Origin of the sequence: Klebsiella sp. JN_Kp127 (genome assembly GCF_040062505.1) — a bacterium.
In the GTDB taxonomy this organism is placed as follows: Bacteria; Pseudomonadota; Gammaproteobacteria; order Enterobacterales; family Enterobacteriaceae; genus Klebsiella; species Klebsiella quasipneumoniae.
Genome location: NZ_JBEAHS010000039.1, coordinates 1 through 57,671 on the forward strand (window position 1 = coordinate 1; position 57,671 = coordinate 57,671).

A 57,671-nucleotide genomic window follows, 5' to 3' on the forward strand; every position below is an offset into this window, starting at 1 on the left:
TCCATGTCACTTTGAGTGCCCACACAGATTGTCTGATAAATTGTTAAAGAGCAGTGCCGCTTCGTTTTTCGCTGCGGCGCGGGGTGTGCATATTACGCTTTCCCGCTGCAGAGTCAAGCATTTATTTTCGCTTTTCTCTGCGAGGTTCTCACCGGAACCCCGCTGACCCGGCGGCTTGCTTGCCGTTGTTCCGTGTCAGTGGAGGCGCATTATAGGGAGTAATTCTGAGGTGACAAGGGGAAATGCAAAAAAACTTTTCAACCGTCTCTTTTTTCAACAATGCGGCGAGGAATGTCGCAAAAAACCGCCGTTTTGCTGTTTTAACCGACGAAACGGGGCGCCTGGTGGCATACTGTTAGTGTAGAGAAAAGAAAGGAACGGCATTTATGTCTTTAAGCGCACAGCAACTGGCGGCACAAAAGAACATCTCCTGGGTACTGGCCGAGAAGCTCGCCCAAAAGATACTGACTGGCGAATATCAGCCGGAAAGCATTCTTCCCGGCGAAATGGAGTTAGGGGAGCAGTTCGGCGTGAGTCGTACCGCCGTCCGCGAAGCGGTGAAGACGCTGACTGCAAAAGGCATGCTGCTGCCCCGCCCTCGCATTGGCACCCGGGTAATGCCGCGCAGCAGCTGGAACTTCCTGGATAAGGAACTACTCTCCTGGTGGCTCACGGAAGATAACTTCGAAGAGGTGGTGAGCCACTTTCTCGTCATGCGCAGCAGCCTGGAGCCACAGGCCTGTTTCCTCGCCGCCGCCCACGGCACCGCGGAGCAGAAAGCGCAGCTCAATACCCTTATGGAAGAGATGATTGCCCTGAAACGTCATTTTCAGCGCGATCGCTGGATAGACGTCGATATGGCCTGGCATGAACATATCTATGAAATGAGCGGCAATCCTTTCCTCAGCTCATTCGCTTCTTTATTTCATTCCGTCTACCACACCTACTTCACGTCGATTACGCAAAATGAAGTCGTGAAGCTCGATCTCCACCAGGCGATCGTCGATGCCATTCTCAATAGCGATGCGCCAGGTGCCTTGCTCGCCTGCCAGGCGCTGCTGAACGCCCCACACCACGTAAATCAATAACAAGGATTTGGCATGAGCGGAAAAAAAGGGCGCAGCATGGCTGGCCTGCCGTGGATCGCGGCGATGGCCTTCTTTATGCAGGCGCTGGATGCCACCATTCTTAACACCGCCCTCCCGGCTATCGCCCACAGCCTGAACCGTTCTCCCTTAGCGATGCAGTCGGCCATCATCAGCTATACGCTGACGGTGGCGATGTTGATCCCGGTCAGCGGCTGGCTGGCCGATCGCTTCGGCACGCGCCGGGTCTTTATCATCGCCGTTAGCCTGTTTACTCTCGGCTCCCTCGCCTGCGCGCTCTCGAGTTCATTAACGGAGCTGGTCATTTTTCGCGTTATTCAGGGGGTCGGCGGGGCGATGATGATGCCGGTGGCGAGGCTAGCCCTCCTGCGCGCCTATCCGCGCAGCGAACTGCTGCCGGTACTGAACTTTGTCACCATGCCGGGACTGGTAGGACCGATTCTGGGCCCGGTTCTCGGCGGGGTATTTGTGACCTGGGCCAGCTGGCATTGGATTTTCCTGATAAACATTCCCATCGGCGTGATCGGCATTCTGTATGCCCGTAAATATATGCCAAATTTCACAACGCCGCGCCGACGCTTCGATATAACCGGTTTTCTGTTATTTGGCTTAAGCCTGGTGTTATTTTCCAGCGGTATTGAACTGTTTGGCGAAAAAATCGTGGCGACATGGCTGGCGCTGGCGGTGATCGCCGTCAGTCTGATACTGCTCCTGGCCTATGTCCGTCACGCGCGCCGCCATCCTGCGCCGCTGATCTCGCTCTCTTTATTTAAGACCCATACGTTCTCGGTCGGCATTGCCGGCAACCTTGCCACGCGGTTGGGTACCGGCTGCGTACCTTTTCTGATGCCGCTCATGCTGCAGGTTGGCTTTGGCTATCCGGCCATTATCGCCGGCTGTATGATCGCCCCCACCGCTATCGGCTCGATTATTGCGAAATCTACCGTTACCCAGGTGCTGCGCTGGTTTGGCTATCGTAAGACCTTGGTGGGGATCACCGTGTTTATTGGCCTTATGATTGCCCAGTTCTCGCTGCAGTCGCCAGAAATGCCGCTGTGGATGCTGCTTCTGCCGCTGTTCGTGCTGGGGATGGCGATGTCCACGCAGTTTACCGCCATGAATACCATTACCCTGGCCGATTTGACGGATGACAATGCCAGCAGCGGCAATAGCCTGCTGGCAGTCACCCAGCAGCTTTCCATCAGTCTCGGAGTGGCCATCAGCGCTGCGGTGCTGCGCTTCTATGAAGGTTTTGACAGCGCCAGCACCGTAGAGCAGTTTCACTACACCTTTATTACCATGGGCGTGATAACCATCGTGTCGGCGCTGATGTTTATGCTGTTGAGAGCGAAGGATGGCCGCAACCTGATTAGCGAGCGGCACAAACGCTAAGCGGAGCCGCGGACCACCAGCTCCGGGGTTAACTGTACGCGCTGCTGTTTTTGCTGCGGGTCGGCCATGCGATGGATCAGCACGTCGATGGCCAGTTCCCCCAGCTCATCTTTCGGCTGGTGAATGGTGGTTAACGGCGGCGTCATATAGCGAGCCAGTTCAATATCATCGTAACCCACCAGCGCCATATCCTGCGGGATCTGCAACCCGGCCTGGTATAACGCCTGATAAGCGCCAACCGCCATGGCGTCGTTACCGACAAACACCGCCTGCGGCCGCTGCGGCAACGCCAGCAGCTGCTGCATCGCGCTAAATCCGCCGCCAAACTCAAAATCACTGGTCACCACGTATCCCTCGGCTACGGGCAGACCGCAGCGCGCCATCGCGGCATGGTAACCTTCAAGGCGCAGACGCGCCGGGGTTTTATCCAGCGGACCGGCAATGCAGGCAATGTGTGAATACCCTTGATCGATCAGGTACTGGGTCGCCATATCGCCACCGAGCAGCGAGTTATCCTGAATCAGATCGCTATCGCCATCAAACGGCGCCCAGTCCATCATGACCGTCGGAACCGACGGATAGCGCTGCATAATTTCCGGGGAGGGTTGGTGGGTCTCAGTGCACAGCAGCAGTAATCCATCGACGCGTTTTTGCATTAACGTCTCCAGATTACGATTCATTCGCTGCTCATCACCTTCCGTATTACAGAGTACGAGACTATAACCCCGCTCAAAGCAGCTGCGCTCCACGCCCCGCACCAGCTCGGAATAAAACGGATTGGTACTGGCGGTGATCAGCATGCCGATGGTGCGGGTTTGATTAAGCTTGAGGCTACGCGCCAGCGCCGAGGGGGCGTAGTTGAGGCTTTTGATCGCGGCGTCGACTTTGGCGGTAATCGCCTCGCTGACAAAGCGGTCCTTATTGATGACGTGTGACACCGTCGATGTGGAAACGCCCGCGACGCGGGCCACATCTTTCATCGTAGCCAAGCATTACCCCTGTTGCGCTAAAAATTCATCAATCTCTGTGCGCCACGGCACGGAAGGCTGCGCGCCTTTGCGAGTCACGGCAATCGCCGCCGCGGCATGCGCAAAGCGGATCGCCTCCGGCAGGGCGGTCCCTTCCAGCAGCGCGGTCACCAGCGCGCCGTTGAAAGTGTCGCCGGCCGCGATAGTATCAATAGCCTGCACGCGAAACCCTGGGATCCGGCGGCTTTCGCCTTCGGCACTGAGCCAGACGCCGCGACTGCCGAGGGTGATCATTACCGTACCAATGCCTTTGGCATGCAGCACGTCGGCGGCTTTTGCCGCATCCTCGTCACTCTCAACGCGAATCCCCGTCAGCTTTTCCGCTTCGGTTTCGTTGGGGGTAATGATATCCACCAGCGCCAGCAGTTCATCGGACAGTTCACGCGCTGGCGCGGGATTAAGCACCACGGTGGTCTGATGGTGATGGGCGATTTTCGCCGCCGCCAGCACGCTCTCCAGCGGCGACTCGAGCTGCATCAACAACGCCTGCGCGCTGGCGATCCGCTCTTTTTCCGCCTCTACCTGAGCGACGGATAAGGCCGCATTGGCGCCGGCATGAATACCGATGACATTCTCACCTTCGGCGTTAACGAAGATTAACGCCACGCCGGTTGCTTCCCCGGCGACCGCGCGCACAGGCGCCACATCGATTTTATCGCTCGCCAGCTGGCGACGGATGCGTTCACCGATGTCGTCATCGCCGGTGCAGGCGATAAACGCGATATCCGCCCCGCTGCGCCCGGCGGCCACCGCCTGGTTGGCCCCTTTACCACCGAACGCCAGCTGGTAGTGGTTGCCGGTGACGGTTTCACCCGGCGTCGGGAAAGCGTCAAGGTTGAGAATGTGATCGGCATTGATGCTGCCAAGGACGACAAGTTTGCCTGCAGTTTTCATCGTTTCTGTTCCCGGGAAAGCGCGCCACCGGGATCCGGTGGCGCATGCCCTGCTTTTCTTTTTTTATATTGTCCCTCGGACCGTTGCCAGTCCGAATCGCATATTACTGCTTAACGACCAGCTTCAGCTCAACCGGGTAGTTAGCTTCCACTTTTTCGCCCTTCAGTACCTTATCAGCAGTCTCAACGCCTTTCGCGCCGATCTGCTCCGGCAACTGTGCGACGGTCGCCGCCAGTTTGCCACTGTTTACTGCTTTTTCGCCATCCGGAGTGCCGTCAAATCCAACCACCATCACATCGGACTTGCCTGCGGTCTGCAGCGCGCGCAGAGCGCCGAGCGCCATTTCATCATTCTGCGCGAACACCGCCTGGACGTCAGGATGGGCGGTCAGCAGGTTCTGCATCACGTTCAGCCCTTTGGTACGGTCGAAATCGGCCGGCTGGCTGGCCAGAACGTTGAACTTGTGCGCCGCCACGGCCTGTTTGAAGCCTTCGCCGCGCTCGCGCGCCGCGGAAGTCCCGGCAATGCCCTGCAGCTCAATGACTTTCGCACTTTCACCCAGCTTTTTCGCAATGTAATCACCCGCCATTTTTCCGCCCTGCACGTTGTCAGAGGCGATGTGGCTCACGACATCGCCTTTTGTCGCCTGACGGTCGAGGGTGATGACCGGGATTTTCGCCTGGTTCGCCATCTTCACGGCATTGCCGACGGCATCAGAGTCGGTTGGGTTGATCAGCAACAGCTTCGCGCCGCGCACCGTTAAATCCTGAACGTTAGCCAGCTCTTTCGCCGGGTTGTTCTGGGAATCGAGCACCACCAGGTTGTAGCCCAGTTTGTCAGCTTCTTTTTGCGCGCCGTCTTTCAGCGACACGAAGAAGGGATTGTTGAGAGTAGAGATAACCAGAGCGATGGTGTCTTTGGCCATCGCGTTCGCGCTAACGGTCGCACTTAGCGCAACAGCAGAGACCAGGGTCGCCAGTTTTTTCATATTCATAGTTAAGATGTCCTGTAGAGTTCTCAGTTACTGCTTTTTGTTATCTACCAGTACCGCCAGCAAAATCACCACCGCTTTAACGATCATCTGGTAATAGGAAGAAACGCCTAAAAGGTTCAAACCATTATTCAGGAAGCCAAGGATCAGCGCGCCAATCAGCGTGCCGACAATGCGTCCTTTGCCGCCCGCCAGGCTGGTGCCGCCGAGCACGACTGCCGCAATGGCGTCCAGCTCATAGCCTGTCCCGGCCGTCGGCTGCGCGGAGGAGAGGCGCGCCACTTCGATAATCCCGGCCAGCGACGCCAGCATCCCGCACAACGCGTAGACGATAATTTTGACTTTATTGACGCTAATCCCGGACAGGCGCGTCGCCGCCTCATTACCGCCAAGGGCGTAGATATAACGACCCAGGCGAGTATGGTGCAGCATGTACCAGGCCGCCAGGAAGACAATCGCCATGATCCATACCGGCGTCGGGATCCCCAGCGGACGCCCGATACCAAACCAGCCGAACAGATCGGCATTATCGCTAAAGCCGGTATTGATCGGGCTGCCGTTGGTGTACACCATGGTCACGCCGCGCAGCAGCAGCATCATCACCAGGGTGGCGATGAAAGCCTGCACGCGGCCTTTCGCCACAATCACCCCGGTGACTGCGCCGATCGCCGCACCTAATGCGAGGGCAGCAGCGACCGCCACCAGCGCATTCACTTCAATGCCAACGATCGACGCCGCCACCGCGCCGGTGAGCGCCAGCAGGGAACCGACGGACAGGTCGATCCCCGAGGTCAGTATGACCAGCGTCATCCCTACCGCCATAATGGCGTTAACGGAGGTCTGCTGCAGAATATTGAACAGGTTATTGACGGTAAAAAAGTTGGGGCTCATGGTCGATACCACCGCGATCAGCACCAGCAGGGCAATCAGCGATTTTTGCTCCATCAGCCACGCTTTCGTGAAATAACGGCGACCAGAAACAGCCTGGGTTGTCATCTTTCTTACTCCTGATTCACACGGTTAAGCTTGCCCACAGCGGCAGCCATCAATACTTCCTGGGTGGCCTGCTCGCGTGTGAATTCACCGCCGAGATGCCCTTCATGCATCACTATGATGCGATCGCTCATGCCCAACACTTCCGGCATCTCGGAGGAGACCAGAATGATGCTCAGGCCATCGGCTTTGAACTGATTGATAAGCTGGTAGATCTCTTTCTTCGCCCCAACGTCGACGCCACGGGTCGGCTCATCGAGGATCAGGACCTTCGGCCGGGTCATCAGCCCGCGGGCGATGGCGACCTTTTGCTGGTTGCCGCCGGAGAGCAGGCCGATCGCCTGCTCCATGGATGGCGTTTTCACGTTAAACAGCCGGATGAAATCACTGACCGCCTGCTGTTCATCTTTATGCTTGAGACTCCCCCCCGTCCGGCTGAAGTAGCGCAGGGCGGTCAGGGACATGTTTTCTTTTACCGACATCCCGAGCACTAAGCCGTCACGCTTACGGTCTTCGGAGATATAGACAATGCCGTTCGCCAGACCATCCTGCGGCGAACGGGTCACCACTTCGTGACCGTCGAGCGTCACGGAGCCGCTGCTGCGCGGCAGCGCGCCATACAACACTTTCATCAGCTCGGTCCGCCCGGCGCCCATCAGCCCGGCGACGCCGAGGATTTCCCCCTGGCGCAGGGTAAAGGTCACGTTTTCCACGCCCGGGCCGCAGAGATTATCGACTTTCAGGCGCACCGCGCCCGGCGCCTTAGCCAGATGCGGATACTGATCTTCCAGCTTCCGACCAACCATCATTTCAATCAGACGGTCTTCATCCAGCGAGGAGACCTCGCGTTCGGCAATAAACTGCCCGTCGCGGAACACGGTCACGTCGTCGCAAATCTCGAAGATCTCTTTCATGCGGTGGGAGATGTAGACGATGCCGCGCCCCTGCGATTTCAGTTCGCGGATCACACGGAACAGCGATTCGGTTTCGGTATCGGTCAGCGCGTCGGTCGGTTCATCCATAATGATGACCTTCGACTCGAAGCTCAGCACTTTGGCGATCTCCACCATTTGCTGATCGCCAATCGACAGATCGCCCACCAGCTTCTGGCTGGTAAAACGGAGATTCAGCTTCGCCAGCAGCTTATCGGCTTCGGCATACATCCGCTTCCAGTCGATTTTGCCAAAGCGGTTAACGAATTCGCGGCCGAGGAAGATGTTCTCGGCGATCGTCAACTGCGGGATCAGGTTCAGCTCCTGATGGATAATGCCGATCCCGGCTTCCTGGGAAGATTTTGGGCCGCTAAAGGTGGTCTCTTTGCCCAACCACAATAAAGCGCCAGCATCACGGGTATAGATCCCGGTCAGCACTTTCATCATGGTGGATTTACCGGCGCCGTTCTCACCCACCAGCGCCATCACCCGGCCAGGGTAGACATTCAGCGAGGCGCCGGAGAGCGCCTTGACGCCAGGGAACGTTTTATCGATCCCTTTCAGTTGCAATAAGGCTTCCATGACGGCGATCTCAGAAGGTGACGCCGGCACAGAGAATGATATTCGCAAACGGGGAACACTCCCCGCTGCGAATTACCGCCTGACTGTCTGCGGTTTGTTTTTTGAACTGCTCATGACTGGTGTAACGAATTTCAATGGTGTTTCCCTGGTGCTGCTGCAGCTGCTCAAGATGGTTGAGCAACGTCGCGTGGAGCTGCGGATTATGCGTCTTAATTTCCTCCGCGATGACAGCCGCTTCAACCTGCATTTCCGTCGTCACCACTTCCAGAACCTGCATAAATGAAGGTACGCCCTGGGTCAACGCCATATCGATGCGCGCGCTGCTGCGGGGAACCGGTAATCCGGCATCGCAGACCACCAGCGTATCGGTGTGGCCCAGGCGGGAGATAACCGCGGAAATATCAGCGTTAAGTAGGGTGCCTTTTTTCATTTTTTCTCTTTTGCTCCACTAGCGAAACGTTTCGCTAAAATAATTATTATCAATGCGTGAGCATAAAACCATCACCAGAAGAGAGAAATGTGATCGCTATCGAAACGTTTCGCGAGACAGCGACAGGAGATAACAGCCGGAGTGAGAAACAAAAAGCCCTTCGCAACGGAAGGGCTTTTTGACATCAGATTTCGACCTGAGTACCGAGCTCGATAACCCGGTTTGGCGGGATTTCAAACTGATCCGGCGCGCGCAGGGCGTTACGCTGCAGCAGCAGATAAAGCTTGCCGCGCAGGCGCAGATACCACGGCCGTTTGCCAATAATCAGCGACTCATGGGACATAAAGAACGAGGTCTCCATCATCCGGCAGCTGAGTCCTTCCAGGCCACAGCGATGGAACACCTCTTCGACATTTGGCGTTTCCCGCCAGCCGTAGCTGGCCACCACCCGCCAGAACGAGGGCGAAAGCTGCTCAATCTGCACCCGGCGAACGTTATGCACGTAAGGCGCGTCTTCGGTGCGCAGGGTCAGGAGGATCACTCGCTCATGCAGCACCTTGTTGTGCTTCAGGTTATGCAGCAGGGCAAACGGGATCACGTTCAGGGCGCGGGACATATACACCGCAGTACCCGGCACGCGCACCGGCGGCGATTTCTCCAGCGAAGAGATCATCGCTTCCAGCGAGTTGCCGTGCTCGTGCATTCGACGCAGCAGGCGGAAACGCTCGCTCTTCCAGGTAGTCATCACCGTAAACATCACCAGACCCAGGGACAACGGCAGCCAGCCGCCGGAGACAATCTTATCGAGGTTCGCCGAGAACAGCGGAACATCAATGCACAGGAAGGCCACCAGCATCAGCCCAACGAACAGTTTATTCCAGTGCCAGTTTTTGCGCGCCACCGTTGCCGACAGGATGGAGGTCAGCACCATGGTCCCCGTGACCGCGATACCATATGCCGCCGCCAGGTTAGACGAATGTTCGAAGCTGACGATGACGATCACTACCGAGACATACAGCAGCCAGTTAATGAACGGGATATAGATCTGGCCGGACTCCATTTCCGAGGTGTGGATGATGCGCATCGGCGACAGATAGCCCAGACGCACCGCCTGACGGGTTAAGGAGAAGACCCCGGAGATCACCGCCTGCGAGGCGATAACCGTCGCCAGTGTGGCGATAATCAGCATCGGGATCAGCGCCCACTCCGGCGCCAGCAGGAAGAACGGGTTTTTAATCGCTTCCGGATGCTTAAGCAGCAATGCCCCCTGGCCAAAATAGTTCAGCACCAGCGAAGGCAGCACGACGGAGAACCAGGCGACACGGATCGGCAGTTTGCCGAAGTGCCCCATATCGGCGTACAGCGCTTCCACCCCGGTAATCGACAGCACCACCGCGCCAAGCGCAATAAAGGAAACCGTTTTGTACTGCAGGAAGAAGTGCACCGCCCAGTAGGGGTTTAGCGCCTGCAGAACTTCCGGGTTTGCGTAAATGCTTCGCGCGCCAAGCACCGCCAGCAGCAAGAACCAGATCAGCATAATCGGCGCAAACAGCTTGCCGACCATCCCGGTCCCGTGCTTCTGGATCATAAACAGCAGGGTAAGCACGATAATGGAGATCGGCACAATCCAGCTATCGAGCTGCGGAGCGATAATTTCTAACCCCTCTATCGCCGACATCACCGAAATCGCCGGGGTAATCACCACTTCGCCATAGAAGAAACTGCCGCCGATCAGGCCGAGGATCACCAGCACAGAGGTCATCCGCGCCGAGGTATTGCGTCCGGCCAGCGACATCAGTGTTAAGATCCCGCCTTCCCCGGCGTTATCCGCCCGCATCACGAAGGTGATGTATTTAATCGATACGGTAAAGATTAACAGCCAGAAAATCAGCGACAAAAAGCCAAATACGGCATCGCGCTCAACGCCAAAGCCAAACTGACCTGACAGGCATTCACGCAGGGTATACAGTGGACTGGTACCGATATCACCGTACACCACGCCGATGGCCGCCAGCGTTAACGCCGGCAACGATTGTTTATTATCAGTGCTCATAGACTAGTCTTTTCGTTTATAAAACAAATGTGTGCCTAGTCCCTTGGCCCACAAAAAGCGCACAGTATGCACGATTATTTGTGAAATCGTACCCCTAACAGACACCATATTAACCTGGCTCAAAAAAAATAAATCGATTCTTCAGGCTATTACCGCCCCTGCTCTAACATCTATACTCGTCCCAATAACGATACATGACAAAGCACGCAACTCAATTATGGCTCAAACACATTTACTGGCTGAAAGAATTTCCCGACTCAGCGCGGCACTCGAAAAAGGACTCTTTGAACGCAGCCACGCGATACGCCTGTGCCTGCTGGCGGCGCTCAGCGGCGAGAGCGTATTTTTGCTCGGTCCGCCGGGGATTGCCAAAAGCCTGATTGCCCGCCGCCTCAAGTTCGCCTTCCAGCAGGCGCGCGCTTTTGAATACCTGATGACCCGCTTTTCCACCCCGGAAGAGGTTTTTGGCCCGCTGTCCATTCAGGCGCTGAAAGATGAAGGCCGCTACGAGCGTTTAACCGCCGGCTACCTGCCGGAAGCAGAAATCGTGTTCCTCGATGAAATATGGAAAGCGGGTCCGGCTATCCTCAACACCCTGCTGACGGCGATTAACGAACGTCACTTCCGCAACGGCGCTCACGAAGAGAAAATCCCGATGCGCCTGCTGGTGGCCGCCTCGAACGAACTGCCCGAAGCCGACAGCAGCCTGGAAGCGCTGTATGACCGAATGCTGATCCGTCTGTGGCTCGATAAAGTACAGGATAAAGGTAATTTCCGTTCGATGCTGGTCAGCCAGCAGGATGAAAACAGCAATCCGGTGCCCAGCGCGCTGCAGGTTAGCGATGAAGAGTTTACGCAATGGCAGCAGCAGATCGGCAATATCAAACTGCCGGACGCGGTGTTTGAGCTGATATTCCAGCTGCGCCAGCAGCTGGATGCCCTGCCAAACGCGCCATACGTTTCGGATCGCCGCTGGAAAAAGGCTATTCGCCTGCTGCAGGCCAGCGCCTTCTTCAGCGGCCGCGACAGCATCGCGCCGATAGATCTTATCCTGCTGAAAGATTGTCTGTGGCACAACGTCGAGAGCATGAACCTGATGTCGCAGCAGTTGGAAACGCTGATGACCTGCCACGCCTGGCAGCAGCAGGCGATGCTGACGCGGCTCGGGGCGATTGTGCAGCGACGCATTCAGATCCAACAGCAGCAAAGTGACAAAACGGCGCTAAAGGTCACCCGCCTTGGCGGCATGTTTAGCCGCAAGCCGCACTATGAGCTGCCGGCGGAGATCCAGGGGACCACCCTGACCCTGCTGCTGCAGCAGCCGCTCAAACTCCACGATATGGAAGTGATCCACATTACTTTTGAGCGCGAGGCGTTAGCCAGCTGGCTGGAAAAGGGCGGCGAGATCCGCGGCAAGCTCAACGGGATCGGCTTTGCCCAACTGCTCAATATGGATGTCGACACCAGCCAGCATCTGGTTGTTCGCGACGTCAGCCTGCAGGGCTCACGCCTCTCGCTGCCCGGCAGCGCGTCGCAGGAAAACATGCCGGCGGAAATTCGCCAGCAGCTGGAGGCGCTGGACGATGAGTGGCACCAGCAACATAACCGCTTCAGCGAGCAGCAGAAGTGCCTGTTTATCCCGGTCGAGTGGCTGGGAAGAATCGAAGCCAGCCTGCAGGACGTCGGCGCGCAGATTAAACAGGCGAAGCAGCCATGACGCTCGATATGCTGAATGTCATGCTGGCAGTCAGCGAAGAGGGAATGATCGAGGAGATGCTGCTGGCGCTGCTGGCCTCTCCGCAGCTGGCGGTTTTCTTTGAGAAATTTCCCCGCCTGAAAAACATCATCGCGGCGGATATTCCGCGCTGGCGGGAAGCCGTTCGCGCCCGCTTAAAAGAGGTTAACGTCCCGCCGGATCTGGACGCCGAGGTGCAAACCTATCAGCAGGCTCAGCTGCTCTCTACCTCGCAGTTTATCGTCCAGCTGCCGCAGATCCTCGGCAAGCTACACCAGCTCCAGTCCCCTTTTGCCGCCCAGGCGCAGAAGCTGGTGGACGACAATCCGACCTTTACCCCGGCGCTGCATACGCTGTTTTTACAGCGCTGGCGCCTGAGCCTGGTGGTGCAAGCCACCAGCCTTAACCAGCAGCTGCTGGATGAGGAGCGCGATCAGTTGCTCAGCGAGGTCCAGGAACGAATGACGCTCAGCGGTCAGCTCGATCCGGTGCTGGCTGAGAATGACACCGCCGCCGGACGCCTGTGGGATATGAGCGCCGGCGAACTCAAACGTGGCGACTATCAGCTGATCGTGCGCTATGGCGATTTTCTTAACCAGCAGCCGGAGCTACTGCAGCTGGCGGAACAGCTGGGGCGCTCACGGGAAGCGAAATCCGTGCCGAAGAAAGACGCGCCGATGGAGACCTTCCGTAGCCTGGTGCGCGAGCCAGCGACGGTGCCGGAACAGGTCGACGGCCTCCAGCAGAGCGATGACATTCTGCGCCTGCTGCCGCCGGAGCTGGCGACGCTCGGCATCACGGAGCTGGAGTTTGAATTTTATCGCAAGCTGGTGGAGAAACAGCTCCTGACCTACCGGCTGCACGGCGACGCCTGGCGAGAAAAAATCACCGAACGCCCGGTGACGCGGCAAGATTTTGATGAACAGCCGCGCGGGCCCTTTATTGTCTGCGTCGATACGTCAGGATCGATGGGCGGTTTTAACGAGCAGTGCGCCAAAGCCTTTTGTCTGGCTCTGATGCGCGTCGCGCTGGCGGATAACCGCCGCTGCTTTATTATGCTGTTCTCCAGCGAAGTGGTGCACTACGAACTGACCTGCGAGGGCGGCCTGGAGCAGGCGATCCGCTTTCTGAGCCAGCGCTTTCGCGGCGGCACCGATCTGGCCAGCTGTTTTCGCGCCATTATTGAACGTCTGCAAAACCCACAGTGGGTGGATGCGGATGCCGTGGTGATCTCCGACTTTATTGCCCAGCGGTTGCCGGATGAGGTGATTGCTCAGGTGGGGGAGTTACAGCGAAAGCATCAGCACCGTTTTCACGCGGTGGCGATGTCGGTACACGGCAAACCCGGCATCATGCGCATCTTCGATCATATCTGGCGCTTTGATACCGGGTTGCGTAGCCGCCTGCTGCGACGCTGGCGGCGCTAATCGTTACAGCAGCGCGGAAACGCTTTCGCGAACCTGTGCCGGCCATACGCCGCACTGCACCTGGCCGATATGGTCGAGCTGCAGCAACAGCATCGTCAGCCGAGACTGGCCAATGCCGCCGCCGATAGTCTGCGGCATCTCGCCGCGCAGCAGCGCCTGGTGCCACTCCAGTTTCAGGCGATCTTCATCGCCGGTCAGCGCCAGCTGGCGTTTCAGCGCCGCGGCGTCAACGCGGATCCCCATTGAGGAGATCTCGAACGCATCTTCCAGCACGGGGTTCCACACCAGGATATCGCCGTTCAGTCCGGCAAAGCCTTCAGAAACCTCAGTGCTCCAGTCATCATAGTCCGGCGCACGTACATCATGGCGCTTGCCATCAGAGAGTTTGCCGCCGATGCCGATTAAGAAGACGGCGCCCAGCTCTTTAGCAATCGCTCGCTCGCGGCCCTTGGCATCAAGATCCGGATAGCGACTCAGCAGCGCCTGGCTGTGAACAAAGTGGATCTGTTCCGGCAGGAACGGCGTCAGGCCAAATTCCTGGCTGACCGCCAGCTCGGTGGCTTTGATCCCGGCGTAAATCGCTTCGACGGTCGCCTTCAGCGTGCCGACGTGGCGCTCTTCATCCCCCATCACCCGCTCCCAGTCCCACTGGTCGACATAGACGGAATGGATCGGCGTCAGACGGTCTTCATCGGGGCGAAGGGCCTTCATGTGCGTGTACAGCCCTTCGCCCGCGCTGAAGTCGTGTTGTCCCAGGGTTTGACGCTTCCACTTCGCCAGCGAATGCACCACTTCGAACTGGGCGTCGGGCAGTGTTTTCACTTTCACCTGAACCGCTTTCTCACAGCCGGACAAGTTATCCTGCGTCCCATCGCCCACGCGGCTTAAGATTGGCGCCTGGACTTCAATCAGGCCAAGCTTCTCTTCCAGCTGACGGGAAAAGTGGGATTTAACGAAACTGATCTGGCGTTGTTTTGCGATATATGCGGTTTTCATTTTTATGACTCCTGCGTCCTGTTGCCATTGATTAAGCAACAAAAAAGGCCACCAATACAATAATCAATCAATAAAAAGGCGCATCAACTTTTAATTCATCAAAATATGGCGCTAAAATAGTAAGAACCCTCAAACTTCATAAGAAAAAGATATGGAAAATTATCAGATCGACAATCTGGACCGCGGCATTCTCGATGCGCTAATGGCCAACGCCCGTACCGCCTATGCCGAACTGGCCAAACAGTTCAGCGTCAGCCCCGGCACTATTCATGTACGCGTCGAAAAGATGAAACAGGCGGGCATCATTACCGGCGCGCGCATTGACGTCAGCCCCAAACAGCTGGGCTACGACGTCGGCTGCTTCATCGGCATTATTCTCAAGAGCGCCAAAGACTATCCCTCCGCCCTCGCCCGCCTGGAAAGCCTGGAGGAGGTCACCGAGGCTTACTACACCACCGGCCACTACAGCATCTTTATTAAGGTGATGTGTAAATCCATCGATGCCCTGCAGCAGGTACTTATCAACAAGATCCAAACAATTGATGAAATTCAGTCCACCGAGACCCTGATCGTGCTGCAGAACCCGATCATGCGCACCATTAAGCCCTGATCGTTTTTTTTAATCCCACATTTTTCCACAGGTAGATCCCAGCTCGCTCACAGCGTACAATACGCCACTCTGAACAGTTGAGCGGGCGATCGGCGATCTATGGCAGACATTACACTTATCAGCGGCAGCACCCTGGGCAGTGCGGAATACGTAGCGGAGCATCTGGCGGAAAAGCTGGAAGAAGCAGGCTACAGCACTGAAATCCAGCACGGCCCGCTGGTGGACGATCTGCAGGCGCAGGGGATCTGGTTAGTTATCTCTTCCACCCATGGCGCCGGCGACATTCCCGACAACCTGGTTCCCTTCTATGACGCGCTGCTGGCGCAGCAGGCCGATCTTTCCGCCGTGCGCTTTGGCGCCATCGGGATCGGCAGCCGCGAATACGACACTTTTTGCGGCGCGATCGATAAATTAGAAGCGGCGCTGAAGGCCTGCGGGGCAAAACAGATCGGCGAGACCCTGAAGATCAACGTGCTGGAACATGAAATTCCCGAGGATCCGGCGGAAATTTGGCTGGGATCCTGGAAAAATTTGCTCTGAGATTTGTAAAGATCGTCCGTTCTTCTGTGGATAACCATGCTTAAAAGCTTGGATCAACCGGTAGTTATCCAAAGAATAACCGCAGTACGCTTTTTGAGCTGTGTATAACCCTTCATTCTGATCCCAGCTTATACGGACCAGGATCACCGATCATTCACAGATAGTGATCCTTCTTAAGCTTTTGATCTTACTTCGCGGATCCGACTTATCCACAAAGAGAGTCGATCCTAATAAGAGATCACAATAGAACAGATCTCTATATAAAGATCTTCTTTTTAATACTCAGGATCCCGGAGTCTTTCTCAAAAGACCAAAGCCGAGTAGAATCCACGGCCCGGGCTTCAATCCATTTTCAAACCGCGTTATGCGAGGCAGACCACCATGTTTTATCAGGATCCTTTTGACGTCATTATCATTGGCGGGGGTCACGCAGGCACTGAGGCCGCAATGGCCGCAGCGCGTATGGGTCAACAGACCCTGCTTTTGACACACAATATCGACACGCTGGGGCAGATGAGCTGCAACCCGGCGATTGGCGGCATTGGGAAAGGACACCTGGTAAAAGAAGTGGACGCGCTCGGCGGCCTGATGGCCAAAGCGATCGATCAGGCAGGCATCCAGTTTAGGATACTAAACGCCAGCAAAGGCCCCGCGGTACGCGCCACTCGCGCCCAGGCTGACCGCGTGCTGTACCGTCAGGCGGTACGCACTGCGCTGGAGTACCAGCCGAATTTGATGATCTTCCAGCAGGCAGTGGAAGATCTGATTGTCGAAAACGATCGCGTCGTAGGCGCAGTCACCCAGATGGGCCTCAAATTCCGTGCCAAAGCGGTGGTGCTGACCGTCGGAACCTTCCTTGACGGCAAAATCCATATTGGTCTGGATAACTACAGCGGCGGACGCGCCGGCGATCCGCCGTCGATCCCGCTGTCTCGTCGTCTGCGTGAACTGCCGCTGCGCGTAAGCCGACTGAAAACCGGGACCCCGCCGCGCATTGACGCGCGCACCATCGATTTCAGCGTGTTGGCTCAACAGCATGGCGATAACCCGATGCCGGTCTTCTCGTTTATGGGATCTGCCGATCAGCATCCGCGTCAGGTGCCGTGCTACATCACCCACACTAACGAGAAAACCCATGACGTGATCCGTAATAACCTCGATCGCAGCCCCATGTACGCCGGGGTGATCGAAGGGATCGGTCCACGCTACTGCCCGTCGATCGAAGACAAAGTCATGCGCTTTGCCGATCGCAACCAGCATCAGATCTTCCTCGAACCGGAAGGCCTGACCTCAAACGAAATTTATCCGAACGGCATCTCCACCAGCCTGCCGTTCGATGTGCAAATGCAAATCGTCCGCTCCATGCAGGGGATGGAAAATGCGCGGATCGTCCGTCCTGGCTACGCTATTGAGTACGACTTCTTCGACCCGCGCGATCTGAAACCGACGCTCGAGAGCAAATTCATTCAGGGTCTGTTCTTCGCCGGTCAGATCAACGGCACCACCGGTTATGAAGAAGCGGCGGCTCAGGGTCTGCTGGCCGGTCTTAACGCTGCTCGCTTCTCGGCGGAAAAAGAGGGCTGGGCGCCGCGTCGCGATCAGGCCTACCTCGGCGTGCTGGTGGATGACCTGTGTACTCTGGGTACCAAAGAACCGTACCGCATGTTTACCTCTCGTGCTGAATATCGTCTGATGCTGCGCGAAGACAACGCCGACCTGCGTCTGACTGAGCAGGGGCGTGAGCTGGGTCTGGTGGATGATGAACGCTGGGCGCGTTACAACGAGAAGCTGGAAAGCATTGAGCGCGAACGCCAGCGCCTGAAATCGACCTGGGTGAACCCGCAGGCTGAGAGCGCTACCGAAGTGAACGCTCACCTGACCGCGCCGCTGTCGCGCGAAGCCAGCGGTGAAGATCTGCTGCGTCGCCCGGAAATGACCTACGAGCAGCTGGTTCAGCTCTCGCCGTTCGCGCCGGGGCTGGAAGATCGGCAGGCGGCTGAGCAGGTTGAGATCCAGGTGAAGTATGAAGGCTATATCGCGCGCCAGCAGGATGAGATCGAGAAACAGCAGCGCAACGAGAATACCTTGTTACCGGCGACGCTCGACTACCGTCAGGTCACCGGACTGTCTAATGAAGTGATCGCTAAACTAAACGACCATAAACCGTCGTCGATAGGGCAGGCGTCACGTATTTCCGGGATCACCCCGGCGGCGATCTCTATTTTGCTGGTTTGGTTGAAAAAGCAGGGGATGCTGCGTCGCAGCGCCTGATTGCGGCAACCTGCCGCGCTGATTTCCCACTTGCATAATCAGCGTTCGCCTTTATCATTCCTGGCCCGGTAAGCGTTAGCGCCTCCGGGCTCATTATTTTTTGAAGGTACTTACCGTGCTCAACAAACTTTCTCGTCTGCTGGATGAAGCGGGTATTTCGCTCACCGATCACCAGAAAAATCAGCTGGTGGCTTACGTCGGGCTGCTCGATAAGTGGAACAAAGCCTATAACCTGACCTCCGTTCGCGATCCAAATGAGATGCTGGTGCGTCATATCCTCGACAGCATCATCGTCGCGCCTTATCTGCAGGGCTCGCGCTTTATCGATGTCGGTACGGGACCGGGGCTGCCGGGGATCCCGTTGGCTATCGTGCGCCCGGAGTCGCATTTCACCCTGCTGGACAGCCTTGGCAAACGCGTGCGCTTCCTGCGTCAGGTGCAGCATGAACTGAAGCTGGATAACATCACCCCGGTGCAGAGCCGCGTGGAAGCTTTCCCGGCCGAGCCGCCGTTTGATGGCGTGATAAGCCGCGCCTTCGCGTCGCTTAATGATATGGTGAGCTGGTGCCATCATTTGCCGGCCGCGAACGGTCACTTCTATGCGCTCAAAGGGTTAGCGCAAAAAGACGAAATGGAAAACCTGCCGGAAGGGTATGCCATAGCCGAGGTCATTGAGCTGCATGTTCCTCAGCTGGAAGGGGAGCGGCACCTGGTGGTGATTACGCCAAAAGCGAGTTAATTTTTATCAAAAAATGTGGAAAAAATGTGGCCCATGAATGTTACAAAAATAAAGGTCACCTCCTGATATTATCGGGCTGCATTTAACCATGTTTTTACTATGGTTTTTCTTGCGGTTAACTTAGCGTAAGTGATTCACTGACAAAATAGTCAACTTTGAAAATATCAGGGTGCTAAAAATCGACAACGATGATCAGCATCGTGATGTTAAATTTTTATTATAAATGTCAATAAAAGGTTTTTATTGTATGTGGGGTTGTTTTAGATAATGTCCTCACTTTTTATCTTGAATATCAAAAACATGAAAAATAGTGTTTTATGTCCTTGATTCATTAAAGGGCGCTCGAAATGTTTATTATGTGATCTAATGCACGCTTTAATTGCCGTGTTTCCACGTTATTTGCAGTTTTGTATGACCGCTCACAGAACGCTGAAATGCACGGAAAGTTGTCCGTTGGAAAATAATTAAACATTTATTCACTATTTTGCTACTTATTGTTTGAAATCACGGGGCGTCACCGTATAATTTGTCCGCTTTTTGATGCTTGACTCTTCGTCTTAAAGGACGTTTTATACGACACGCGACATACCTCAAAGGGAGCAGGAGTAAAAACGTGATGTCAGTGTCGCTCTTGAGTCGAAACGTTGCTCGCAAGCTTCTGTTTATTCAGTTACTGGCAGTAATGGCAAGTGGACTGCTGTTTAGCCTCAAAGACCCCTTCTGGGGCATTTCCGCGGTATGCGGCGGTTTGGCAGTGGTTTTGCCAAACCTGATGTTTATGATTTTTGCCTGGCGTCATCAGGCGCATACACCAGCAAAAGGCCGTGTGGCCTGGACCTTCGCCTTCGGTGAAGCCTTCAAGGTGTTGCTGACCTTCGCCCTCCTGGCGGTGGCGCTGGCTGTTTTAAAAGTGGTATTTTTGCCACTGATCGTGACGTGGGTTTTGGTGCTGGTGGTACAAGTTCTGGCGCCAGCTGTAATCAACAACAAAGGGTAAAAGGCATCATGGCTTCAGAAAATATGACGCCGCAGGAATACATAGGTCACCATCTGAACAACCTTCAGATTGATCTGCGTACTTTCTCGCTGGTGGATCCGCACAACCCCCCGGCCACCTTCTGGACGCTCAACATTGACTCCATGTTCTTCTCGGTGGTTCTCGGTCTGCTGTTCCTGGCCATGTTCCGTAGCGTTGCTAAGAAAGCGACCAGCGGCGTACCAGGGAAATTCCAGACCTTCATCGAAATGATCATCGGCTTCGTCCATGGCAGCGTCAAAGACATGTACCATGGCAAGAGCAAGGTTATCGCGCCGCTGGCGCTGACCGTGTTCGTCTGGGTCTTCCTGATGAACCTGATGGACCTGCTGCCAATCGACCTGCTTCCTTATATCGGCGAACACATTTTCGGCCTGCCTGCACTGCGCGTGGTTCCGTCTGCTGACGTGAACATCACCCTGTCGATGGCGCTTGGCGTGTTCATCCTGATTATTTTCTACAGCATCAAAATGAAAGGCGTAGGTGGGTTCGTTAAAGAACTGACCATGCAGCCGTTCAATCACTGGGCGTTCATTCCTGTCAACTTAATCCTTGAAGGGGTAAGCCTGCTGTCCAAACCGGTCTCTCTCGGTCTGCGACTGTTCGGCAACATGTATGCCGGTGAGCTGATTTTCATTCTGATTGCTGGTCTGTTGCCGTGGTGGTCACAGTGGGTTCTGAATGTGCCTTGGGCCATTTTCCACATCCTGATTATTACGCTGCAAGCCTTCATCTTCATGGTTCTGACGATTGTCTATCTGTCGATGGCGTCTGAAGAGCATTGATTTTTACCAACACTACTACGTTTTAACTGAAACAAACTGGAGACTGTCATGGAAAACCTGAATATGGATCTGCTGTACATGGCTGCCGCTGTGATGATGGGTCTGGCGGCAATCGGTGCTGCGATCGGTATCGGCATCCTCGGAGGTAAATTCCTGGAAGGCGCAGCGCGTCAGCCGGATCTGATCCCTCTGCTGCGTACTCAGTTCTTTATCGTTATGGGTCTGGTGGATGCTATCCCGATGATCGCTGTAGGTCTGGGTCTGTACGTGATGTTCGCCGTCGCGTAGTAAGTTGTTAGAAACCTAAGCCACAGAGTTAATTAAAGAGGTATTGTGCTGTGAACATGAACGCAACAATCCTCGGCCAGGCCATCGCGTTTGTTATCTTCGTATGGTTCTGCATGAAGTACGTATGGCCGCCTTTAATGGCTGCCATCGAAAAACGCCAGAAAGAGATTTCTGACGGTTTAGCTTCTGCAGAACGCGCTAAGAAAGATTTGGACCTTGCACAGGCCAACGCGACCGACCAGCTGAAAAAAGCGAAAGCGGAAGCCCAGGTAATCATTGAGCAGGCGAACAAGCGCCGCTCTCAGATTCTGGACGAAGCTAAAGCTGAAGCAGAACAGGAACGCACCAAAATCGTTGCACAAGCGCAGGCTGAAATTGATGCTGAGCGTAAACGTGCACGCGAGGAGCTGCGTAAGCAGGTCGCTATCCTGGCTGTTGCTGGCGCCGAGAAGATCATCGAACGTTCCGTGGATGAAGCTGCTAACAGCGACATCGTGGATAAACTTGTCGCTGAACTGTAAGGAGGGAGGGGCTGATGTCTGAATTTGTAACGGTAGCTCGCCCCTACGCCAAAGCAGCTTTTGACTTTGCCGTCGAACACAACAGTGTTGAACGCTGGCAGGATATGCTGGCGTTTGCCGCCGAAGTGACCAAAAACGACCAAATGGCAGAGCTTCTCTCCGGTGCTTTGGCGCCGGAAACGCTCTCAGAAGCGTTTATCGCTATCTGCGGCGAGCAACTTGACGAAAACGGCCAGAACCTGATTAAGGTGATGGCGGAAAATAATCGTCTGAAGGTGCTCCCGGACGTTCTTGAGCAATTCATTCACCTGCGCGCGGCCAGTGAGGCCATCGCAGAGGTAGAAGTCATATCTGCCAACCAACTGAGTGATGAACAGCTTGCCAGGATCGTCAGCGCGATGGAAAAACGTCTGTCACGCAAAGTTAAGCTGAATTGCAAAATCGATAAGTCTGTTATGGCAGGTATTATCATCCGTGCGGGTGATATGGTCATTGATGGCAGCGTACGCGGCCGTCTTGATCGCCTTGCAGACGTCTTGCAGTCTTAAGGGGACTGGAGCATGCAACTGAATTCCACCGAAATCAGCGAACTGATCAAGCAGCGCATTGCTCAGTTCAATGTTGTGAGCGAAGCTCATAACGAAGGTACTATTGTTTCTGTAAGTGACGGTGTTATCCGCATCCACGGCCTTGCCGAATGTATGCAGGGTGAGATGATCTCCCTGCCGGGTAACCGTTACGCTATCGCACTGAACCTGGAGCGCGACTCCGTTGGTGCGGTGGTGATGGGTCCGTACGCTGACCTCGCCGAAGGCATGAAGGTGAAATGTACTGGCCGTATCCTGGAAGTTCCGGTTGGCCGTGGCCTGCTGGGCCGCGTGGTTAACACCCTGGGCGCGCCAATTGATGGTAAAGGTCCGCTGGAAAACGACGGTTTCTCCGCCGTTGAAGCGATCGCGCCGGGCGTAATCGAACGTCAGTCCGTCGATCAGCCGGTACAGACCGGTTATAAATCCGTTGACGCCATGATCCCAATCGGTCGTGGTCAGCGTGAACTGATCATCGGCGACCGTCAGACCGGTAAAACTGCGCTGGCTATCGATGCCATCATCAACCAGCGTGATTCCGGCATCAAGTGCGTCTATGTTGCTATCGGCCAGAAAGCGTCCACCATCTCTAACGTGGTGCGTAAACTGGAAGAGCACGGCGCGCTGGCTAACACCATCGTGGTGGTAGCGACTGCATCCGAATCTGCTGCACTGCAATACCTGGCACCATACGCGGGTTGCGCAATGGGCGAATACTTCCGCGACCGCGGTGAAGATGCGCTGATCGTTTACGATGACCTGTCTAAACAGGCTGTTGCTTATCGTCAGATCTCCCTGCTGCTCCGTCGTCCGCCAGGACGTGAAGCGTTCCCGGGCGACGTATTCTACCTCCACTCTCGTCTGCTGGAGCGTGCTGCGCGTGTTAACGCCGAATACGTTGAAGCCTTCACCAAAGGTGAAGTGAAAGGGAAAACCGGTTCTCTGACCGCGCTGCCGATTATCGAAACCCAGGCGGGTGACGTTTCCGCGTTCGTTCCGACCAACGTAATCTCCATTACCGATGGTCAGATCTTCCTGGAAACCAACCTGTTCAACGCCGGTATTCGTCCTGCGGTTAACCCGGGTATCTCGGTATCACGTGTGGGTGGTGCAGCGCAGACCAAGATCATGAAGAAACTGTCCGGTGGTATCCGTACCGCGCTGGCGCAGTATCGTGAACTGGCGGCGTTCTCCCAGTTTGCATCCGACCTTGACGATGCAACCCGCAAACAGCTGGACCACGGTCAGAAAGTGACCGAACTGCTGAAACAGAAACAGTATGCGCCGATGTCCGTCGCGCAGCAGTCTCTGGTTCTGTTCGCAGCAGAACGTGGTTATCTGGCTGATGTAGAACTGGCGAAAATCGGTAGCTTCGAAGCCGCTCTGCTGGCTTACGTCGACCGTGATCACGCTCCGCTGATGCAAGAGATTAACCAGTCCGGTGGCTATAACGACGAAATCGAAGGCAAGCTGAAAGGCATCCTCGATTCCTTCAAAGCAACCCAGTCCTGGTAACGTCTGGCGGTCTGTCTTAGGGCAGGCCGCAAGGCATTGAGGAGAAGCTCATGGCCGGCGCAAAAGAGATACGTAGTAAGATCGCAAGCGTCCAGAACACGCAAAAGATCACTAAAGCGATGGAGATGGTCGCCGCTTCCAAAATGCGTAAATCGCAGGAGCGCATGGCGGCCAGCCGTCCTTACGCAGATACTATGCGCAAAGTGATTGGTCACCTTGCGAACGGTAATCTGGAATATAAGCACCCTTACCTGGAAGAACGCGACGTTAAGCGCGTGGGCTACCTGGTGGTGTCGACCGACCGTGGTTTGTGCGGCGGCTTGAACATTAACCTGTTCAAGAAACTGCTGGCGGAAATGAAAGCATGGTCCGATAAAGGCGTTCAGTGCGACCTCGCAATGATCGGCTCTAAGGGCGTCTCTTTCTTTAACTCCGTTGGCGGCAACGTCGTTGCACAGGTGACCGGTATGGGGGATAACCCATCCCTGTCCGAACTGATCGGCCCGGTAAAAGTGATGTTGCAGGCCTATGATGAAGGCCGTCTGGACAAGCTGTACGTTGTCAGCAACAAATTTATTAACACCATGTCTCAGGTTCCGACGATCACTCAGCTGCTGCCGTTACCGGCATCAGAAGACGCTGATCTGAAACGTAAATCCTGGGATTACCTGTATGAGCCCGATCCGAAAGCGCTGCTGGATACCCTCCTGCGCCGCTACGTCGAGTCTCAGGTTTATCAGGGCGTGGTTGAAAACCTGGCCAGCGAGCAGGCCGCCCGTATGGTGGCGATGAAAGCCGCGACCGATAATGGCGGCAGCCTGATTAAAGAGCTGCAGTTGGTATACAACAAAGCTCGTCAGGCCAGCATTACTCAGGAACTCACCGAGATCGTCTCGGGGGCCGCCGCGGTTTAACCAGGTTATTTCGTAGAGGATTTAAGATGGCTACTGGAAAGATTGTCCAGGTAATCGGCGCCGTGGTCGACGTCGAGTTCCCTCAGGATGCCGTACCACGCGTGTACGAAGCCCTTGAGGTACAGAATGGTAATGAAGTTCTGGTGCTGGAAGTTCAGCAGCAGCTGGGCGGCGGTATCGTGCGTACCATCGCCATGGGTTCTTCCGATGGTCTGCGCCGCGGTCTGGATGTAAAAGACCTCGAGCACCCGATCGAAGTCCCGGTTGGTAAAGCTACGCTGGGTCGTATCATGAACGTACTGGGTCAACCGGTCGACATGAAAGGCGACATCGGCGAAGAAGAGCGTTGGGCTATCCACCGCGCAGCACCGTCTTATGAAGAGCTGTCCAGCTCTCAGGAACTGCTGGAAACCGGCATCAAAGTTATCGACCTGATGTGTCCGTTCGCCAAGGGCGGTAAAGTCGGTCTGTTCGGTGGCGCGGGTGTAGGTAAAACCGTAAACATGATGGAGCTGATCCGTAACATCGCGATCGAGCACTCCGGTTACTCCGTGTTTGCGGGCGTAGGTGAACGTACTCGTGAGGGTAACGACTTCTACCACGAAATGACCGACTCCAACGTTATCGACAAAGTATCCCTGGTGTATGGCCAGATGAACGAGCCGCCGGGAAACCGTCTGCGCGTTGCGCTGACCGGCCTGACCATGGCTGAGAAGTTCCGTGACGAAGGTCGTGACGTACTGCTGTTCGTCGATAACATCTATCGTTACACCCTGGCCGGTACGGAAGTATCCGCACTGCTGGGTCGTATGCCTTCAGCGGTAGGTTACCAGCCGACCCTGGCGGAAGAGATGGGCGTTCTGCAGGAACGTATCACCTCCACCAAAACCGGCTCTATCACTTCCGTACAGGCGGTATACGTACCGGCGGATGACTTAACTGACCCATCCCCAGCCACTACCTTTGCTCACTTAGATGCAACCGTAGTACTGAGCCGTCAGATCGCATCCCTGGGTATCTACCCGGCCGTTGACCCGCTGGACTCCACCAGCCGTCAGCTGGATCCGCTGGTTGTTGGTCAGGAGCACTACGACACCGCTCGTGGCGTTCAGTCCATTCTGCAGCGTTATCAGGAACTGAAAGACATTATCGCCATCCTGGGTATGGATGAACTGTCTGAAGAAGATAAACTGGTGGTAGCTCGCGCGCGTAAGATCCAGCGCTTCCTGTCCCAGCCGTTCTTCGTGGCAGAAGTATTTACCGGTTCTCCAGGCAAATACGTCTCCCTGAAAGACACCATCCGTGGCTTTAAAGGCATCATGGAAGGCGAATACGATCACCTGCCGGAGCAGGCGTTCTACATGGTCGGTTCTATCGACGAAGCCGTGGAAAAAGCCAAAAAACTTTAACGCCTTAATCGGAGGGTGATATGGCAATGACTTACCACCTGGACGTCGTCAGCGCAGAGAAACAAATGTTCTCTGGTCTGGTCGAGAAAATCCAGGTAACGGGTAGCGAAGGTGAACTGGGTATTTACCCGGGGCACGCGCCGCTGCTCACCGCCATTAAGCCTGGTATGATTCGCATCGTTAAGCAGCACGGTCACGAAGAATTTATCTACCTGTCAGGCGGCATTCTTGAAGTGCAGCCGGGTAGCACGACCGTCCTGGCGGATACCGCAATTCGTGGCCAGGATCTCGACGAAGCGCGAGCCCTGGAAGCGAAACGTAAGGCTGAAGAGCACATTAAGAGCTCTCATGGTGACGTGGATTACGCTCAGGCGTCCGCGGAACTGGCCAAAGCGATCGCTAAACTGCGCGTTATCGAGTTGACCAAAAAAGCGATGTAACACCGGCTTGAACGTAAAAAGCCAGTCTGGTTTCCAGGCTGGCTTTTTTTATGGCCAGCTGCTGACGAGCGGATGAGATGAAGTGAAAACAGAGTTCACCCTTAATTGTTATTGATTAGTTAAATGATGAAGCGTAGACTCTGTTTTATGTGATGTATGTCACATAAAATAGCGTTATCAAATTGCACCTGCGTCAGGAATTCATCATGAAACTGTTCCATAAAATCATCGCTAAATTTAGCGTCTTGAGCTTCTAAGCTCCGCGCTATCTCCCCCGCTGACACGACGTATCGCCCATCAAAACGACAACACTGGCGATGTGAAACCGGGCAAAGAAGGTCACCTGACGGTGGCCTTTCGTTTTTAATCACTACATCAATCACTTTGCCGCCCTCCCCCCGCCAGCGACTGGCGACGATTATCCTGGTTCTTCCCGCTGTGGGTGCTGAAAACCGCTTTCCGCAGTGGCTTTATTCAGGTGACGAAAAAACAGCAAAAGCAGTGAGATAGTCAATGATTATCCTCCCTACCCTCCTTTTTCAGCGTTAAACTGATTTGCAGTGGTTAAAAATAGCGTCATAAAATGGTGTATAGCCGTGAGCCTGGACGTTTTCTCCACGTCTCGTTTTATGATGAAAAATATGTAGAAATTTCAACGTGAAAGGCTTTTACTTTTCGTTCTAACTACCGTCAGGATGAGTATGTCAAATAGTGCGATGAGCGTGGTTATCCTTGCCGCAGGCAAAGGGACCCGCATGTATTCCGATCTTCCTAAGGTGCTGCATACCCTGGCCGGGAAGCCAATGGTGCAGCATGTCATTGATGCCGCTAACGATTTAGGCGCATGTGCGGTACACCTGGTGTACGGCCACGGCGGCGATCTGCTGCGTCAGACGCTGCATGAAGACAACCTGAACTGGGTGCTGCAGGCCGAGCAGCTAGGAACCGGGCACGCCATGCAGCAGGCGGCGCCGTTCTTCAATGATGATGAAGACATCCTGATGCTCTACGGCGACGTGCCGCTGATCTCCGTCGAGACGCTACAGCGCCTGCGCGCCGCGAAACCGCAGGGCGGGATTGGTCTGCTGACGGTGAAGCTGGATGATCCAACCGGCTATGGCCGCATTACCCGTGAGAATGGCCAGGTGACAGGCATCGTTGAGCACAAAGATGCCAGCGAGACGCAGCGCCAGATTCAGGAAATTAACACCGGGATCCTGATCGCCGGCGGAGCAGATCTCAAGCGCTGGCTGGCGAAGCTCACCAATAACAACGCCCAGGGCGAATACTACATCACCGATATCATCGCCATGGCGCATCAGGAAGGTCACGAGATCGTTGCCGTGCATCCCCAGCGCCTGAGCGAAGTCGAAGGCGTCAACAATCGCCTGCAGCTTGCGCGCCTGGAGCGCGTCTACCAGGCTGAGCAAGCGGAAAAGCTGCTGCTGGCGGGGGTGATGTTGCGCGATCCGGCGCGTTTCGATCTGCGCGGTACGCTGCAGCACGGGCGCGATGTGGAGATCGATACTAACGTTATTCTGCAAGGCCGCGTCGTGCTGGGCGATCGCGTGAAAATCGGCGCCGGCTGTGTGATTAAAAACAGCACTATCGGCGATGATTGCGAAATCAGCCCCTACAGCGTGGTGGAAGATGCCCGGCTGCAGGCGGCCTGCACCATCGGCCCATTTGCCCGTCTGCGCCCGGGCGCCGAACTGCTGGAAGGCGCCCACGTTGGCAACTTCGTGGAAATGAAAAAGGCGCGTCTCGGCAAAGGCTCCAAGGCGGGTCATCTGACCTATCTGGGCGATGCGGAGATCGGTGATAACGTCAATATCGGCGCGGGCACCATCACCTGCAACTATGATGGCGCGAATAAACATAAAACGATTATTGGCGATGATGTTTTTGTCGGCTCGGATACCCAGCTGGTGGCCCCGGTCACGGTAGGCAACGGCGTCACGATCGCCGCCGGCACCACCGTCACACGCAATATCGCCGATAACGAACTGGTGTTGAGCCGCGTACCGCAGGTCCACAAACAGGGCTGGCAGCGTCCGGTGAAGAAAAAATAAACAGGATTGTCGCCGGGGGTGAAAAACGCCCGGCGAACCAGGATGAGAGGGTCAATATAGATCCCCGTCCGCAGGCAGTACCATAACAATAACCCCACTCTCTACAAGGCTCGGGGCGCCCGGAAAACGGGCAAATACAGGTCAGCGACAACGCATGGCATATCGCCATTATCAGGAAATTTAACTATGTGTGGAATTGTTGGCGCAGTCGCGCAGCGTGATATTGCTGAAATCCTTCTCGAAGGTTTACGTCGTCTGGAATACCGTGGCTATGACTCTGCCGGTCTGGCGGTAGTCGACAGCGAGGGTCATATGACCCGCGTGCGTCGCTTGGGTAAGGTACAGATGCTGGCTCAGGCGGTCGAAGAGCAACCGTTACACGGTGGTACCGGGATCGCCCATACTCGTTGGGCGACGCACGGCGAACCGTCTGAGAGCAATGCGCATCCGCATGTTTCTGAACACATTGTGGTGGTCCATAACGGGATCATTGAAAACCACGAGCCGCTGCGCGCACTGCTGCAGTCTCGCGGCTATGTCTTCGTCACTGAGACCGATACCGAAGTTATCGCCCATCTGGTGCACTGGGAGCTGGAACAAGGTGGTACCTTACGTGAAGCCGTGCTGCGCGCCATCCCGCAGCTGCGCGGCGCCTACGGCACCGTCATCATGGATACCCGCGACCCGGGAACTCTGCTGGCGGCCCGCTCCGGTAGCCCACTGGTTATCGGTCTGGGCATGGGTGAAAACTTTATCGCCTCCGACCAGCTGGCGCTGCTGCCGGTTACCCGCCGCTTCATCTTCCTCGAAGAGGGCGATATTGCGGAAGTGACTCGTCGCTCGGTGGTGATTTTCGATAAATCCGCTGCGCAAGTGAAGCGGCAGGAGATCGAATCCAATCTGCAGTATGACGCCGGCGATAAAGGTATCTATCGCCACTATATGCAGAAAGAGATTTTCGAACAGCCGAACGCGATTAAGAACACCCTGACCGGGCGTATCAGCCACGGCGAAGTCGATCTCAGCGAGCTGGGGCCGAACGCCAATGAAATGCTGGCTCAGGTCGAACATATTCAGATTGTTGCCTGCGGGACCTCCTATAACTCCGGGATGGTCTCCCGCTACTGGTTTGAAGCGTTAGCCGGCGTGCCGTGCGATGTGGAAATCGCCTCCGAATTCCGCTATCGCAAGTCCGCGGTGCGTCGTAACAGCCTGATGATCACCCTTTCCCAGTCCGGTGAAACTGCCGATACGCTGGCGGCGCTGCGATTGTCGAAAGAGCTGGGCTATCTCGGCTCGCTGGCCATCTGCAACGTGCCGGGCTCGTCGCTGGTGCGCGAATCCGATCTGGCGCTGATGACCAAAGCCGGAACGGAAATTGGCGTGGCCTCGACCAAGGCCTTTACCACTCAGCTGACGGTGCTGCTGATGCTGGTGGCGAAACTGGCGCGATTGAAAGGTCAGGATGCGTCCATTGAGCATGATATCGTCCACGGCCTGCAGGCGCTGCCGAGTCGTATCGAGCAGATGCTCTCTCAGGACAAGCGTATTGAGCAGCTGGCAGAGCGTTTCTCTGATAAGCACCATGCGCTGTTCCTCGGCCGCGGCGATCAGTATCCGATCGCCATGGAAGGGGCGCTGAAGCTGAAAGAGATCTCCTACATTCACGCGGAAGCCTACGCGGCGGGCGAGCTGAAGCACGGCCCGCTGGCGCTGATTGATGCGGAAATGCCGGTGATCGTGGTGGCGCCGAACAACGAGCTGCTGGAAAAACTGAAATCCAACATCGAAGAAGTTCGCGCCCGCGGCGGTGAGCTGTACGTCTTCGCCGACGGTGACGCCGGCTTCAACGGCAGCGACAACATGCACATCATTGAGATGCCGCATGTCGAAGAGACCATCGCCCCCATCTTCTACACCGTGCCGCTGCAGCTGCTGGCTTATCACGTTGCGCTGATCAAAGGCACAGACGTTGATCAGCCGCGTAACCTGGCGAAATCGGTCACGGTTGAGTAACGTATTACCTCTTTTGCAAAGGGCTGCCGGCGGTGGCCCTTTTTTATTTTCACCTGCTGTTTTTCGCCGATCTTGTGCGCAATATGTGGGATGGCGATAGACGACAACCGATCGTTTTGCACTGCGATTTGGTTGTCATAAAAAGAAAATTATTCCGTCATTGTATGGTCATGCTTGCAGATAACTATTTGAGTTATAAGCGTATTATTTGACGCAAAATCCCGTCTCCCGGCCTGTCATAAAACTGTCATAATTCGTACATTTTACTGTCACCTCTTTGACCTATTTTGCTCACCATAGCCTCGAAACAATGATTTACGAATCCCAGCAGGAGACATTATGAACGTTATGCGTACCACCGTCGCAACAGTTGTCGCCGCGACCTTATCGATGAGCGCTTTCTCTGCTTTCGCAGCAGCAAGCCTGACTGGCGCAGGTGCAACTTTTCCTGCGCCGGTGTATGCCAAATGGGCTGACACCTATCAGAAAGAAACCGGCAATAAAGTGAACTACCAGGGTATTGGTTCCTCTGGTGGCGTTAAGCAGATTATTGCCAACACCGTTGATTTCGGTGCTTCTGATGCTCCGCTGGCTGATGACAAACTGACCCAGGAAGGTCTGTTCCAGTTCCCGACCGTGATCGGCGGCGTGGTGCTGGCGGTTAACCTGCCTGGCGTGAAATCCGGCGAGCTGGTGCTGGATGGCAAAACCCTCGGCGATATCTATCTGGGTAAAATTAAAAAATGGGATGACGAAGCGATCGCTAAACTCAACCCGGGTCTGAAGCTGCCGTCGCAGAATATCGCCGTGGTTCGCCGCGCCGATGGTTCCGGTACCTCCTTCGTCTTCACCAGCTACCTGTCCAAAGTGAATGAAGAGTGGAAATCGAAAATCGGCGCAGGCTCTACCGTTAACTGGCCAACCGGTCTTGGCGGTAAAGGCAACGACGGTATCGCCGCCTTTGTTCAGCGTCTGCCGGGCTCGATTGGTTACGTCGAATACGCTTACGCCAAACAAAACAACCTGGCGTACACCAAACTGGTCTCTGCCGATGGCAAACCGGTTAGCCCGACTGAAGACAACTTCGCTAACGCCGCAAAAGGCGTTGACTGGAGCAAGTCTTTCGCTCAGGACCTGACTAACCAGAAGGGTGAAAATGCATGGCCGATCACCTCAACCACCTTCATCCTGGTGCATAAGGCGACTAACAAGCCTGAGCAGACCGCTGAAGTGCTGAAGTTCTTCGACTGGGCGTATAAAAACGGCGGGAAAGAAGCGAATGCGCTGGATTACGCATCGCTGCCGGAAAGCGTGGTTGAGCAGGTTCGTGCAGCATGGAAAACCAACGTCAAAGACAGCAGCGGTAAAGCGCTGTACTAACAGTAGATTTTTGACGAAGATGGCGGGGGCGTTCAGCGCTGCCCGCCCTACGGTTCAGACTGTAGGCCCGGAAGCGAACGCCACCGGGCATTTATTCGAACAAGCTTTAATACGTAAAGAGTAATCTATGGCTGCAACCAAGCCTGCATTTACCCCTCCGGGGAAAAAGGGTGACATGATTTTCAGTGCGCTGGTAAAACTGGCTGCGCTGATTGTGCTATTGATGCTGGGCGGCATCATCGTTTCCCTGATCATCTCTTCCTGGCCGAGCATTCAAAAGTTTGGCTTTGCCTTTTTGTGGACCAAAGAGTGGGATGCGCCCAACGAAATCTTCGGCGCGCTGGTGCCGATTTACGGGACCCTGGTGACTTCTTTTATCGCGCTGCTGATCGCCGTACCGGTGAGCTTCGGCATCGCGCTGTTTCTGACGGAACTGTCCCCCGCCTGGCTCAAGCGTCCGCTGGGCATTGCGATTGAGCTGCTGGCCGCGATCCCGAGTATCGTGTACGGCATGTGGGGCCTGTTTATTTTCGCCCCGCTGTTTGCGACTTACTTCCAGGAGCCTGTCGGTAACGTCCTGTCGACTATTCCGTTCGTCGGCGCGCTGTTTGCTGGCCCGGCGTTTGGTATCGGTATTCTCGCCGCTGGCGTTATTCTGGCCATCATGATCATCCCTTATATCGCCGCGGTAATGCGTGATGTTTTCGAACAGACGCCGGTGATGATGAAAGAGTCGGCCTATGGCATCGGCTGCACCACCTGGGAAGTGATCTGGCGCATCGTTTTACCGTTCACCAAGAACGGGGTGATCGGCGGCGTGATGCTCGGTCTGGGCCGCGCGCTGGGTGAAACCATGGCGGTCACCTTTATCATCGGTAACACCTACCAGCTCGACAGCATATCGCTGTATATGCCGGGGAACAGCATTACCTCCGCGCTGGCCAACGAATTCGCCGAAGCCGAAACCGGTCTGCACGTGGCGGCGCTGATGGAACTGGGTCTGATCCTGTTCGTTATCACCTTTATCGTTCTGGCGGCGTCGAAGTTTATGATTATGCGCCTCGCGAAGAATGAGGGGGCACGCTAATGGCGACCATTGAAATGCAAAGCACCGCCGAGCTGGCGGAGTCTCGCCGCAAGATGCAGGCTAAACGCCGCATGAAGAACCGCATCGCCCTGGCGCTGTCGATGGCCACCATGGCGTTTGGTTTGTTCTGGCTTATCTGGATCCTGATGGCGACGATAACCCGCGGCTTCGACGGCATGAGCCTGGCGCTGTTTACCGAAATGACGCCGCCGCCGAATACCGCGGGCGGCGGTCTGGCCAACGCCCTCGCCGGCAGCGGCCTGCTGATCCTGTGGGCAACCATCTTTGGTACGCCGCTGGGAATCCTCGCTGGAATTTATCTGGCGGAGTATGGCCGCAAGTCGGTGCTGGCGGAAATTATCCGTTTTATTAACGATATTCTGCTTTCCGCGCCGTCTATCGTGGTTGGTCTGTTCGTCTACACCATCGTGGTGGCGCAGATGCAGCACTTCTCCGGCTGGGCGGGGGTGATCGCCCTGGCGCTGCTGCAGGTGCCTATCGTTATTCGTACCACCGAAAACATGCTGAAACTGGTGCCGGATAGCCTGCGTGAAGCGGCCTATGCGCTGGGTACGCCGAAGTGGAAGATGATCTCGGCGATCACCCTGAAAGCGTCCGTCTCGGGGATTATGACCGGGATCCTGCTGGCTATCGCCCGTATCGCCGGGGAAACGGCGCCCCTGCTGTTTACCGCGCTGTCCAACCAGTTCTGGAGCACCGACATGATGCAGCCGATTGCCAACCTGCCGGTGACCATTTTCAAATTTGCCATGAGTCCGTTTGCGGAGTGGCAGCAACTGGCATGGGCCGGGGTATTGATTATCACCCTGTGCGTCTTGCTGCTGAACATCCTGGCGCGCGTTATCTTCGCCAAGAAGAAACACGGTTAATTTTTGCGGCGCAGCGACAGCTGCGCTGAATGAGGAAGAGATTGAGATGAGTATGGTGAATACAGCCCCGGGTAAGATTTCAGTTCGCAACCTGAACTTCTACTACGGTAAATTCCATGCCCTGAAGAACATCAACCTGGATATCACCAAAAACCAGGTGACGGCGTTTATCGGTCCGTCAGGCTGTGGTAAATCCACCCTGCTGCGTACGTTCAACAAAATGTTTGAACTGTATCCGGAGCAGCGCGCGGAAGGCGAGATCCTGCTGGATGGCGACAACATTCTGACCAACACCCAGGATATCGCCCTGCTGCGTGCCAAGGTTGGCATGGTATTCCAGAAGCCAACGCCGTTTCCGATGTCCATTTACGACAACATCGCTTTCGGCGTGCGCCTGTTTGAAAAGCTGTCCCGTGCCGATATGGATGAGCGCGTGCAGTGGGCGTTGACCAAAGCCGCATTATGGAATGAAACCAAAGATAAACTGCACCAGAGTGGGTATTCTCTCTCCGGCGGTCAGCAGCAGCGCCTGTGCATCGCCCGCGGTATCGCGATCCGCCCGGAAGTCCTGCTGCTTGATGAACCTTGCTCAGCGCTGGATCCGATCTCTACCGGGCGTATCGAGGAGCTGATCACCGAGCTGAAGCAGGATTACACCGTCGTTATCGTGACTCACAACATGCAGCAGGCTGCGCGTTGCTCCGACCATACGGCATTTATGTATCTTGGCGAGCTGATTGAGTTCAGCAACACGGATGACCTGTTCACCAAGCCCGCGAAGAAACAAACTGAAGATTATATTACTGGCCGCTACGGTTGATTTGCCCTTGTGCTTTCAGGCTCTCACCAGTTGGGCAATCAGGAGACACCATGGACAACCTAAATCTTAACAAACATATTTCCGGCCAGTTCAACGCTGAACTGGAGTATATCCGCACCCAGGTGATGACCATGGGTGGGCTGGTGGAGCAACAGCTTTCTGATGCGATCACCGCCATGCATAACCAGGACAGCGATCTGGCGAAACGCGTGATTGACGGCGACAAGCAGGTCAACATGATGGAAGTGGCGATCGATGAAGCCTGCGTGCGCATCATCGCCAAGCGCCAGCCGACCGCCAGCGACCTGCGCCTGGTGATGGCGATCATCAAGACCATCGCTGAGCTGGAACGCATTGGCGACGTGGCGGATAAAATCTGCCGTACCGCGCTGGAGAAGTTTTCCCAGCAGCACCAGCCGCTGCTGGTGAGCCTCGAATCGCTGGGCCGCCATACGGTGCAGATGCTGCATGACGTGCTGGATGCCTTCGCGCGTATGGATCTCGACGAGGCGGTACGTATCTATCGCGAAGACAAGAAAGTCGACCAGGAGTATGAAGGCATCGTGCGTCAGCTGATGACCTACATGATGGAAGACTCGCGCACTATCCCCAGCGTTCTGACGGCGCTGTTCTGCGCGCGCTCCATCGAACGTATCGGCGACCGCTGCCAGAATATTTGCGAATATATTTTCTACTTCGTCAAAGGCCAGGATTTCCGTCATGTGGGCGGCGATGAACTGGATAAACTGCTCGCCGGAAAAGATCCGAAAGAGTAATAATCATTTTGTCTAATTCTGATAAATGGATTTATCAGAATTAGATATGCTTCCTCCAGCGGCAGCGATATTGCTGCGATTATCGTCACAATTAACAGGCTGCCCGTTTGAGTTCTTCATTTTATCGCGTAACAATCAGTATCCACTGACTGAGCGCGCAAGCTCAGAATGTTTTAAACGGATTGTTACTGCGACAGCAGGCAAAACCTGATATTGCCCCCCCACGGCGGCGATATCAGGTTTTTTTATGCGCGCTAAGAATGAATTAATAAGGGTTGCTACCGCGATGCGCGGGCAAAACCTGAAGAGGATTATCTGTTTAGGCAGATCGTCTTCTTCGGGTTTTTTTGCTTTTTTCTCACCGCAAAAATAACAGCCCTCGCGCCCTTAAGCGGTATGGATACAGCTATTAAAACCCGCGCGATGCTTGTCGCTGTCGTATTTATTTATGCCAACACTTATATAAGGGAATATTATGTTTAGAAAAACCAGGATCGCTTCGGCGATGGTATTGCTGGCGCCGCTTTGTTATTCAACCACGCTGTTCGCGAGCCAGTTGACGGTAGAGCAACGGCTTGAGTTGCTGGAAAAAGCGCTTAGCGATACGCAAAAAGAGCTCAAAAAATATCAGGACCAGGAGAGAAAAAGAGACCAGATTTGGGCCACATGGTCTTCGCCTGCAGAGAGCCAGACGCGCACCGTCGCGGCGGCGGCAGGACCGAAAGCAGCAGTGAAACCGGATGCGGTACTGGTCAAAAATCAACAACCTGCCACAGACGGCGCGCCAGCCTACAGCGCGATGACGCTGAAAGACTTTAGCAAGTTCGTCAAAGATGAAATTGGCTTTAGCTATAACGGCTACTTCCGCTCGGGCTGGGGAACCGCCTCGCATGGCTCGCCAAAGTCGTGGGCCATTGGCTCGCTTGGCCGTCTGGGCAATGAATATTCCGGCTGGTTCGATCTGCAGCTGAAGCAGCGGGTGTTTCAGGAAGGCGATAAACGCGTCGACGCCATCGTGATGCTCGACGGGAACGTTGGCCAGCAGTATTCCACTGGCTGGTTTGGTGACAATGCCGGCGGCGAAAACTACATCCAGTTCTCGGATATGTACGTTAACACCAAAGGATTCCTGCCGTTTGCCCCGGAAGCCGATTTCTGGGTCGGCAAACACGGTGCGCCAAAAATCGAGATCCAGATGCTGGACTGGAAAACGCAGAGAACCGATGCGGCGGCTGGCGTGGGGCTGGAAAACTGGCAGGTAGGCGCCGGGAAATTCGATATCGCGCTGGTCCGGGAGGATGTTGATGACTACGATCGTTCTTTAAGCAATAAGCAGCAAATTAACACCAATACCCTCGATATCCGTTACAAAGAGATCCCGTTGTGGGATAAAGCCAGTCTGATGGTCAGCGGACACTATGTCGCCGCCAACCAAAGTTCTTCTGAGAAATATAAAGAGGGCAATGAAGGCTATTATCCATGGAAAGATACCTGGATGGCCGGCACCTCGTTAACGCAAAAATTTGCTCACGGCGGCTTTAACGAATTTTCTTTGTTGCTGGCGAATAACTCCATTGCCAGCAGCTTCTCGCGCTATGCCGGATCCAGCCCCTATACCACCTTTAACGGCCGCTATTATGGCGACCATACCAATGGCACCGCCGTGCGCTTAACCTCGCAAGGGGAAACCTATTTACGCGATGACATTATTATGGCGAATGCCATCGTTTACTCCTTTGGCAACGACGTTTACAGCTACGAGACCGGGGCCCACTCCGATTTTGAATCCATCCGAACGGTCCTGCGGCCGGCCTATATCTGGAATAAATATAACCAGACCGGCGTCGAACTGGGGTACTTCAGGCAGCAAAACAAAGATGTGACCGGCAAGAAATATAACGAGTCCGGCTATAAGACCACGCTGTTCCATACCTTCAAAGTTAATACCAGTATGCTGACCTCGCGCCCGGAAATTCGCTTCTATGCCACCTATATTAAAGCGAAGGATATCGACCTGGATAAGGCCGCGAATAACACCACCCACATTTTTGAAGACGGTAAAAACGATCAGTTTGCCGTAGGGGCGCAGGCGGAAATCTGGTGGTGAGACGATAACAGAACGGACACAACGTAAGAGGAATAACGATGAAACGACATGCCATTTATTTCGCCCTCGCGCTGGCGGGCGCGGCGTTCACCATTCAGGCGGCACCGTTGCCAGCGGTGCCCGAGCCCTCCCTGCCGGTGAGCCACTTTATCACTCAGGTTAACGCGGATAAGAGTATCACTTACCGCCTGTTTGCCCCTGATGCCCGGCGGGTTTCGGTGGTGACAGGCGCCACGCCGGACACCTTTGTCTCGCACGACATGACCAAAGCGGACCACGGGGTCTGGACATGGAAAAGCGAGCCAATGAAACCCAATCTCTATGAATACTATTTTGATGTGGACGGCTTCCGCTCGGTGGATACCGGCAGCCGCTATCAGAAGCCGCAGCGTCAGGTGAACACCAGCCTGATTCTGGTTCCCGGCAGTATTCTGGACGATCGCCCGGTCGCGCACGGCGATCTGCGCACCCTTACCTATCACTCGAAGGCGCTCAATGCGGAACGGCGGCTCTATGTCTGGACGCCGCCGAACTATAGCGGCAGCGGCGAGCCGCTGCCGGTGCTCTATTTCTATCATGGTTTTGGCGACAGCGGGCTGTCGGCCATCGATCAGGGGCGTATTCCGCAAATCATGGATAACCTGCTGGCGGAGGGCAAGATCAAGCCTATGCTGGTGGTGGTCCCGGATACCGAAACCGACACCCCGGAAGCCATCGCGGAAAACTTCCCCCCGCAGGAGCGACGCAAAACCTTCTATCCGCTGAATGCGCAGGCGGCGGATAAGGAGCTGATGCAGGACATCATTCCGCTGATCGATGCCCGGTTTAACGTGCGTAAAGATGCCGACGGTCGGGCGCTGGCTGGCCTCTCTCAGGGCGGGTATCAGGCGCTGGTTTCCGGGATGAATCATCTGGAGAGCTTTGGCTGGCTCGCCACGTTTAGCGGCGTCACGACCACCACGGTGCCGAATGCCGGTGTGGAAGCGCAACTGAAACATCCTGAGGCGATCAATCAACAGCTGCGTAACTTTACCGTGGTCGTCGGGGAAAAAGATTCCGTGACCGGCAAAGACATCGCGGGTCTGAAAAGCGAACTGGAAAAACAGAAGATCAACTTTGACTATCACGCCTATCCCGGCCTGAACCATGAAATGGACGTCTGGCGCCCGGCCTACGCGGAGTTTGTGCAAAAACTGTTTAAATAGCCGGTGGGGGCGTCTAGCCCCCGCTTTCCGCGAGTGAAGAAAGACAAGATGAAAGTGATTGTGTCCGAAGATGATGAAGAGATAGCCGGTCGCCAGCCGTCCTGTTCTGGGCTAGAACATAGCGCTACCTGCCAACCGTCGCCCGGCTGGGCGACGCCGGGGGCTAGCGAGTGATATCCCAACCGCGCGCTTTCCACAATACCGGAAGCGCAGCCAGATCGGTAAAGGTCGTCACGTTGGGATGATCGATGGGCGGGTTGTGCGGATCGGCGCAGAAGTAGAACACCTCCATGCCGGCGGCTATTCCCGATTGTGCACCTGCCCTGGAATCATCAACCAGAATACAGTTCTCGACGTTAACGCTCATCGCCTTTGCGGCATGGAACATCAGCGCCGGATCGGGTTTCCAGCGCTGAATATCGTAGCCGCTGTATAACCGGTCAGCGAAATGGTGCAGCAGGCCGGTGCGGCCGAGAGAGTGTTGCATCTTACTGACCGGGCCATTGGAAACCACGCACATCGGGACGCTTACCGCATCCAGCAGCGCCTGGGCTCCGGCAATCACCTCCAGTTCGCTATCAAACAGGCGGGCGACTTCCGCACGGTAAATCGGCTCCAGAGTGGCCTTTTGCAGGTTAACGCTATGCTCGGCGTTGATGGTGTCGATTATTTCGTACAGCTTTACGCCTTTGAAGCGCTTAAAAATCTCTGCCAGCTCCAGCGTAATGCCAAATTCCTGGAACATATGCACGTAGGCGCGGGAGCAAATCACCTCGCTGTCGACCAGCGTGCCGTCACAGTCAAAAAATACTGCTTCTGGTTGAGTCATAGCCACTCCATATTAACAAGTTTAACGTTTTCGTCATGTCCAATGCCGCGACGCAATCGTTGCCGTATAAGCAAAATAAATGAAAAAAATTACCATACAACCGCGCCTGGTGCTGTAATTTGGTATAGGATAGCGTCGAATTTTCCCTCCTTACGTTCGGAAACCGATAATGAGTCAACAACAAACCAGCCAGTCTTCTGGCCAGGGTCTGCTGGAGCGCGTATTTAAACTGCGCGAGCACGGCACCACGGTGCGCACGGAAGCCATCGCCGGTTTCACCACGTTCCTGACGATGGTGTATATCGTTTTTGTTAACCCACAAATTCTTGGCGTAGCGGGCATGGATACCAGCGCCGTGTTTGTGACCACCTGTCTGATTGCCGCTTTCGGCAGTATCCTGATGGGGCTGTTCGCGAACCTGCCGGTCGCCCTGGCGCCGGCGATGGGCCTGAACGCCTTTTTCGCCTTTGTGGTGGTGCAGGCGATGGGCCTGCCGTGGCAGGTCGGGATGGGCGCGATTTTCTGGGGCGCCGTCGGCCTGCTGCTGCTGACGATCTTCCGCGTACGCTACTGGATGATCGCCAATATTCCGCTGAGCCTGCGCGTGGGCATCACCAGCGGTATCGGTCTGTTTATCGGTATGATGGGCCTGAAGAACGCCGGGGTTATCGTCGCAAACCCGGAAACGCTGGTCAGCATTGGTCATCTGACCTCCCACAGCGTGCTGCTGGGCGTGCTGGGCTTCTTTATCATCGCGATTCTGGCGTCGCGCAACATTCATGCCGCGGTTCTGGTCTCTATCGTGGTGACCACCCTGCTGGGCTGGATGCTGGGTGATGTACACTACACCGGTATCGTCTCGGCGCCGCCGAGCGTGACTTCGGTGATCGGTCATGTCGATCTGGCGGGCTCCCTGAATCTGGGCCTGGCCGGGGTGATCTTCTCCTTTATGCTGGTCAACCTGTTTGACTCCTCCGGGACGCTGATCGGCGTGACGGATAAAGCGGGTCTGGCGGACGCCAATGGTAAATTCCCGCGCATGAAGCAGGCGCTGTTTGTCGATAGCGTCTCGTCGGTGGCAGGCTCCTTCATCGGCACCTCGTCGGTAACAGCGTATATCGAATCCTCCTCCGGCGTTTCCGTGGGCGGGCGCACCGGCCTGACCGCCGTGGTCGTCGGTATCCTGTTCCTGCTGGTTATCTTCCTCTCTCCGCTGGCGGGGATGGTTCCGGCCTATGCGGCAGCCGGCGCGCTGATTTACGTCGGTGTGCTGATGACCTCAAGCCTGGCGCGCGTGAAGTGGGATGACCTGACGGAAGCGGTACCGGCGTTTATCACCGCGGTGATGATGCCGTTTAGCTTCTCGATCACCGAAGGCATTGCCCTGGGCTTTATCTCCTACTGCGTGATGAAAATTGGCACCGGCCGTCTGCGCGACCTCAGCCCTTGCGTCATTATCGTCTCGCTGCTGTTTGTGCTGAAGATTGTCTTTATCGATGCACATTAATCCGCACGTATGATGAAAAAGCCCGGCATCGCTGCCGGGCTTTTTTTATGCTTTAACCCGCTGAATATAGTCGCCAAAGGCAGTCAGCTGGCCGCGCAGATGGTCGAGGGTGCTCTGATCGACCACTTCACCCGACTGCGGATCCACTTTGTTCTGGATCACGCCACCCATAAATTCCGGTTTATTCATCACCATCGCATCGAGGAACACCAGAATCTGCCGCAGATGATACTGGCAGCGCGCGCCGCCGATGGCGCCCATAGAGCTGGTTTGAATCAGCACCGGCTTGCCGGACAGCGGCTGCTCGGGCAGACGTGAAAGCCAGTCGATGGCGTTTTTCAGGCCGCCAGGCACGGAATAGTTATACTCGGGGGTGACAATCACCACGCCATCCGCCTCGCGGATCTGCTGCGCAATCTCCTGCACGCTCTGCGGGAATCCCTCTTCCTCCTGAATATCAGCATCGTACAGCGGAATATCGCCGATCGACGGCAGCGCGGAGATGTGCATACCCGCCGGCGCGATGCCGGGCAGGGTACGCGCGACCATTCCATTAAACGACCCTTTACGCAGGCTGCCGAGTAACGTAACCACTTTCAAGGTATCTGACATGATTGCTCCTTTGGATCATGATGCCGGCAAGACCGGTCAATTGAGGGATAAGGTTTTTTCCGTGGGCAGACTGGTAAAGCGCATCAGGCGGGCTGAGGGTTCGCGTGCGCGGCGCTGAGCGTCCGCCAGGCTGTGCCAGTCGCCTCCCTTAGCATCATACTCCCAGACCTTCAGCGGGCCGATATTCGGGGTAGCGGCAATCGACCACACCAGCAGCGATTCGGCGTCACAGACGGCTTCGATCGGCAGGCTGCCGGCGGTACGCAGGCGGCCGGAGCCAGGCAGCAGCTGCAGCTGCGTTGATGTCTCACCGGTCAGCTTCAGCACGCTGCGGCGCAGCGCCACCAGCTGGCTGCGCGCTTCGTCCGGGTCATGCTGAATGTTAATCCACAGATTCTCATTGTTACTGAAATTTTGCCGGTCGGCGTCGTGGCTGCGAACGGCGCGCTGCAGCTCCATGTCGAGGCCGCAATCCCCCTCGGTGGTCAGCGCCACGCCAACGATATTGCCAGTATAAGAGATAGAGAAGCGGGGAAGGTGACGATCGCTAAAAACCGGTCTGCCATTGGCTTCGTTAACGATTTCAGGCAGCTCGCTGATGCCGTAAAGCATAAACAGCAGTTCGGCGAGCAGCGACCGCGAAGCGCGAAAGCGGGCTTGCCGGTATTCAGGGAGCCGACGTGCGGATTGATGACAGGCCGCTGACAAACGTGTCGATAGCGGCTCCCCGGTACTGAGTATCCCTCGTGCAAAATGCGTTGCCATACGTCGCTCCGTGAGTAATGGTCTGAATAAAACGGCGGGCGCTATTATCGCCTGGTATTAACAGGTTTTAATGCCGAAATCCCCCCTTGAAAAGGGAATTTGTTTGAATTTTACAAATTCTTGCGCAAATAAGGTGCTATGGGCACGAAACAAGGCTTACAGCGTACCGGAATAGAGCGCTTTCAGCGTATCTCTAAGCCAGACAAGCTTTGGGTTGTAGCTGTTGCGTTTATGCCATAGCAAGGTGAAGGGGACGCGAAGCTTTTCCAGATGCTGCGGCTCCAGCGGCAGCGGTCGGGAGACCAGCGGTAGCTGGTGCTGCTGATTATAGTGCTGGCAGTAGCGCGGCGCGGTGGCCAGCATGGTGTGCTGCGGCTGGGCCGCCATAAAGAGGGATTGCTCAAACCCCGGCACGGTCAGCGCCACGTTACGTTTATGCCCCAGCTCCTGCAGCACGTCGTCCAGCGCCCAGGTATCGCGTTGTTCCCAGCAGATGGTGATATGCGGATAGCGTAAGAATGCCGCCAGATCCCACTCATCCCTGAGCGCCGGATGATCGGCGCGCAGCCAGACCTGCGGCAGGTCGGTGAACAGCACATCAAAATCGATATACCACGGCAGCAGGCTTAGCAGCTCCCGCGACTGCGGATGGCTTTCGCGCCCGCAGAAGCCGATATCCACCTCGCCGCGAATGATGGCGTCCAGGGAGTCGTAGTCCCAGTTGCGCAAACGAATCAATGCCTGCGGATAGCGCTGATAGATGCGCTGGGAGAGGGTGTTAAACAGGATCATCAGCAGCGGCGTTTCCGCCGCCAGCTCGAACTTGAGGCCGCTCGGCATGGTGTGGTGCGGTTTATCGAGGATCTGGTTGCCCATCTGCATCCAGTCCGCCAGATCCTGCTCCATGCTGCTGACCAGCGGCGTGGGCGCCAGGCCCAGCGGCGTTTTGACAAACAGCGGATCGTCAAACCAGGCGCGCAGTTTGGCCAGCGACTTGCTCACCGCCGAGGGCGAAACGTTCATCCGCTTCGCCGTACGGGTAACGCTGAGCTCCTGGGTCAGGAGCTGCAGGCAGAGGAGTAAATTAAGATCGAGACTCGAAAGCGGCTTCTTCATCGTGTTGCGCAACCCGCGGCGGGGTGGCGACCAGTAGCAGAACAAGACTCACTATGCTACAGGCAATGAGTATCCCGATCAGCATATTCATTGCGCTGAGTCCGATGATAGCGGCGAGCCATATCCACAGCGACGAACCGCACACCTGCGCGATGCCGAGGACCGAGCTGGCGACACCGGCGCGCAGCGTGAATGGCCCCAGGGCCTGGCTCATCGCGACGCCGAAGCCGACGGAGAAGCCGGCGCAAATCATGCCCAGCCCGACCAGGGTGACGGCCTGGTGGGTGGCGAGGCTCAGCGCCACGCCTGCCGCCAGGAACAGCAGCTGCGAGGTTATCATCAGGGTGCGCGGTTTAAACAGCGACAGGGCGAACGGCGTCGAGAAGGAGACCGCCATGCTAACCATCGCCATCAGCGCCATCGTCATGGAATAGGTGCCGCGATCGAACCCCATTTCCTCCATCATCAGTACCGGCGAGACGTTCACGTAGGTGAGGATCGCCGTTACGCTGAGGGTGGTGATGAGAATGCGGCTGAGGAAAAAGCGATTCAACAGCGATTCGTCCGCGCCATGCTGCGGCATAGCCGTCTGCGGAGGCGCCGTCGGACGCGTCTCGCGCAGGATAAATACCGCCAGTAAACCCACCGTTACCCCCATGCCGATCATGGTGTAGAACAGACTCTGCCACGGGTATTTCAGCATGATCAGGTGGCCGAGCACCGGCGCCAGAACGGGGATGATGCAGGTAATGCCGTTGAGCAACGACAGCACTTTGGCCCGCCGACGGTCGTCCAGCGTATCGCGCAGAATAGCGAAAGCCACCACGTAGCAGCAGCCGGCGCCGATCCCCTGGATAAAGCGTCCGGTAAGGAAGTGGCTGCTGGTGTGCGCCTGCGCGCAGAGCAGGGAGGCGATAACAAAGATCGCCGCGCCCACAATGGCGACAGGCTTGCGCCCCGAGCGGTCGGCGATACGGCCAGCAAACAGCATCGCGGAGGCCATTCCGGCCAGATAGACCGAGAAGGCGATATGTAATTGCGCCTCGCTGGCTCCCAGATCCTGAGCAATACGCGGCAGGCCGACGAGATACATATCGATGCCGGAGGGATAGAGCAGAACCAGGGCAAAGCTGCAGAGAAGAAAGCGTGTCATGAGATCCTCGCGATGTGAATGGCGTTCAGCATAGTGAGATACGCTCCGCAAGACGAGTTGCCATTTGGACAACGCTATTTTCCTGGCAGGAAACGCGAACTAGCGGCCCCGGCGTCGCCAGACGCGGGCCATCCCTTCGCTTTCCGGCCGAACGCTTTCGAAGCCAAACTTCGCGTACAGCTCCGGAACATCCGCCACCAGCGTAACGTAGGCGCCGTCAAAGGCGTTCGCATCCAGCCAGGCGACCAGTTTCTCCATCACCAGCCGGCCAAGGCCCTTCCCCTGGTGAGCCGGATCGACGGCGACGTCGACAATGTCGAAATTAATCGCGCCGTCGCCGACGATGCGCCCCATGGCGATCGGCGTCTCCTGCCAGAGGATATGTACGCCATAACAGCTTTGCGGCAGCCCGGCTCTGGCGCCTTCTACGGGGCGCGGCGACATGCCCGCTACCACCCGCAGGTGGCAAAACGCTTCGGCGGAGGGCACCTTCTCGATCACGGTATATTCAACGGTCATGCTTTAGTCTCGTGGTTAGGGGGAGATAAAAGTAGAGAACGTTGCGCCGCAAAGGGCAAGAAAAAACCCGCATTAACGCGGCGCTAATGCGGGTGAGTGAACGTTTACGGACTAAACGTTATTTGCCGATACAGAAGCTGGAGAAGATGCGGCCCAGCAGGTCGTCGGAGGTGAACTCCCCGGTGATCTCGCTCAGCGCCTGCTGCGCGAGACGCAGCTCTTCCGCCAGCAGCTCGCCGGCCCAGGCGCCCAGCAGCTGGGCTTTGCCCTGCTGCAGATGGTTCGCCGCCTCTTCCAGCGCCTGCAGATGGCGACGGCGGGCGAGGAAGCCGCCTTCCATATTGGTATCGAAGCCCATGCTCTGCTTGAGGTGATTACGCAGCACCTCGACGCCTTCGCCGGTGCGTGCCGACAGGCGGATCAGTGAGTGGCCATTTACTTCGCTGATACCCAGCGCTTCGCCGGTAACATCGGCTTTATTGCGCACCACGGTAATCGGCAGTTTAGCGGGCAGGCGCTCGATAAAATCTGGCCAGATCTCCGCCGGGTCAACGGCGCTGGTGGTGGTGCCATCGACCATAAAAAGCACCCGGTCAGCCTGCGCAATCTCCTGCCAGGCGCGCTCGATGCCGATACGCTCCACTTCGTCATTGGCGTCGCGCAGGCCCGCGGTATCAATGATATGCAGGGGCATGCCGTCGATATGGATATGCTCGCGCAGCACATCGCGGGTGGTGCCCGCAATGTCGGTGACGATCGCCGCTTCGCGGCCCGCCAGGGCGTTCAGCAGGCTTGATTTACCGGCATTTGGCCGCCCGGCGATCACCACTTTCATCCCTTCGCGCAGCAGACTGCCCTGACGGGCTTCGGCGCGGACGGCGTCGAGGTCGACCATCACCTCGTTCAGCTGGGCTTCAATTTTGCCGTCGGAGAGGAAATCAATTTCTTCATCCGGAAAATCAATCGCCGCTTCCACGTAGATGCGCAGGTGAGTGAGCGCTTCCACAAGGTGGTTCACCCGCGCGGAGAACGCCCCCTGCAGCGAGTTCAGCGCCGAGCGCGCCGCCTGTTCTGAGCTGGCGTCGATAAGATCGGCGATGGCCTCTGCCTGCGCCAGGTCGAGCTTGTCGTTAAGGAACGCGCGCTCGGAGAATTCGCCCGGTCTGGCGATGCGCAGGCCCGGCAGGGTCAGAATACGTTTGAGCAGCAGGTCGAGAATGACCGGGCCGCCGTGGCCCTGTAGCTCAAGCACATCTTCCCCGGTAAAGGAGTTCGGCCCGGGGAACCACAGCGCAATCCCCTGATCCAGCGGCGTACCGTCAACGTCGTTGAACGGCAGGTAGTCGGCATAGCGCGGCTTCGGCAGCTTGCCGAGTACCGCCTGCGCGACGTCGCGCGCTTTGAGGCCGGAGATACGCAGGATGCCCACACCCCCGCGTCCCGGTGGGGTTGCCTGGGCGACGATAGTGTCGTTATGGCTCATGGTGACTCTCTATGTAGATGTAAAAAAGGCGGTCCATTGACCGCCTTCTCTGGCATTAACGTTACCGTAACTACTCTAAATTATCCAGGTCGCAGATGCGTTGGCTTGAAGAATGAAGAGTATCAGGATTTCTTCTTCTCGCGGCTATGCAGGCCACGCTTCTCCAGACCACGGTAAATCAGCTGCTGCTGGATAATGGTCACCAGGTTGCTGACGATGTAGTACACCACCAGGCCAGACGGGAACCACAGGAAGAACACCGTGAAGATGACCGGCATAAAGGTCATGATCTTCTGCTGCATCGGGTCGGTCACGGTGGTCGGCGACATCTTCTGGATGAAGAACATCGTCGCGCCCATGATGATCGGCAGGATGTAGTACGGGTCTTGCGCAGACAGATCGTGGATCCACAGGATAAACGGCGCATGACGCAGTTCTACCGAGGCGCTCAGCATGTAGTACAGCGCAAGGAAGATCGGCATCTGGATAATCAGCGGGAAGCAGCCGCCCAGCGGGTTCACTTTTTCCGCTTTATACAGCGCCATCATCTCCTGGCTTTGACGTTGTTTATCGTCGCCCAGACGCTCGCGCATGGCCTGAATTTTCGGCTGCAGCATACGCATCTTCGCCATGGAGGTGTACTGCGCTTTGGTCAGCGGGTACATGATGCCACGAACGATAAAGGTGATGACGATAATCGAGAAGCCCCAGTTGCCGAGGAAGCCGTGAATGAATTTCAGCAGCTTGAACAGCGGTTGGGAGATGAACCACAGCCAGCCGTAGTCGACGGTCAGATCCAGGTGCGGCGCGACGGCAGCCATTTTGTCCTGAATCGCCGGGCCGACCCACAGCGTGCTCTGCAGTTTGTCGGTTTGACCAGGCTGCACCAGTACCGGCTGAGATTTATAGCCGATAGCGACAATGCCGTTGCCGAGGTTGGCGGTGTAGAAGTTATTCGTCCCGTTATTCTGCGGCACCCACGCGGTGGTGAAGTACTGCTGCAGCATGGCAACCCAACCGTTTTTGGTGCTGACGTTCAGGTTTTCATTGTCCAGGATGGTATCGAATTTGTATTTTTCGTATTTCGAATCCGCGGTGGAGAACGCTGCGCCACGGAAAGTATGCATCGTGGACAGGCCGCCGGTCTGCGTATCGCGACTGGACGGCAGCGCGGCGGTCTGCTTCAGCTGACCGAAGGTCGAGACTTCCAGCGGTTTCTCGCTGGCGTTCTGCACGCTATAACCCACGTTCACCGCATAATCACCGCGTTTCAGGGTGAAGGTCTTGGTGAAGACGTTGCCGGCTTTGTCGGTATAGGTCAGCGGAATAACGATTTCGTTCTGGCCATCAGCCAGTACATACGCATCTTTATCAGCGTTATACAGCGGACGCGGGCCGTTAGCCGGGTTATCCGGGCCGTCACGACCGGTTAAGCCGCTCTGCGCCTGGTAGATAAACTGTGGCGTAGTTTCCAGTAACTGGAACGGTTCAGTCGATTTCAGCGCTTTCGGGTAAGCCGGAAGCAGCGCTTGCTCAACATCACCACCGCGGGTGTTGATGGTCAGATCAAGCACATCAGTTTTAACCGTAATCAGTTTCCCCTGGCCACTGGCCGGTACGCCCTGGTCGGCGGCGCTACCCGCTGCTGTGGTCGTAGTCTGCGTGGTCTGCTGCTGGGGTTGCGGATTTTTGTCCTGCTCCCAGGCTTGCCAGATCATGAAAGACACGAACAACAAAGCGATGATAAGAAGATTGCGTTGCGAATCCATCGTTAGTGTTCTCTGGTATCAAATGGTCCAGGCGGGACGGGATCGTCACCACCAGGGTGTAAAGGGTGGCATTTTAATACGCGTTTCATCGTCAACCAACTGCCTTTTATCACTCCAAACCTGCGTAAGGCCTCAATTCCGTATTGAGAACAGGTTGGGGTGAAACGGCAATGCGGCCCGAGTAGCGGACTAATCAGGCGCTGATAAACTCGAATCAGGCCGATCAGGACCCGCGAGCCAGGCGACAATGGCGGCGCCATAATTTTTCCAACGCTTCCGAGAGAGCACGGTTATCGAGGTCGGCAACCCCTCTTTTCGCCACCACCACGAAATCCATTGGCGGGAGTTCATGTTGACGCAAACGAAAACTTTCACGCGTCAGACGTTTAATCCGATTGCGTTCATGTGCGCGTTTCACGTTTTTCTTGGCGACGGTGAGACCGATGCGGGGATGCCCCAGCGAATTCAGGCGGCCGAGGATGGTGATTTGCGGCGTGCCAGCCCGTTGTGGCTGCTGGAAGACGAAAGTGAAATGACTGGGAGTTAACAAGCGTAACTCCCTGGGAAATGCGAGCTTAACCACGCAGGGTTAGCTTTATTACTTGGAAACGGTCAGACGAGCGCGGCCTTTAGCACGACGACGTGCCAGAACCTGACGACCATTTTTAGTAGCCATACGAGCACGGAAGCCGTGAGAACGGTTGCGCTTCAGTACAGACGGTTGAAAAGTGCGTTTCATGGCGATTTCTACCTAAACTTGAATAAATTCACTGACTTTTGCGTAGACCCGAACGAACTTCGAACGACTTACGCCTCAGCGTGGGTGATTAAAGAGGCCGGATTGTAATAATTGTACACTCCGGAGTCAATTCTCTTTCCTTATTTCTCGCACCTCGTCGCACAAAAAATAAGCTGAGACGCGTGACGAAAACGGGCATTACGCGCCGGGTGGGGGATTATACGGCCTGGCCAGTAAAGCGCAAGGATCCTGAAGGATCTTTGTTAGATCGTTTCCGCCCAAAAGCGGCATAGCTCATTAATTTTTCCAATATGCGGCGGAAATCGTGCTTCACTCTTCCCAGGATCGATTACACTTACCCGGTTTCGATCCTTCCTGTGGATAAATCGGGAAGAATCTGTTGAGAAACACAAGATCTCTTTCTCAGTTTAGGCTATGATCCCCGGTCCCGATCGCGATCCCCGGATCCGCAGCGGGAAATAACCGCAGATAGCGGTTCGCACGTCACCCCTTTTGTGCAGGGGCTTTTCGGCTAATGCAGGGTCTTGTCGACGTGTGCCAACAATCACGATTGTTTCAGTTTTTCTTTGATATCGATTTTATGTTCGAGTGGAGTCCGCCGTGTCACTTTCGCTTTGGCAGCAGTGTCTTGCCCGATTGCAGGATGAGTTACCAGCCACAGAATTCAGCATGTGGATCCGCCCATTGCAGGCGGAACTGAGCGATAACACGCTGGCACTGTATGCGCCAAACCGTTTTGTGCTCGACTGGGTAAGGGACAAATACCTCAATAATATCAATGGACTCCTCAATGATTTTTGCGGTGCGGACGCCCCGCAGCTGCGTTTTGAGGTGGGAGCTAAGCCCGCCAGCTCGCTGCAGAAAGGGGCGGTAAGCCCGGCCGCAGCGACTATCCCGGCGGCGCAGGTGCAGACCGCGCGCGTGGCGCCGACGATCGTGCGCCCTGGCTGGGATAATGTCCCGGCGCCGGCGGAGCCGACCTACCGTTCTAACGTTAACGTGAAACACACGTTTGATAACTTCGTCGAAGGTAAATCTAACCAGCTGGCCCGCGCGGCGGCGCGTCAGGTGGCGGATAACCCGGGCGGCGCCTATAACCCCCTGTTCCTCTACGGCGGAACGGGTCTGGGTAAAACCCACCTGCTGCACGCGGTGGGGAACGGTATCGTGGCGCGTAAACCGAACGCCAAAGTGGTCTATATGCACTCGGAGCGTTTCGTTCAGGACATGGTTAAAGCGCTGCAGAACAACGCCATCGAAGAGTTTAAGCGCTACTACCGATCCGTTGACGCCCTGCTGATCGATGACATTCAGTTCTTCGCTAATAAAGAGCGATCCCAGGAAGAGTTTTTCCACACCTTCAATGCCTTGCTGGAAGGTAATCAGCAAATCATTTTGACCTCGGATCGTTATCCCAAAGAGATCAACGGCGTTGAAGATCGTCTGAAATCCCGCTTCGGCTGGGGGCTGACGGTGGCGATCGAGCCGCCGGAGCTGGAAACCCGCGTCGCGATCCTGATGAAAAAAGCCGATGAGAACGACATCCGCCTGCCGGGCGAAGTGGCGTTCTTTATTGCCAAGCGCCTGCGCTCAAACGTGCGTGAACTGGAGGGGGCGCTGAACCGCGTTATCGCCAACGCCAACTTCACCGGCCGGGCGATCACTATCGATTTCGTGCGCGAAGCGCTGCGCGATCTGCTGGCGCTGCAGGAAAAACTGGTCACCATCGACAATATTCAAAAGACGGTGGCGGAGTACTACAAGATTAAGGTAGCGGACCTGCTGTCCAAACGCCGCTCCCGTTCGGTGGCGCGTCCTCGCCAGATGGCGATGGCGCTGGCCAAAGAGCTGACCAACCACAGCCTGCCGGAAATCGGCGATGCGTTTGGCGGCCGCGACCATACCACCGTGCTGCACGCCTGCCGCAAGATTGAGCAGCTGCGTGAAGAAAGCCACGACATTAAAGAAGATTTTTCCAATTTAATCAGAACATTATCCTCGTGACGCTATGAAATTTACCGTAGAACGTGAACATTTATTAAAACCGCTGCAACAGGTGAGCGGTCCGTTAGGTGGTCGTCCGACGCTGCCCATTCTCGGTAACCTGCTGCTTCAGGTCGCGGACGGCGCGCTGTCGCTGACCGGTACCGATCTTGAAATGGAGATGGTGGCGCGCGTGGCGCTGGTTCAGCCGCACGAAGCGGGCGCCACCACCGTTCCGGCGCGTAAATTCTTTGATATCTGCCGCGGCCTGCCGGAAGGCGCGGAGATCGCGGTGCAGCTGGAAGGCGATCGCATGCTGGTGCGTTCCGGCCGCAGCCGCTTCTCGCTGTCGACCCTGCCCGCTGCCGACTTCCCGAATCTTGACGACTGGCAGAGCGAGGTGGAATTTACCCTGCCGCAGGCGACCATGAAGCGTCTGATCGAAGCGACGCAGTTCTCGATGGCGCACCAGGATGTTCGTTACTACTTAAACGGTATGCTGTTCGAAACCGAAGGCAGCGAACTGCGCACCGTCGCAACCGACGGCCACCGGCTGGCGGTCTGTTCGATGCCGCTGGAAGCGTCGCTGCCGAACCATTCGGTGATCGTGCCGCGTAAAGGGGTGATTGAGCTGATGCGGATGCTCGACGGCGGTGATACGCCGCTGCGCGTGCAGATCGGCAGCAATAATATCCGCGCCCATGTCGGCGATTTTATCTTCACTTCGAAGCTGGTTGATGGCCGTTTCCCGGATTATCGCCGCGTACTGCCGAAAAATCCGGATAAACACCTCGAAGCGGGCTGCGATATTCTGAAGCAGGCCTTTGCCCGCGCGGCGATTCTCTCCAATGAGAAATTCCGCGGCGTGCGGCTATACGTTAGCGAAAATCAGCTGAAAATCACCGCCAATAACCCGGAGCAGGAAGAAGCGGAAGAGATTCTGGACGTGACCTACGCCGGCACGGAGATGGAGATTGGCTTCAACGTTAGCTACGTGCTGGATGTGCTGAACGCGCTGAAGTGCGAGAATGTGCGCATTCTGCTGACGGATTCGGTGTCGAGCGTGCAGATTGAGGATGCGGCTTCACAAAGCGCAGCCTATGTTGTCATGCCTATGCGCTTATAGAAAATATCGGGCTATCTTACTTGCCATTTTCAACCTGGGCTGTGCTCGTCCCTGTCACGTACTTCGTGTACGCTCCAGGGTCTGCGCGCAGTCCGCGTTGAAACTGGCTGCGCCGATTACGCCCTGGCCCGAAGAAACCCAGATATGTCACTGACGCGCTTACTTATCAAAGATTTCCGCAATATTGAACATGCGGATCTCGCTTTATCTCCCGGCTTTAACTTCCTGGTTGGCGCGAACGGCAGCGGCAAAACCAGCGTGCTGGAAGCCATCTACACGCTCGGCCATGGCCGGGCGTTTCGCAGTTTGCAAATTGGCCGGGTGATCCGCCACGAGCAGGAGGCCTTTGTTCTGCATGGCCGTCTGCAGGGCGAAGAGCGGGAAACCGCCATCGGCCTGACCAAAGACAAACAGGGCGACAGCAAGGTGCGTATCGACGGCACCGACGGCCACAAAGTGGCGGAGCTGGCGCACCTGATGCCGATGCAGCTGATTACGCCGGAGGGGTTTACTTTACTCAACGGCGGCCCCAAATACAGAAGAGCATTCCTTGACTGGGGATGCTTTCATAACGAAGCCGGATTCTTCACCGCCTGGAGCAACCTGAAGCGCCTGGTCAAGCAGCGCAACGCCGCGCTGCGTCAGGTCAGCCGTTATGCCCAGCTGCGGCCATGGGATCTGGAGTTAATCCCGCTGGCGGAGCAGATCAGCCGCTGGCGTGCCGAATACAGCGCCGCTATCGTCGAAGACATGGCGGATACCTGTCAGCAATTTTTACCGGAATTCTCGCTCTCTTTCTCCTTCCAGCGCGGCTGGGAAAAAGAGACCGACTACGCTGAAGTGCTGGAGCGGAATTTCGAGCGTGACAGAATGTTAACCTATACCGCCCACGGCCCGCATAAAGCGGATTTCCGTATTCGCGCCGACGGGGCGCCGGTGGAAGATACCTTGTCGCGCGGGCAGCTTAAGCTGCTGATGTGCGCCCTGCGTCTGGCGCAGGGCGAGTTCCTCACCCGCGTCAGCGGGCGGCGCTGCCTGTACCTGATAGATGATTTTGCCTCGGAACTCGATGATGCCCGCCGCGGTCTGTTATCCAGTCGCCTGAAAGCGACGCAGTCGCAGGTTTTCGTCAGCGCCATCAGCGCTGAGCACGTTATGGACATGTCGGACAAAAATTCGAAGATGTTCCGCGTGGAAAAAGGTAAAATAACGGATTAACCCAAGATTAAATGAGCGAGAAACGTTGATGTCGAATTCTTATGACTCCTCCAGTATCAAAGTCCTGAAAGGGCTGGATGCGGTGCGTAAGCGCCCGGGTATGTATATCGGCGACACGGATGACGGCACCGGTCTGCACCACATGGTATTCGAGGTTGTGGATAACGCTATCGACGAAGCGCTCGCGGGTTACTGCAAAGATATCGTGGTGACCATCCACAGCGATAACTCCGTCTCCGTCCAGGATGACGGCCGCGGCATCCCGACCGGCATTCACCCGGAAGAGGGCGTCTCCGCAGCGGAAGTTATCATGACCGTCCTGCACGCTGGCGGTAAATTCGATGATAACTCCTATAAAGTCTCCGGCGGTCTGCACGGCGTAGGCGTCTCGGTGGTTAACGCCCTGTCGCAGAAGCTGGAGCTGGTTATCCAGCGCGATAACAAAGTGCACAAGCAGATGTATGAGCACGGTGTGCCGCAGGCGCCGCTGGCCGTGACCGGCGAGACCGACAAAACCGGCACCATGGTGCGTTTCTGGCCGAGCCTGGAAACCTTCACCAACGTCACCGAGTTTGAATACGATATCCTGGCGAAACGCCTGCGCGAACTGTCGTTCCTGAACTCCGGAGTCTCTATCCGCCTGCGCGATAAGCGCGACGGCAAAGAAGATCATTTCCACTACGAAGGCGGCATCAAGGCGTTCGTTGAGTATCTCAACAAGAACAAAACGCCGATCCACCCGAATATCTTCTATTTCTCTACTGAAAAAGACGGTATCGGCGTGGAAGTGGCCCTGCAGTGGAACGACGGCTTCCAGGAAAATATTTACTGCTTTACCAACAACATTCCGCAGCGTGACGGGGGGACTCACCTTGCCGGCTTCCGCGCGGCGATGACCCGTACCCTCAACGCCTACATGGACAAAGAGGGCTACAGCAAAAAAGCGAAAGTCAGCGCCACCGGCGACGACGCCCGTGAAGGCCTGATTGCCGTGGTATCGGTGAAAGTGCCGGATCCGAAGTTCTCCTCGCAGACCAAAGACAAGCTGGTCTCCTCCGAGGTGAAATCGGCGGTTGAGCAGCAGATGAACGAACTGCTGAGCGAATACCTGCTGGAAAATCCGTCCGATGCGAAAATCGTGGTCGGCAAAATTATTGACGCCGCGCGCGCGCGCGAAGCCGCGCGTCGTGCCCGTGAGATGACCCGCCGTAAAGGCGCGCTGGATCTGGCTGGCCTGCCGGGCAAACTGGCGGACTGCCAGGAACGCGACCCTGCGCTCTCCGAACTGTACCTGGTGGAAGGGGACTCCGCGGGCGGCTCTGCGAAGCAGGGGCGTAACCGCAAGAATCAGGCGATCCTACCGCTGAAGGGCAAAATCCTCAACGTTGAGAAAGCCCGCTTCGACAAGATGCTCTCTTCCCAGGAAGTGGCCACGCTGATCACCGCTCTGGGCTGCGGCATCGGCCGCGATGAGTACAACCCGGACAAACTGCGCTATCACAGCATCATCATCATGACCGATGCGGACGTCGACGGCTCGCACATTCGTACCCTGCTGTTGACCTTCTTCTATCGTCAGATGCCGGAGATCGTCGAGCGCGGCCATGTCTATATTGCTCAGCCGCCGCTGTACAAAGTGAAGAAAGGCAAGCAGGAACAGTATATTAAAGACGACGAAGCGATGGATCAGTATCAGATTGCCATCGCCCTCGACGGCGCCACCCTGCATACCAACGCCAATGCACCAGCGCTGGCGGGCGAACCGCTGGAAAAACTGGTTGCTGAGTTTAACGCCACCCAGAAAATGATTGGCCGCATGGAGCGCCGCTTCCCGAAAGCGCTGCTGAAAGAGCTTATCTATCAGCCGACCCTGACCGAGGCCGATCTGGCGGACGAACAGAAGGTGACCCGCTGGGTGAACACACTGGTCTCCGAGCTGAATGAGAAAGAGCAGCACGGCAGCCAGTGGAAATTTGATCTCCATGAGAACAAAGAGCTGCAGCATTTTGAACCGGTTATTCGCGTTCGTACCCACGGCGTGGATACCGACTATCCGCTGGATAATGAGTTCATTATGGGGCCGGAATATCGCCGTATCTGTACCCTGGGCGAGAAACTGCGCGGCCTGATGGAAGAAGATGCTTACATCGAGCGCGGCGAACGCCGTCAGCCGGTAGCCAGCTTTGAGCAGGCTCTGGACTGGCTGGTGAAAGAGTCCCGTCGCGGCCTCTCTATCCAGCGCTATAAAGGTCTGGGCGAGATGAACCCGGATCAGCTGTGGGAGACCACCATGGATCCGGACAGCCGCCGTATGCTGCGCGTGACCGTCAAGGACGCGATTGCCGCCGACCAGCTGTTCACTACCCTGATGGGTGATGCCGTTGAACCGCGTCGCGCGTTTATCGAAGAGAACGCCCTGAAAGCGGCGAATATCGATATCTAAGCCGTGTGTTCCCCCGGCGCGAGTTTGACCGGGGTAACGGAATGTCTGAGCCCGGTCGCATAGCGCGACCGGGCTTTTCTTTGCCAGTAAAAGGGGAATCCTCTGCTGCGGTTCCATCCCCCTTTCTGGCCGACACTTTTACTGTTTTTTGAGCGGAATCGCGTTAGCATGAGGGAAGACTCATCTTACCCGGGGATCCTATGGCTATTAAACTGATTGCAATTGATATGGATGGCACGCTGCTGCTGCCCGATCACACTATCTCTCCCGCCGTTAAAAACGCCATTGCCGCCGCCCGTGAAAAAGGGGTGAACGTGGTGCTGACCACCGGCCGCCCTTACGCGGGTGTCCACAGCTATCTGAAAGAGCTGCATATGGAGCAGCCGGGTGATTACTGCATCACCTACAATGGCGCGCTGGTGCAGAAAGCCGGGGACGGCAGCACCGTCGCACAAACCGCGCTGAGCTATGACGACTATCGCTTCCTCGAACAGCTCTCCCGCGAAGTCGGCTCCCACTTCCACGCGCTCGATCGCAATACGCTGTATACCGCGAATCGCGATATCAGCTACTACACCGTGCATGAATCCTATGTGGCGACCATCCCGCTGGTGTTCTGCGAAGCGGAAAAGATGGACCCTGAGATCCAGCTGCTGAAGGTAATGATGATCGATGAGCCGGCGATCCTCGACAAGGCCATCGCCCGTATCCCGGCGGAAGTGAAAGAAAAGTACACCGTGCTGAAAAGCGCGCCTTACTTCCTCGAAATACTGGATAAACGCGTCAATAAAGGCACCGGCGTGAAGTCGCTGGCCGATGCGCTGGGTATCAAACCGGAAGAGATTATGGCGATAGGGGATCAGGAAAATGATATCGCGATGATTGAATTTGCCGGCGTCGGCGTGGCGATGGATAACGCCATTCCGGCGGTCAAAGAAGCGGCGAACTTCATTACCAAATCGAACCTCGATGATGGCGTCGCCTTCGCTATTGAAAAATACGTTTTAGCGTAAGCTTCCTTCAGGTCCGGCGTTCGTCGGGCCTGTCTTCTCTTTTTTCATGAACAGATGTTAATCCGCATTTAAATCCCTTATTCCGCACAGGGGATTCTATAAGCTACCCGCCCTCTTTTTTTGCAATTCAGAACTAACATCAGATTTTTCATGAATAAACGCCATTATTTGATGTTGGTTACGCTGCCATTCGCCTCTGTTCAGATCTGCGCGGCCGCGGAACCAACAACGCCGCTTGAGCCGGCGTACGCCTATCACGGCGCCGAGCCCGCGGATCTGCCGGCGCCAGAAAGTCGCCAGCCTGCGGCGACAGCATCGTCCTCGCTACTCCCTTTGCTAGGCGACGAGGCCAGAAAGCGTGGCTACGTCCTGCCGCTGCCGTTTGGCGTCAGCATTAACTATATGGATATGCGGCAGAATATTAATGTCGACAGCATTAGCTTCACCGGCCTGTCGCTGGACGGCCGCAATATCGATTGCGGTAAGGATCCTGTTTGCAAACGCGCCGTGAAGCACATTTTCGGAAATGGGCCGGTCTCGCTGGACAACGCCTTCCAGATTGGCGTCGGTAATACGCGGGAAAGCAGCAAAACCGAGACGCTCAAGCTGGATGCCTGGCTGCTGCCGTTTATGAATGTTTATGGTCTCGTCGGACACACCGAGGGGCACTCCATTTCGCAGATTGCCGTCGGGCTGAAGGGGCCGAACGGCAAAGTGGTGCCGATGCCGGGGATGCAGGACCTCGACTTTCGCCTCGATTTTAAAGGCACCACCTATGGGATGGGCACCACGCTGGTGGGCGGCATCG

52 protein-coding genes (1 of these 52 running past the window's edge) are annotated in these 57,671 nt (G+C 56.0%); 33 read left to right on the forward strand and 19 right to left on the reverse strand.

The window, feature by feature from the left end; genetic code table 11:
- Positions 1 to 386: 386 nt before the first annotated feature.
- Entirely contained in the window at positions 387 to 1,088 is a 702-nt protein-coding gene (locus ABLV04_RS14565; RefSeq protein ID WP_023291487.1) for a FadR/GntR family transcriptional regulator, read from the forward strand.
- Positions 1,089 to 1,100: 12 nt separating this feature from the next.
- Positions 1,101 to 2,498, forward strand: a complete 1,398-nt coding sequence (mdtD, locus tag ABLV04_RS14570; protein WP_023291486.1) for a multidrug transporter subunit MdtD — start codon at positions 1,101 to 1,103, stop codon at positions 2,496 to 2,498.
- Here mdtD and rbsR read toward each other — a convergent pair.
- From rbsR to kup, 7 genes are all read right to left on the reverse strand, one after another.
- Positions 2,495 to 3,487, reverse strand: coding sequence for a ribose operon transcriptional repressor RbsR (gene rbsR / locus ABLV04_RS14575; protein WP_086076398.1), 993 nt, complete (start codon positions 3,485 to 3,487; stop codon positions 2,495 to 2,497). The genes mdtD and rbsR overlap by 4 nt on opposite strands.
- A 3-nt stretch (positions 3,488 to 3,490) precedes the next feature.
- On the reverse strand, positions 3,491 to 4,420 hold the full coding sequence (rbsK, locus tag ABLV04_RS14580) for a ribokinase (protein ID WP_023291484.1): 930 nt from the start codon (positions 4,418 to 4,420) through the stop codon (positions 3,491 to 3,493).
- Between the two features lie 103 nt (positions 4,421 to 4,523).
- Positions 4,524 to 5,414 carry a ribose ABC transporter substrate-binding protein RbsB gene (rbsB, locus tag ABLV04_RS14585; RefSeq protein WP_004202323.1) on the reverse strand — a complete coding sequence of 297 codons (891 nt, stop codon included), beginning with the start codon at positions 5,412 to 5,414 and terminating at the stop codon, positions 4,524 to 4,526.
- A gap of 27 nt (positions 5,415 to 5,441) precedes the next feature.
- On the reverse strand, positions 5,442 to 6,407 hold the full coding sequence (gene rbsC, locus ABLV04_RS14590; RefSeq protein WP_004202322.1) for a ribose ABC transporter permease: 966 nt from the start codon (positions 6,405 to 6,407) through the stop codon (positions 5,442 to 5,444).
- Positions 6,408 to 6,412: 5 nt separating this feature from the next.
- Positions 6,413 to 7,918 carry a ribose ABC transporter ATP-binding protein RbsA gene (gene rbsA, locus ABLV04_RS14595; protein WP_180266321.1) on the reverse strand — a complete coding sequence of 502 codons (1,506 nt, stop codon included), beginning with the start codon at positions 7,916 to 7,918 and terminating at the stop codon, positions 6,413 to 6,415.
- 10 nt (positions 7,919 to 7,928) lie between these two features.
- Positions 7,929 to 8,348, reverse strand: coding sequence for a D-ribose pyranase (gene rbsD / locus ABLV04_RS14600; RefSeq protein WP_180266320.1), 420 nt, complete (start codon positions 8,346 to 8,348; stop codon positions 7,929 to 7,931).
- Between the two features lie 184 nt (positions 8,349 to 8,532).
- Entirely contained in the window at positions 8,533 to 10,401 is a 1,869-nt protein-coding gene (kup, locus tag ABLV04_RS14605) for a low affinity potassium transporter Kup (RefSeq protein WP_004202319.1), read from the reverse strand.
- 217 nt (positions 10,402 to 10,618) lie between these two features.
- Here kup and ravA point away from each other — a divergent pair, with 217 nt between their 5' ends.
- Positions 10,619 to 12,118, forward strand: coding sequence for an ATPase RavA (gene ravA / locus ABLV04_RS14610; protein WP_060590682.1), 1,500 nt, complete (start codon positions 10,619 to 10,621; stop codon positions 12,116 to 12,118).
- Positions 12,115 to 13,563, forward strand: coding sequence for an ATPase RavA stimulator ViaA (viaA, locus tag ABLV04_RS14615; RefSeq protein ID WP_348815833.1), 1,449 nt, complete (start codon positions 12,115 to 12,117; stop codon positions 13,561 to 13,563). Before ravA ends, viaA begins: the two co-directional genes overlap by 4 nt.
- A gap of 3 nt (positions 13,564 to 13,566) precedes the next feature.
- Here viaA and asnA read toward each other — a convergent pair whose 3' ends face one another.
- The gene (gene asnA / locus ABLV04_RS14620; RefSeq protein WP_023291478.1) at positions 13,567 to 14,559 is read right to left on the reverse strand and encodes an aspartate--ammonia ligase; all 993 of its coding nucleotides are present in this window, start codon (positions 14,557 to 14,559) and stop codon (positions 13,567 to 13,569) included.
- Positions 14,560 to 14,710: 151 nt separating this feature from the next.
- Between asnA and asnC the strand changes: the two genes are divergently transcribed.
- From asnC to ABLV04_RS14730, 22 genes are all read left to right on the forward strand, one after another.
- A complete protein-coding gene (asnC, locus tag ABLV04_RS14625) occupies positions 14,711 to 15,169 on the forward strand; it encodes a transcriptional regulator AsnC (protein WP_002882510.1) in 459 nt (152 codons plus the stop codon).
- A gap of 99 nt (positions 15,170 to 15,268) precedes the next feature.
- Entirely contained in the window at positions 15,269 to 15,709 is a 441-nt protein-coding gene (gene mioC / locus ABLV04_RS14630) for an FMN-binding protein MioC (protein ID WP_017899651.1), read from the forward strand.
- A 381-nt stretch (positions 15,710 to 16,090) separates the two neighbouring features.
- Positions 16,091 to 17,980: a tRNA uridine-5-carboxymethylaminomethyl(34) synthesis enzyme MnmG gene (gene mnmG / locus ABLV04_RS14635; RefSeq protein WP_348815835.1), complete on the forward strand. Its 1,890-nt coding sequence runs from the start codon at positions 16,091 to 16,093 to the stop codon at positions 17,978 to 17,980.
- A gap of 115 nt (positions 17,981 to 18,095) precedes the next feature.
- Positions 18,096 to 18,719, forward strand: coding sequence for a 16S rRNA (guanine(527)-N(7))-methyltransferase RsmG (rsmG, locus tag ABLV04_RS14640; protein ID WP_032429030.1), 624 nt, complete (start codon positions 18,096 to 18,098; stop codon positions 18,717 to 18,719).
- A gap of 616 nt (positions 18,720 to 19,335) precedes the next feature.
- Positions 19,336 to 19,716 (forward strand): F0F1 ATP synthase subunit I, encoded by a 381-nt coding sequence (gene atpI, locus ABLV04_RS14645; protein ID WP_004202310.1) that lies wholly within the window; start codon positions 19,336 to 19,338, stop codon positions 19,714 to 19,716.
- A gap of 8 nt (positions 19,717 to 19,724) precedes the next feature.
- A complete protein-coding gene (gene atpB / locus ABLV04_RS14650) occupies positions 19,725 to 20,540 on the forward strand; it encodes a F0F1 ATP synthase subunit A (protein ID WP_023291475.1) in 816 nt (271 codons plus the stop codon).
- Between the two features lie 48 nt (positions 20,541 to 20,588).
- Positions 20,589 to 20,828 (forward strand): F0F1 ATP synthase subunit C, encoded by a 240-nt coding sequence (gene atpE, locus ABLV04_RS14655; RefSeq protein WP_000429386.1) that lies wholly within the window; start codon positions 20,589 to 20,591, stop codon positions 20,826 to 20,828.
- A 50-nt stretch (positions 20,829 to 20,878) separates the two neighbouring features.
- Entirely contained in the window at positions 20,879 to 21,349 is a 471-nt protein-coding gene (atpF, locus tag ABLV04_RS14660) for a F0F1 ATP synthase subunit B (protein ID WP_004107293.1), read from the forward strand.
- Positions 21,350 to 21,363: 14 nt separating this feature from the next.
- The gene (gene atpH, locus ABLV04_RS14665; protein ID WP_004202307.1) at positions 21,364 to 21,897 is read left to right on the forward strand and encodes a F0F1 ATP synthase subunit delta; all 534 of its coding nucleotides are present in this window, start codon (positions 21,364 to 21,366) and stop codon (positions 21,895 to 21,897) included.
- A gap of 12 nt (positions 21,898 to 21,909) precedes the next feature.
- Positions 21,910 to 23,451: a F0F1 ATP synthase subunit alpha gene (gene atpA / locus ABLV04_RS14670; protein WP_004144995.1), complete on the forward strand. Its 1,542-nt coding sequence runs from the start codon at positions 21,910 to 21,912 to the stop codon at positions 23,449 to 23,451.
- A 50-nt stretch (positions 23,452 to 23,501) separates the two neighbouring features.
- Positions 23,502 to 24,365, forward strand: a complete 864-nt coding sequence (gene atpG, locus ABLV04_RS14675) for a F0F1 ATP synthase subunit gamma (RefSeq protein ID WP_004144996.1) — start codon at positions 23,502 to 23,504, stop codon at positions 24,363 to 24,365.
- Positions 24,366 to 24,391: 26 nt separating this feature from the next.
- Positions 24,392 to 25,774 (forward strand): F0F1 ATP synthase subunit beta, encoded by a 1,383-nt coding sequence (atpD, locus tag ABLV04_RS14680; RefSeq protein WP_023291474.1) that lies wholly within the window; start codon positions 24,392 to 24,394, stop codon positions 25,772 to 25,774.
- Between the two features lie 20 nt (positions 25,775 to 25,794).
- Positions 25,795 to 26,214: a F0F1 ATP synthase subunit epsilon gene (locus tag ABLV04_RS14685; RefSeq protein ID WP_004107274.1), complete on the forward strand. Its 420-nt coding sequence runs from the start codon at positions 25,795 to 25,797 to the stop codon at positions 26,212 to 26,214.
- Between the two features lie 701 nt (positions 26,215 to 26,915).
- Complete coding sequence (glmU, locus tag ABLV04_RS14690) at positions 26,916 to 28,286, forward strand: bifunctional UDP-N-acetylglucosamine diphosphorylase/glucosamine-1-phosphate N-acetyltransferase GlmU (RefSeq protein ID WP_049013452.1); 1,371 nt, start codon at positions 26,916 to 26,918, stop codon at positions 28,284 to 28,286.
- 186 nt (positions 28,287 to 28,472) lie between these two features.
- Positions 28,473 to 30,302 carry a glutamine--fructose-6-phosphate transaminase (isomerizing) gene (gene glmS / locus ABLV04_RS14695; RefSeq protein ID WP_023291472.1) on the forward strand — a complete coding sequence of 610 codons (1,830 nt, stop codon included), beginning with the start codon at positions 28,473 to 28,475 and terminating at the stop codon, positions 30,300 to 30,302.
- Positions 30,303 to 30,641: 339 nt separating this feature from the next.
- Positions 30,642 to 31,682 (forward strand): phosphate ABC transporter substrate-binding protein PstS, encoded by a 1,041-nt coding sequence (gene pstS, locus ABLV04_RS14700; RefSeq protein WP_023291471.1) that lies wholly within the window; start codon positions 30,642 to 30,644, stop codon positions 31,680 to 31,682.
- A gap of 127 nt (positions 31,683 to 31,809) precedes the next feature.
- Complete coding sequence (gene pstC, locus ABLV04_RS14705; RefSeq protein WP_004145004.1) at positions 31,810 to 32,769, forward strand: phosphate ABC transporter permease PstC; 960 nt, start codon at positions 31,810 to 31,812, stop codon at positions 32,767 to 32,769.
- The gene (pstA, locus tag ABLV04_RS14710; RefSeq protein ID WP_023291470.1) at positions 32,769 to 33,659 is read left to right on the forward strand and encodes a phosphate ABC transporter permease PstA; all 891 of its coding nucleotides are present in this window, start codon (positions 32,769 to 32,771) and stop codon (positions 33,657 to 33,659) included. Before pstC ends, pstA begins: the two co-directional genes overlap by 1 nt.
- A 46-nt stretch (positions 33,660 to 33,705) precedes the next feature.
- The gene (pstB, locus tag ABLV04_RS14715) at positions 33,706 to 34,479 is read left to right on the forward strand and encodes a phosphate ABC transporter ATP-binding protein PstB (RefSeq protein WP_004145006.1); all 774 of its coding nucleotides are present in this window, start codon (positions 33,706 to 33,708) and stop codon (positions 34,477 to 34,479) included.
- A 50-nt stretch (positions 34,480 to 34,529) separates the two neighbouring features.
- A complete protein-coding gene (phoU, locus tag ABLV04_RS14720) occupies positions 34,530 to 35,255 on the forward strand; it encodes a phosphate signaling complex protein PhoU (protein ID WP_004145007.1) in 726 nt (241 codons plus the stop codon).
- 475 nt (positions 35,256 to 35,730) lie between these two features.
- Entirely contained in the window at positions 35,731 to 37,362 is a 1,632-nt protein-coding gene (locus ABLV04_RS14725; protein ID WP_348815837.1) for a carbohydrate porin, read from the forward strand.
- 38 nt (positions 37,363 to 37,400) lie between these two features.
- On the forward strand, positions 37,401 to 38,567 hold the full coding sequence (locus tag ABLV04_RS14730) for an alpha/beta hydrolase-fold protein (protein WP_101993106.1): 1,167 nt from the start codon (positions 37,401 to 37,403) through the stop codon (positions 38,565 to 38,567).
- A 163-nt stretch (positions 38,568 to 38,730) separates the two neighbouring features.
- Here ABLV04_RS14730 and yieH read toward each other — a convergent pair whose 3' ends face one another.
- Positions 38,731 to 39,396: a 6-phosphogluconate phosphatase gene (gene yieH, locus ABLV04_RS14735; protein ID WP_180266317.1), complete on the reverse strand. Its 666-nt coding sequence runs from the start codon at positions 39,394 to 39,396 to the stop codon at positions 38,731 to 38,733.
- Between the two features lie 169 nt (positions 39,397 to 39,565).
- On the opposite strand from yieH, the gene ABLV04_RS14740 reads away from it, so the two are divergent.
- Complete coding sequence (locus ABLV04_RS14740) at positions 39,566 to 40,903, forward strand: NCS2 family permease (protein WP_023291466.1); 1,338 nt, start codon at positions 39,566 to 39,568, stop codon at positions 40,901 to 40,903.
- A gap of 45 nt (positions 40,904 to 40,948) precedes the next feature.
- Here ABLV04_RS14740 and ABLV04_RS14745 read toward each other — a convergent pair whose 3' ends face one another.
- The 10 genes from ABLV04_RS14745 to rpmH all read right to left on the reverse strand — a co-directional run bounded on the left by ABLV04_RS14745 (position 40,949) and on the right by rpmH (position 49,059).
- Entirely contained in the window at positions 40,949 to 41,515 is a 567-nt protein-coding gene (locus ABLV04_RS14745) for an NADPH-dependent FMN reductase (protein ID WP_023291465.1), read from the reverse strand.
- 36 nt (positions 41,516 to 41,551) lie between these two features.
- Positions 41,552 to 42,127, reverse strand: a complete 576-nt coding sequence (locus ABLV04_RS14750) for a phosphopantetheinyl transferase (protein ID WP_072096716.1) — start codon at positions 42,125 to 42,127, stop codon at positions 41,552 to 41,554.
- Positions 42,128 to 42,436: 309 nt separating this feature from the next.
- Entirely contained in the window at positions 42,437 to 43,396 is a 960-nt protein-coding gene (gene yidZ, locus ABLV04_RS14755; RefSeq protein WP_180266316.1) for an HTH-type transcriptional regulator YidZ, read from the reverse strand.
- On the reverse strand, positions 43,365 to 44,549 hold the full coding sequence (locus ABLV04_RS14760) for an MFS transporter (protein ID WP_044525103.1): 1,185 nt from the start codon (positions 44,547 to 44,549) through the stop codon (positions 43,365 to 43,367). Before ABLV04_RS14760 ends, yidZ begins: the two co-directional genes overlap by 32 nt.
- A gap of 99 nt (positions 44,550 to 44,648) precedes the next feature.
- Complete coding sequence (locus ABLV04_RS14765; RefSeq protein ID WP_023291462.1) at positions 44,649 to 45,068, reverse strand: GNAT family N-acetyltransferase; 420 nt, start codon at positions 45,066 to 45,068, stop codon at positions 44,649 to 44,651.
- 118 nt (positions 45,069 to 45,186) lie between these two features.
- Positions 45,187 to 46,551 (reverse strand): tRNA uridine-5-carboxymethylaminomethyl(34) synthesis GTPase MnmE, encoded by a 1,365-nt coding sequence (gene mnmE / locus ABLV04_RS14770; RefSeq protein ID WP_023291461.1) that lies wholly within the window; start codon positions 46,549 to 46,551, stop codon positions 45,187 to 45,189.
- A 122-nt stretch (positions 46,552 to 46,673) separates the two neighbouring features.
- Entirely contained in the window at positions 46,674 to 48,320 is a 1,647-nt protein-coding gene (gene yidC, locus ABLV04_RS14775; RefSeq protein WP_023291460.1) for a membrane protein insertase YidC, read from the reverse strand.
- Between the two features lie 2 nt (positions 48,321 to 48,322).
- Positions 48,323 to 48,580 carry a membrane protein insertion efficiency factor YidD gene (yidD, locus tag ABLV04_RS14780; protein ID WP_004151536.1) on the reverse strand — a complete coding sequence of 86 codons (258 nt, stop codon included), beginning with the start codon at positions 48,578 to 48,580 and terminating at the stop codon, positions 48,323 to 48,325.
- Positions 48,544 to 48,903 carry a ribonuclease P protein component gene (gene rnpA, locus ABLV04_RS14785; RefSeq protein ID WP_004151535.1) on the reverse strand — a complete coding sequence of 120 codons (360 nt, stop codon included), beginning with the start codon at positions 48,901 to 48,903 and terminating at the stop codon, positions 48,544 to 48,546. The genes yidD and rnpA overlap by 37 nt, the downstream gene beginning before the upstream one ends.
- A 15-nt stretch (positions 48,904 to 48,918) precedes the next feature.
- Positions 48,919 to 49,059 (reverse strand): 50S ribosomal protein L34, encoded by a 141-nt coding sequence (gene rpmH, locus ABLV04_RS14790; protein WP_000831330.1) that lies wholly within the window; start codon positions 49,057 to 49,059, stop codon positions 48,919 to 48,921.
- Between the two features lie 621 nt (positions 49,060 to 49,680).
- Here rpmH and dnaA point away from each other — a divergent pair.
- From dnaA to ABLV04_RS14820, 6 genes are all read left to right on the forward strand, one after another.
- On the forward strand, positions 49,681 to 51,084 hold the full coding sequence (gene dnaA / locus ABLV04_RS14795) for a chromosomal replication initiator protein DnaA (RefSeq protein ID WP_017899658.1): 1,404 nt from the start codon (positions 49,681 to 49,683) through the stop codon (positions 51,082 to 51,084).
- Between the two features lie 4 nt (positions 51,085 to 51,088).
- Positions 51,089 to 52,189: a DNA polymerase III subunit beta gene (dnaN, locus tag ABLV04_RS14800; protein WP_004145090.1), complete on the forward strand. Its 1,101-nt coding sequence runs from the start codon at positions 51,089 to 51,091 to the stop codon at positions 52,187 to 52,189.
- Positions 52,190 to 52,333: 144 nt separating this feature from the next.
- Positions 52,334 to 53,407 carry a DNA replication/repair protein RecF gene (gene recF, locus ABLV04_RS14805; RefSeq protein WP_023291459.1) on the forward strand — a complete coding sequence of 358 codons (1,074 nt, stop codon included), beginning with the start codon at positions 52,334 to 52,336 and terminating at the stop codon, positions 53,405 to 53,407.
- Between the two features lie 28 nt (positions 53,408 to 53,435).
- Positions 53,436 to 55,850: a DNA topoisomerase (ATP-hydrolyzing) subunit B gene (gene gyrB, locus ABLV04_RS14810; protein WP_004202281.1), complete on the forward strand. Its 2,415-nt coding sequence runs from the start codon at positions 53,436 to 53,438 to the stop codon at positions 55,848 to 55,850.
- A 200-nt stretch (positions 55,851 to 56,050) separates the two neighbouring features.
- Positions 56,051 to 56,863, forward strand: a complete 813-nt coding sequence (gene yidA, locus ABLV04_RS14815) for a sugar-phosphatase (protein WP_023291455.1) — start codon at positions 56,051 to 56,053, stop codon at positions 56,861 to 56,863.
- A gap of 150 nt (positions 56,864 to 57,013) precedes the next feature.
- Positions 57,014 to 57,671, forward strand: the 5' portion of a protein-coding gene (locus ABLV04_RS14820) for a hypothetical protein (RefSeq protein ID WP_023291454.1). The gene runs 425 nt beyond the window's last position; the window shows 658 of its 1,083 coding nt (coding positions 1-658); it begins with the start codon at positions 57,014 to 57,016; its stop codon lies off the right edge, out of view.

What these genes read in the sequence shown, in the direction of transcription:
- kup (WP_004202319.1), bottom strand. Translation starts at nt 10,401, where the DNA reads ATGAGCACTGATAATAAACAATCGTTGCCGGCGTTAACGCTGGCGGCC.
- pstA (WP_023291470.1), top strand. Translation starts at nt 32,769, where the DNA reads ATGGCGACCATTGAAATGCAAAGCACCGCCGAGCTGGCGGAGTCTCGC.
- rbsC (WP_004202322.1), bottom strand. Translation starts at nt 6,407, where the DNA reads ATGACAACCCAGGCTGTTTCTGGTCGCCGTTATTTCACGAAAGCGTGG.
- phoU (WP_004145007.1), top strand. Translation starts at nt 34,530, where the DNA reads ATGGACAACCTAAATCTTAACAAACATATTTCCGGCCAGTTCAACGCT.
- atpH (WP_004202307.1), top strand. Translation starts at nt 21,364, where the DNA reads ATGTCTGAATTTGTAACGGTAGCTCGCCCCTACGCCAAAGCAGCTTTT.
- atpD (WP_023291474.1), top strand. Translation starts at nt 24,392, where the DNA reads ATGGCTACTGGAAAGATTGTCCAGGTAATCGGCGCCGTGGTCGACGTC.
- ABLV04_RS14765 (WP_023291462.1), bottom strand. Translation starts at nt 45,068, where the DNA reads ATGACCGTTGAATATACCGTGATCGAGAAGGTGCCCTCCGCCGAAGCG.
- yieH (WP_180266317.1), bottom strand. Translation starts at nt 39,396, where the DNA reads ATGACTCAACCAGAAGCAGTATTTTTTGACTGTGACGGCACGCTGGTC.
- ABLV04_RS14740 (WP_023291466.1), top strand. Translation starts at nt 39,566, where the DNA reads ATGAGTCAACAACAAACCAGCCAGTCTTCTGGCCAGGGTCTGCTGGAG.
- rbsK (WP_023291484.1), bottom strand. Translation starts at nt 4,420, where the DNA reads ATGAAAACTGCAGGCAAACTTGTCGTCCTTGGCAGCATCAATGCCGAT.
- ABLV04_RS14725 (WP_348815837.1), top strand. Translation starts at nt 35,731, where the DNA reads ATGTTTAGAAAAACCAGGATCGCTTCGGCGATGGTATTGCTGGCGCCG.
- ravA (WP_060590682.1), top strand. Translation starts at nt 10,619, where the DNA reads ATGGCTCAAACACATTTACTGGCTGAAAGAATTTCCCGACTCAGCGCG.
- yidZ (WP_180266316.1), bottom strand. Translation starts at nt 43,396, where the DNA reads ATGAAGAAGCCGCTTTCGAGTCTCGATCTTAATTTACTCCTCTGCCTG.
- atpG (WP_004144996.1), top strand. Translation starts at nt 23,502, where the DNA reads ATGGCCGGCGCAAAAGAGATACGTAGTAAGATCGCAAGCGTCCAGAAC.
- rbsB (WP_004202323.1), bottom strand. Translation starts at nt 5,414, where the DNA reads ATGAATATGAAAAAACTGGCGACCCTGGTCTCTGCTGTTGCGCTAAGT.
- ABLV04_RS14745 (WP_023291465.1), bottom strand. Translation starts at nt 41,515, where the DNA reads ATGTCAGATACCTTGAAAGTGGTTACGTTACTCGGCAGCCTGCGTAAA.
- asnC (WP_002882510.1), top strand. Translation starts at nt 14,711, where the DNA reads ATGGAAAATTATCAGATCGACAATCTGGACCGCGGCATTCTCGATGCG.
- rbsA (WP_180266321.1), bottom strand. Translation starts at nt 7,918, where the DNA reads ATGGAAGCCTTATTGCAACTGAAAGGGATCGATAAAACGTTCCCTGGC.
- ABLV04_RS14730 (WP_101993106.1), top strand. Translation starts at nt 37,401, where the DNA reads ATGAAACGACATGCCATTTATTTCGCCCTCGCGCTGGCGGGCGCGGCG.
- glmU (WP_049013452.1), top strand. Translation starts at nt 26,916, where the DNA reads ATGTCAAATAGTGCGATGAGCGTGGTTATCCTTGCCGCAGGCAAAGGG.
- viaA (WP_348815833.1), top strand. Translation starts at nt 12,115, where the DNA reads ATGACGCTCGATATGCTGAATGTCATGCTGGCAGTCAGCGAAGAGGGA.
- ABLV04_RS14750 (WP_072096716.1), bottom strand. Translation starts at nt 42,127, where the DNA reads ATGCTTTACGGCATCAGCGAGCTGCCTGAAATCGTTAACGAAGCCAAT.
- atpE (WP_000429386.1), top strand. Translation starts at nt 20,589, where the DNA reads ATGGAAAACCTGAATATGGATCTGCTGTACATGGCTGCCGCTGTGATG.
- asnA (WP_023291478.1), bottom strand. Translation starts at nt 14,559, where the DNA reads ATGAAAACCGCATATATCGCAAAACAACGCCAGATCAGTTTCGTTAAA.
- yidA (WP_023291455.1), top strand. Translation starts at nt 56,051, where the DNA reads ATGGCTATTAAACTGATTGCAATTGATATGGATGGCACGCTGCTGCTG.
- pstS (WP_023291471.1), top strand. Translation starts at nt 30,642, where the DNA reads ATGAACGTTATGCGTACCACCGTCGCAACAGTTGTCGCCGCGACCTTA.
- ABLV04_RS14760 (WP_044525103.1), bottom strand. Translation starts at nt 44,549, where the DNA reads ATGACACGCTTTCTTCTCTGCAGCTTTGCCCTGGTTCTGCTCTATCCC.
- pstC (WP_004145004.1), top strand. Translation starts at nt 31,810, where the DNA reads ATGGCTGCAACCAAGCCTGCATTTACCCCTCCGGGGAAAAAGGGTGAC.
- atpB (WP_023291475.1), top strand. Translation starts at nt 19,725, where the DNA reads ATGGCTTCAGAAAATATGACGCCGCAGGAATACATAGGTCACCATCTG.
- mdtD (WP_023291486.1), top strand. Translation starts at nt 1,101, where the DNA reads ATGAGCGGAAAAAAAGGGCGCAGCATGGCTGGCCTGCCGTGGATCGCG.
- ABLV04_RS14565 (WP_023291487.1), top strand. Translation starts at nt 387, where the DNA reads ATGTCTTTAAGCGCACAGCAACTGGCGGCACAAAAGAACATCTCCTGG.
- ABLV04_RS14685 (WP_004107274.1), top strand. Translation starts at nt 25,795, where the DNA reads ATGGCAATGACTTACCACCTGGACGTCGTCAGCGCAGAGAAACAAATG.
- rpmH (WP_000831330.1), bottom strand. Translation starts at nt 49,059, where the DNA reads ATGAAACGCACTTTTCAACCGTCTGTACTGAAGCGCAACCGTTCTCAC.
- mnmE (WP_023291461.1), bottom strand. Translation starts at nt 46,551, where the DNA reads ATGAGCCATAACGACACTATCGTCGCCCAGGCAACCCCACCGGGACGC.
- atpI (WP_004202310.1), top strand. Translation starts at nt 19,336, where the DNA reads ATGTCAGTGTCGCTCTTGAGTCGAAACGTTGCTCGCAAGCTTCTGTTT.
- rbsD (WP_180266320.1), bottom strand. Translation starts at nt 8,348, where the DNA reads ATGAAAAAAGGCACCCTACTTAACGCTGATATTTCCGCGGTTATCTCC.
- recF (WP_023291459.1), top strand. Translation starts at nt 52,334, where the DNA reads ATGTCACTGACGCGCTTACTTATCAAAGATTTCCGCAATATTGAACAT.
- atpA (WP_004144995.1), top strand. Translation starts at nt 21,910, where the DNA reads ATGCAACTGAATTCCACCGAAATCAGCGAACTGATCAAGCAGCGCATT.
- mioC (WP_017899651.1), top strand. Translation starts at nt 15,269, where the DNA reads ATGGCAGACATTACACTTATCAGCGGCAGCACCCTGGGCAGTGCGGAA.
- glmS (WP_023291472.1), top strand. Translation starts at nt 28,473, where the DNA reads ATGTGTGGAATTGTTGGCGCAGTCGCGCAGCGTGATATTGCTGAAATC.
- dnaN (WP_004145090.1), top strand. Translation starts at nt 51,089, where the DNA reads ATGAAATTTACCGTAGAACGTGAACATTTATTAAAACCGCTGCAACAG.
- mnmG (WP_348815835.1), top strand. Translation starts at nt 16,091, where the DNA reads ATGTTTTATCAGGATCCTTTTGACGTCATTATCATTGGCGGGGGTCAC.
- pstB (WP_004145006.1), top strand. Translation starts at nt 33,706, where the DNA reads ATGAGTATGGTGAATACAGCCCCGGGTAAGATTTCAGTTCGCAACCTG.
- yidD (WP_004151536.1), bottom strand. Translation starts at nt 48,580, where the DNA reads ATGGCGCCGCCATTGTCGCCTGGCTCGCGGGTCCTGATCGGCCTGATT.
- yidC (WP_023291460.1), bottom strand. Translation starts at nt 48,320, where the DNA reads ATGGATTCGCAACGCAATCTTCTTATCATCGCTTTGTTGTTCGTGTCT.
- gyrB (WP_004202281.1), top strand. Translation starts at nt 53,436, where the DNA reads ATGTCGAATTCTTATGACTCCTCCAGTATCAAAGTCCTGAAAGGGCTG.